The sequence below is a fragment of the Flavobacterium panacagri genome (assembly GCF_030378165.1).
Taxonomy (GTDB): Bacteria; Bacteroidota; Bacteroidia; order Flavobacteriales; family Flavobacteriaceae; genus Flavobacterium; species Flavobacterium panacagri.
Window position 1 is genome coordinate 5,017,421 of the sequence record NZ_CP119766.1, and the last position, 57,671, is coordinate 5,075,091.

45 protein-coding genes, 1 tRNA gene and 1 pseudogene (2 of these 47 running past the window's edge) are annotated in these 57,671 nt (G+C 33.9%); 22 read left to right on the plus strand and 25 right to left on the minus strand.

Going from position 1 to position 57,671, the window contains the following annotated elements; all coding sequences use genetic code 11:
- On the plus strand, positions 1-67 hold the final stretch of the coding sequence (locus P2W65_RS21425) for a DNA-deoxyinosine glycosylase (RefSeq protein ID WP_289661013.1). Its footprint begins 419 nt before the window's first position; 67 of the gene's 486 nt are visible here — the last part of the coding sequence; its start codon lies beyond the left edge, outside the window; its stop codon occupies positions 65-67.
- Positions 68-363: 296 nt separating this feature from the next.
- A complete protein-coding gene (locus P2W65_RS21430) occupies positions 364-798 on the plus strand; it encodes a DUF6526 family protein (protein WP_289661014.1) in 435 nt (144 codons plus the stop codon).
- Between the two features lie 131 nt (positions 799-929).
- Here the strand turns inward: P2W65_RS21430 and P2W65_RS21435 are convergent, their stop codons facing one another.
- The 3 genes from P2W65_RS21435 to P2W65_RS21445 form a co-directional block, all read right to left on the minus strand.
- Complete coding sequence (locus P2W65_RS21435) at positions 930-2,090, minus strand: hypothetical protein (protein ID WP_289661016.1); 1,161 nt, start codon at positions 2,088-2,090, stop codon at positions 930-932.
- Between the two features lie 395 nt (positions 2,091-2,485).
- Positions 2,486-3,904, minus strand: a complete 1,419-nt coding sequence (locus tag P2W65_RS21440; RefSeq protein ID WP_289661018.1) for an MATE family efflux transporter — start codon at positions 3,902-3,904, stop codon at positions 2,486-2,488.
- 61 nt (positions 3,905-3,965) lie between these two features.
- Positions 3,966-4,442 (minus strand): MarR family winged helix-turn-helix transcriptional regulator, encoded by a 477-nt coding sequence (locus tag P2W65_RS21445; protein WP_289661020.1) that lies wholly within the window; start codon positions 4,440-4,442, stop codon positions 3,966-3,968.
- Positions 4,443-4,614: 172 nt separating this feature from the next.
- Here P2W65_RS21445 and P2W65_RS21450 point away from each other — a divergent pair, with 172 nt between their 5' ends.
- Positions 4,615-5,529, plus strand: a complete 915-nt coding sequence (locus P2W65_RS21450; protein WP_289661023.1) for a hypothetical protein — start codon at positions 4,615-4,617, stop codon at positions 5,527-5,529.
- 807 nt (positions 5,530-6,336) lie between these two features.
- Here the strand turns inward: P2W65_RS21450 and P2W65_RS21455 are convergent.
- The 6 genes from P2W65_RS21455 to P2W65_RS21480 all read right to left on the minus strand — a co-directional run bounded on the left by P2W65_RS21455 (position 6,337) and on the right by P2W65_RS21480 (position 16,203).
- Positions 6,337-8,355: a glycoside hydrolase family 97 protein gene (locus P2W65_RS21455; protein ID WP_289661025.1), complete on the minus strand. Its 2,019-nt coding sequence runs from the start codon at positions 8,353-8,355 to the stop codon at positions 6,337-6,339.
- A 25-nt stretch (positions 8,356-8,380) separates the two neighbouring features.
- Positions 8,381-9,625, minus strand: a complete 1,245-nt coding sequence (locus tag P2W65_RS21460; RefSeq protein WP_289661028.1) for a glycoside hydrolase family 99 protein — start codon at positions 9,623-9,625, stop codon at positions 8,381-8,383.
- A gap of 290 nt (positions 9,626-9,915) precedes the next feature.
- Positions 9,916-11,424 carry a RagB/SusD family nutrient uptake outer membrane protein gene (locus P2W65_RS21465; protein ID WP_289661030.1) on the minus strand — a complete coding sequence of 503 codons (1,509 nt, stop codon included), beginning with the start codon at positions 11,422-11,424 and terminating at the stop codon, positions 9,916-9,918.
- Positions 11,425-11,452: 28 nt separating this feature from the next.
- Positions 11,453-14,470, minus strand: coding sequence for a SusC/RagA family TonB-linked outer membrane protein (locus P2W65_RS21470; RefSeq protein WP_289661033.1), 3,018 nt, complete (start codon positions 14,468-14,470; stop codon positions 11,453-11,455).
- Between the two features lie 120 nt (positions 14,471-14,590).
- Positions 14,591-15,673 carry a hypothetical protein gene (locus P2W65_RS21475; protein WP_289661036.1) on the minus strand — a complete coding sequence of 361 codons (1,083 nt, stop codon included), beginning with the start codon at positions 15,671-15,673 and terminating at the stop codon, positions 14,591-14,593.
- Positions 15,674-15,681: 8 nt separating this feature from the next.
- Positions 15,682-16,203 (minus strand): DUF5004 domain-containing protein, encoded by a 522-nt coding sequence (locus P2W65_RS21480; RefSeq protein WP_289661038.1) that lies wholly within the window; start codon positions 16,201-16,203, stop codon positions 15,682-15,684.
- A gap of 481 nt (positions 16,204-16,684) precedes the next feature.
- Here P2W65_RS21480 and susR point away from each other — a divergent pair, with 481 nt between their 5' ends.
- Positions 16,685-18,283: a SusR family glycan utilization regulator gene (gene susR / locus P2W65_RS21485; protein WP_289661040.1), complete on the plus strand. Its 1,599-nt coding sequence runs from the start codon at positions 16,685-16,687 to the stop codon at positions 18,281-18,283.
- 342 nt (positions 18,284-18,625) lie between these two features.
- On the opposite strand, the gene P2W65_RS21490 is transcribed toward susR, so the two are convergent.
- The 9 genes from P2W65_RS21490 to P2W65_RS21530 all read right to left on the minus strand — a co-directional run bounded on the left by P2W65_RS21490 (position 18,626) and on the right by P2W65_RS21530 (position 26,896).
- Complete coding sequence (locus P2W65_RS21490; protein WP_289661042.1) at positions 18,626-19,849, minus strand: sterol desaturase family protein; 1,224 nt, start codon at positions 19,847-19,849, stop codon at positions 18,626-18,628.
- Positions 19,850-19,982: 133 nt separating this feature from the next.
- Positions 19,983-21,269 carry a Glu/Leu/Phe/Val family dehydrogenase gene (locus tag P2W65_RS21495; RefSeq protein ID WP_289661044.1) on the minus strand — a complete coding sequence of 429 codons (1,287 nt, stop codon included), beginning with the start codon at positions 21,267-21,269 and terminating at the stop codon, positions 19,983-19,985.
- 448 nt (positions 21,270-21,717) lie between these two features.
- On the minus strand, positions 21,718-22,572 hold the full coding sequence (locus tag P2W65_RS21500; RefSeq protein ID WP_289661047.1) for a DMT family transporter: 855 nt from the start codon (positions 22,570-22,572) through the stop codon (positions 21,718-21,720).
- Between the two features lie 103 nt (positions 22,573-22,675).
- Positions 22,676-24,139, minus strand: a complete 1,464-nt coding sequence (locus tag P2W65_RS21505) for a magnesium chelatase (RefSeq protein ID WP_289661050.1) — start codon at positions 24,137-24,139, stop codon at positions 22,676-22,678.
- A 128-nt stretch (positions 24,140-24,267) separates the two neighbouring features.
- Positions 24,268-25,386, minus strand: coding sequence for a vWA domain-containing protein (locus tag P2W65_RS21510; protein ID WP_289661052.1), 1,119 nt, complete (start codon positions 25,384-25,386; stop codon positions 24,268-24,270).
- 106 nt (positions 25,387-25,492) lie between these two features.
- Entirely contained in the window at positions 25,493-25,873 is a 381-nt protein-coding gene (locus P2W65_RS21515; RefSeq protein WP_434783368.1) for a YchJ family protein, read from the minus strand.
- A complete protein-coding gene (locus tag P2W65_RS21520; RefSeq protein WP_057116258.1) occupies positions 25,863-26,096 on the minus strand; it encodes a hypothetical protein in 234 nt (77 codons plus the stop codon). Before P2W65_RS21520 ends, P2W65_RS21515 begins: the two co-directional genes overlap by 11 nt.
- Before the next feature lie 117 nt (positions 26,097-26,213).
- Positions 26,214-26,354, minus strand: coding sequence for a hypothetical protein (locus P2W65_RS21525; protein WP_289661059.1), 141 nt, complete (start codon positions 26,352-26,354; stop codon positions 26,214-26,216).
- Positions 26,354-26,896 carry a hypothetical protein gene (locus P2W65_RS21530; protein WP_289661061.1) on the minus strand — a complete coding sequence of 181 codons (543 nt, stop codon included), beginning with the start codon at positions 26,894-26,896 and terminating at the stop codon, positions 26,354-26,356. The genes P2W65_RS21525 and P2W65_RS21530 overlap by 1 nt, the downstream gene beginning before the upstream one ends.
- 86 nt (positions 26,897-26,982) lie before the next feature.
- On the opposite strand from P2W65_RS21530, the gene P2W65_RS21535 reads away from it, so the two are divergent.
- From P2W65_RS21535 to P2W65_RS21555, 5 genes and pseudogenes are all read left to right on the plus strand, one after another.
- Positions 26,983-27,228 carry a hypothetical protein gene (locus tag P2W65_RS21535; protein ID WP_091493196.1) on the plus strand — a complete coding sequence of 82 codons (246 nt, stop codon included), beginning with the start codon at positions 26,983-26,985 and terminating at the stop codon, positions 27,226-27,228.
- Between the two features lie 351 nt (positions 27,229-27,579).
- Complete coding sequence (locus tag P2W65_RS21540) at positions 27,580-28,020, plus strand: KTSC domain-containing protein (RefSeq protein WP_012026316.1); 441 nt, start codon at positions 27,580-27,582, stop codon at positions 28,018-28,020.
- A 263-nt stretch (positions 28,021-28,283) separates the two neighbouring features.
- A complete protein-coding gene (locus P2W65_RS21545) occupies positions 28,284-29,045 on the plus strand; it encodes a DUF4369 domain-containing protein (protein ID WP_289661075.1) in 762 nt (253 codons plus the stop codon).
- 18 nt (positions 29,046-29,063) lie between these two features.
- Positions 29,064-29,450 (plus strand): annotated as a pseudogene (locus tag P2W65_RS21550) (TlpA family protein disulfide reductase); the annotation flags it as partial.
- A 428-nt stretch (positions 29,451-29,878) separates the two neighbouring features.
- Positions 29,879-29,959: transfer RNA gene (locus P2W65_RS21555), tRNA-Tyr, on the plus strand.
- 333 nt (positions 29,960-30,292) lie between these two features.
- Here P2W65_RS21555 and P2W65_RS21560 read toward each other — a convergent pair.
- The 4 genes from P2W65_RS21560 to P2W65_RS21575 form a co-directional block, all read right to left on the minus strand.
- The gene (locus tag P2W65_RS21560) at positions 30,293-30,739 is read right to left on the minus strand and encodes a response regulator (protein WP_289661079.1); all 447 of its coding nucleotides are present in this window, start codon (positions 30,737-30,739) and stop codon (positions 30,293-30,295) included.
- A 514-nt stretch (positions 30,740-31,253) separates the two neighbouring features.
- The gene (locus tag P2W65_RS21565; RefSeq protein ID WP_289661081.1) at positions 31,254-33,650 is read right to left on the minus strand and encodes an arylsulfatase; all 2,397 of its coding nucleotides are present in this window, start codon (positions 33,648-33,650) and stop codon (positions 31,254-31,256) included.
- Between the two features lie 50 nt (positions 33,651-33,700).
- On the minus strand, positions 33,701-36,082 hold the full coding sequence (locus tag P2W65_RS21570) for an arylsulfatase (RefSeq protein ID WP_289661083.1): 2,382 nt from the start codon (positions 36,080-36,082) through the stop codon (positions 33,701-33,703).
- Positions 36,083-36,157: 75 nt separating this feature from the next.
- A complete protein-coding gene (locus tag P2W65_RS21575) occupies positions 36,158-38,530 on the minus strand; it encodes an arylsulfatase (protein ID WP_289661085.1) in 2,373 nt (790 codons plus the stop codon).
- A 624-nt stretch (positions 38,531-39,154) separates the two neighbouring features.
- Here P2W65_RS21575 and P2W65_RS21580 point away from each other — a divergent pair.
- Positions 39,155-40,411 carry an MFS transporter gene (locus tag P2W65_RS21580; protein WP_289661088.1) on the plus strand — a complete coding sequence of 419 codons (1,257 nt, stop codon included), beginning with the start codon at positions 39,155-39,157 and terminating at the stop codon, positions 40,409-40,411.
- A 243-nt stretch (positions 40,412-40,654) separates the two neighbouring features.
- Here P2W65_RS21580 and P2W65_RS21585 read toward each other — a convergent pair whose 3' ends face one another.
- Positions 40,655-41,857, minus strand: a complete 1,203-nt coding sequence (locus tag P2W65_RS21585; protein WP_289661090.1) for a WG repeat-containing protein — start codon at positions 41,855-41,857, stop codon at positions 40,655-40,657.
- Between the two features lie 513 nt (positions 41,858-42,370).
- On the opposite strand from P2W65_RS21585, the gene P2W65_RS21590 reads away from it, so the two are divergent.
- Positions 42,371-44,815 carry a TonB-dependent receptor gene (locus P2W65_RS21590; protein WP_289661092.1) on the plus strand — a complete coding sequence of 815 codons (2,445 nt, stop codon included), beginning with the start codon at positions 42,371-42,373 and terminating at the stop codon, positions 44,813-44,815.
- A gap of 80 nt (positions 44,816-44,895) precedes the next feature.
- Here P2W65_RS21590 and P2W65_RS21595 read toward each other — a convergent pair whose 3' ends face one another.
- Positions 44,896-45,924 (minus strand): hypothetical protein, encoded by a 1,029-nt coding sequence (locus P2W65_RS21595; RefSeq protein ID WP_289661095.1) that lies wholly within the window; start codon positions 45,922-45,924, stop codon positions 44,896-44,898.
- Between the two features lie 198 nt (positions 45,925-46,122).
- Between P2W65_RS21595 and P2W65_RS21600 the strand changes: the two genes are divergently transcribed.
- From P2W65_RS21600 to P2W65_RS21640, 9 genes are all read left to right on the plus strand, one after another.
- A complete protein-coding gene (locus P2W65_RS21600) occupies positions 46,123-46,638 on the plus strand; it encodes an RNA polymerase sigma factor (protein ID WP_289661097.1) in 516 nt (171 codons plus the stop codon).
- Between the two features lie 50 nt (positions 46,639-46,688).
- Positions 46,689-47,588, plus strand: coding sequence for a FecR family protein (locus P2W65_RS21605; RefSeq protein ID WP_289661100.1), 900 nt, complete (start codon positions 46,689-46,691; stop codon positions 47,586-47,588).
- Positions 47,589-47,615: 27 nt separating this feature from the next.
- A complete protein-coding gene (locus tag P2W65_RS21610; RefSeq protein WP_289661102.1) occupies positions 47,616-50,120 on the plus strand; it encodes a TonB-dependent receptor in 2,505 nt (834 codons plus the stop codon).
- A gap of 374 nt (positions 50,121-50,494) precedes the next feature.
- On the plus strand, positions 50,495-50,806 hold the full coding sequence (locus tag P2W65_RS21615) for a winged helix-turn-helix transcriptional regulator (protein ID WP_289661104.1): 312 nt from the start codon (positions 50,495-50,497) through the stop codon (positions 50,804-50,806).
- A 73-nt stretch (positions 50,807-50,879) separates the two neighbouring features.
- Positions 50,880-51,287, plus strand: a complete 408-nt coding sequence (locus P2W65_RS21620) for an OB-fold protein (protein ID WP_289661107.1) — start codon at positions 50,880-50,882, stop codon at positions 51,285-51,287.
- A 7-nt stretch (positions 51,288-51,294) separates the two neighbouring features.
- A complete protein-coding gene (locus tag P2W65_RS21625) occupies positions 51,295-52,137 on the plus strand; it encodes a DUF5777 family beta-barrel protein (protein WP_289661109.1) in 843 nt (280 codons plus the stop codon).
- Between the two features lie 22 nt (positions 52,138-52,159).
- Entirely contained in the window at positions 52,160-52,552 is a 393-nt protein-coding gene (locus P2W65_RS21630) for a cytochrome c (protein ID WP_289661111.1), read from the plus strand.
- 6 nt (positions 52,553-52,558) lie between these two features.
- Complete coding sequence (locus P2W65_RS21635; protein WP_289661113.1) at positions 52,559-53,113, plus strand: YceI family protein; 555 nt, start codon at positions 52,559-52,561, stop codon at positions 53,111-53,113.
- Positions 53,114-53,280: 167 nt separating this feature from the next.
- Positions 53,281-53,685 carry a hypothetical protein gene (locus tag P2W65_RS21640; protein WP_289661115.1) on the plus strand — a complete coding sequence of 135 codons (405 nt, stop codon included), beginning with the start codon at positions 53,281-53,283 and terminating at the stop codon, positions 53,683-53,685.
- Positions 53,686-53,733: 48 nt separating this feature from the next.
- Here P2W65_RS21640 and P2W65_RS21645 read toward each other — a convergent pair whose 3' ends face one another.
- Entirely contained in the window at positions 53,734-55,455 is a 1,722-nt protein-coding gene (locus P2W65_RS21645; RefSeq protein ID WP_289661117.1) for a tetratricopeptide repeat protein, read from the minus strand.
- 452 nt (positions 55,456-55,907) lie between these two features.
- Between P2W65_RS21645 and P2W65_RS21650 the strand changes: the two genes are divergently transcribed.
- Together P2W65_RS21650 and P2W65_RS21655 are read left to right on the plus strand one after the other, a co-directional pair.
- Positions 55,908-56,792: a tail fiber protein gene (locus tag P2W65_RS21650; protein ID WP_289661120.1), complete on the plus strand. Its 885-nt coding sequence runs from the start codon at positions 55,908-55,910 to the stop codon at positions 56,790-56,792.
- A 10-nt stretch (positions 56,793-56,802) separates the two neighbouring features.
- Positions 56,803-57,671, plus strand: the 5' end (the start) of a protein-coding gene (locus tag P2W65_RS21655) for a T9SS type A sorting domain-containing protein (protein ID WP_289661122.1). It continues 7,717 nt past the right edge of the window; the window shows 869 of its 8,586 coding nt (coding positions 1-869); it begins with the start codon at positions 56,803-56,805; its stop codon lies off the right edge, out of view.

The following is a 57,671-nucleotide window of genomic DNA, read 5'->3' on the forward strand; positions in this document are numbered from 1 at the left end:
CGCCAATGCTGGAAAGGCTTTTCAGGACAAATTGAATGAATGGAAAGTCATTAAAACCTTATTATAATAGTTCATTATTTATAAAATTAAAATCCAAATATTGGAATCATGTAACTTTTTCCGATTAAAATATAACAAATTACCGCTGCTCTTGAAGTAATTTTACAAAAAGAAAAACAAGTCCTAGTGAAGATTTGATTAACGAAGAGGAAAGACTTTATTCTTACTAAAATTACTTAGAAAACTGTAAAAAGTTTATACTATAAAGAGAACATTGGTTATGTTAGTTTATTTTTGGGAAAAAGCTGCTCTATAATTTTATAGAGCAGCTTTGTTTTTTAGAGTACCTTTAAAAGAAAAAACATGAAGATTCAAACCTATTACAATCATATACGGTTCTACAAACCGCACCATTTTATATATTATCCTATCTTAATTATATTTTTAATTAGCAGTATTTATTTTGCTATTACAACCGAAGATCATTTAATTTGGTCGTTTATAAGTATAGCCTTTATTTTCCTTTTTGCAGTCGCTTATATGCTGCGTCAGCATTATGCTTTAACACTGCAAAATCGAATTGTGCGTTTGGAAATGCGTTATCGTTATTTTACTTTAACAGGCAAAAGATTTGAAGAATTTGAATATAAATTAACTGACGATCAAATATTTGCTTTAAGATTTGCTCCAGACAATGAATTGATTCCACTTGTCGAAGATGCCTTAAAAAATAGTTTAAGCGGTGATGCAATAAAAAAAGCCATCGTACATTGGAAAGCAGATTATCACCGAGTTTAGCAATTTCAATGGCGAAAGTCAATGCAATGACTAAAATCAATGGCAAAAATCAATAGGAATGCCTAATGTTTCCTTTTAAAATTGACATTTTTATTCTTATTGATATTGTTTACTGAAATTGATATTGAATTTTACTTCTTCTTATTGAAAGGCAAATAAATAAAAAACAGTAAAAACCAAACGGAAACAATTACCATAAAATATATTCCAATAATATTAGGATGCAGATAATTAGGTTCGTAAAAGAGTCTTTCTAAAATCGTAAACTTTTCTGTCAAAGCCTTTCTATCAAAAATATTTTGGATGCCGCTTATTGGATCGTCATGATTATCTCTATAACGATAAACGTCTTGTGTTAATACTTTTGGAACTATACTTGACTCGATTTTGTATTTTCTAAACAACGTATCCAATTTCTGAAACTCATAAGTCAAAGAATCTTTTTTAGATTGATACAATAACTTATAGCGATCTTTAGCCAACTGATATTGCTGTTTATAAACAGAATCTCCCTTTATTGGTTTAAACAAAGATTTGTTTTGTAAAAAGATACAAATATCATCATCGTGTTCTGGATGTACCTGAACGCTCTTAAAAATGATTTCTGTACTATCATTAATCACTTTTTTTGAGATAATTCTTTTGTATAATTCTTCTTTATCAAAACCAAGAATATCTAGAATACTATCTGCTTTATTAGTTGTTTTATCAAAAGTGTTTGTTAAGACCTTGATTGTATCAACACTATAATAATTGGTTTCAATTATCGGATATTCGCCTGGAACAATTGTATCTTCCTGTTTAATTACGGGATAAGGTTTTGGGTATAAAATGTTCTCATAATTAAATAATTTATCAGAACTGTAAGAAGTGAATCCATACAAAAACGGATTGAGAACATTCAGCAGTCTCTTATCCTTATTAAAATCATTTTCAGAAAGTTCTGTTTTTAATTTGGCATTCATCCCAAAACTATAACTGATAAAAAATGAGAATGTTAAAAAAGAAATCAGCAATAAACAACCTGCAATTTGAAACAAACTTCCTATTTTATAACTTTCTCTCGAATGATTTTTCACTAAAAAAATCAGAAAGAAAAGTAAAAATAACCCACTCACAAAAAAATGTGAAATGGAAACGTCATCATAAAATTTAAAGCGGTAAAACTCTGTATAAATATCAATATTTGCTATTCCTTCAAAAGTAAAATAACCGTATAAAAAATAAACTAAATGAATGAAGGCTAATACAAGTAAAGATTTTACGAAATAACGTTTTAAGTTTTGGGTCATTTTTTTTTAAAGTTTCTAAGGTTCTGAGATTCTAAGATACTAAGTTTTTTTGAAAAGAGACAAAGTAGCCAAGAAACAAAGTGACAAAGTTTTTTTTGAAAAGAGACAAAGTAGCCAAGAAACAAAGTGACAAAGTTTTTTTTTTAAAAGTGACAAAGTAGCCAAGAAACAAAGTGACAAAGTTTTTTTTTTAAAAGTGACAAAGTAGCCAAGAAACAAAGTGACAAAGTTTTTTTTTTAAAAGTGACAAAGTAGCCAAGTGACAAAGTGACAAAGTTTTTTTTAAAACCCTCAAAAAAAAAGACGCACTGCTGTGCGTCTCTACAAAACCTTTGTCACTTTGTTTCTTTGTCGCTTTGTATCCTTGTGTCTTTGCGCCTTATAACCTTAGCATCTTATTTAACCTCAAAACCTTCTTCCACTATTTCTCGTTCTACTTTATCGATTAGTTTATTGGTTTTTCCTGTTAGTTTTTCTTTTTTCCAATCGCCTTTCACATACATTACAATAGTTATTAAAGCGGTTACGACCGAAGCAATTGGGAAAGCCCACCAAATTCCGTGTTTTCCTAAAGGAGTATTATGGGACAAAATAAATGCTAATGGAAACTGAATTACCCATTGTGAAACCAAAGTCAAAATCATAGGAAGTTTAGTGTTTCCAACTGCACGGAAAACGCCTGTTAGACAAAGCTGTAAACCTAAAAATCCCCATGAAAGGCAAGTAATTCTTAGCAACTCTGTTCCGCCTTCGATAACGGCTTGATCTCTTGGAACGAAAAAGGCAATTAGATAAGGCGCAAAAATAAAAGCAATAATTCCTAATCCTGTCAATAATCCGAAACCTAAATAAGCCCCTAACTTTGAAATTTCGGCCGCACGATCTACATTTCCTGCACCAATATTCTGTCCGACCAAAGTAGCAATTGCCATTGAAAGTCCTAAGGCAGGAATCAAAATCAGCTGAATTAAATTAGAACCTGCGCCATACGACGCTACAGTTGTAGTACCAAAACGTACAATTAGAAACGTAATCGCCATCATTCCTAAAGCACGCATAGATTGTTCTATAGAAGAAGGAAATCCAATCTGGAAAGCTCTTTTTATATGATTCCAATCTGGTTTAAAATCCTGAATGCGAAGATGGATTCCGTGTTTCCCTCTAAACAAAATCGCAAAACCAATAATAATTGCCAAAAGCTGTGTCGATAAAGTGGCCAATGCTGCGCCTTTTACGCCCATTGCCGGAATAAAATTCCATCCGTAAATAAACAATGGATCTAATGCGAAATTTAGGATTACTGTTCCCAAAACTATATAAACCGGCAACGTTACACGTCCAACTCCACGCATAATCGATTGAAAAATCATAAATCCGAAACTAAAAACCAATCCCACAAATGCCACTCTCATAAATCCTAGAGCATCGATATAGACTTGTGGTTCAACTTTCAAAAGATATAAAAAGTATGGGCTCAGAATATATCCAATAATAGACAAGACAACAGAAACTATGATAACCATAGATAAAGTCTGCGCCGCCACGTGATTGACCATTTTCTGATTTCCTGCACCAAAATATTGCGCAATTAAGATAGATCCAGCAATGGCTAAACCAGTTCCTAAAGCAATGGTTAAAAATATTACTGGCGTACTGATAGAAACTGCTGCAACAGCATCGCCTCCTAATCGACCAACCCAAAAGGCATCAACTAATTGATAAGCAGCCTGCAAAAGATTGGCAATCATAATGGGAACGGCCAATTTTAATAATGAAGAAAGAATGGGACCTTCTAATAATTCGTTTTTTTTCATTTTTTAATCAAATAATCATTTAAAATAAGTTGACATATCAACTTTTAAAGTGTAAAAAAAATTAAAGCGTTTCTAATTTGTCAGCATAAAATCTCACGGCATTCAAGGCTTCAATTCTTTCTTTTGGACTAAACACAGACATTACTTCTTCTTCTGCCCTTTTCATAAGAGATCGAATGTTTTTTGCCAAAGTGCTTCCTTCATTCGTAAGACTTACGATATTCTTTCGTTTATCGGTTTTATCTTTTACAACCTCAACCAGATTCTTCTTTTCCAGTGAATTTATACTTCTTAAAATAGAAGATTTATCACGCATCGTTTTATCTGACAATTCTCGCTGCGAAAGACTTTTATGGTTTAAAATCATTAGCAATGGTAATTGTTCTAACTGAAGTGTAATTCCTTCCTCAGTCATTAACGCGTTGGTGCGTCTAAAAATTGCGCGTTTGATACGGTGGATTTGAAAGAAGAAACTGTCGGATATTTCCTCTTTCCAAAAATTTGAAAAACTTTCTTTATCTGTATTTACCTTTTCCATGAGGCAAAGTTACAAAAAAGGATGACATGTCAACTAATTTTAAATAAATTCTTATTTTACTGATAACCAAATACTTCAACATAACAATTCAATCCTAAAAAGAAAAATGAACGATAATATTTACTAACTTTATTGTTAAATATTACCCAATCAAAATCTAAAAACAAATCTGATGAAAAAATTATTATTTTTTTTGGTAATGACGTTCTTTTGGATTCCGGTAAATGCCCAAACATTTGCAGAGGCAACTTCAATTGAAAATTTAACGACTGTTAAATCTGAAAGTGAAAATTTTCAGGATAATTATGCCGATGATCTTCCGTGGCACGCGAGAAGATTTAAAGTGACTGCTGGTGTATTTTTTCCTGTTAACAACACGGAGGTTAAGGTTGGCAGCAATAATGGTCAATTTGGAAATTTAATTGATTTTGAAAAAGACCTTGGCTTTAACAAAAGTACAACTTCATTTTTCGGAGCTTTTGAGTGGAGAATCTCCCGAAGATCTAGACTTGGTGCAGAATATTATTATCTAAGTAGAAAATCTACGAAAACACTTCAGAAAGAAATTGAATTTCGTGATCACGTATATCCTGTAGATGCTACAGTTTATGCATTCATGGACAATCATATCGGAAGAATTACTTATGGCTATGCCTTTATATCGAAACCAAAATATGAAATCGGAGCTCTTATTGGTGCGCATGTTTTATTTGGCGATCTAGGAATTGGACTGGCAGGCGCAACAGCAAATTTAGAAGTTAAAGATAATTTTGGCTTTACTGCTCCTCTTCCTGATCTTGGTATTTGGGGGGAATTTGTATTAGGACGAAAAGTGGGGCTTTATGCTAACTTCAATTACTTCGCCATTAAAATCAATGACTTTGACGGGAGATTATTGAGTTACAATTTATCTGTTTTGTATAATGTCTATCAAAATTTCAGTTTAATGGCGGGTTATACTGGACTAAATATTAGAGTCGACATGGAAAAAGAAAGGCTTAATGGATTCTTTAAATGGGGTTATAATGGTCCTACTTTAACGGCTACTTACAGCTTTGGGAATCATGTGAAGCTTTATAAGCATTGATTTTTTTTTAAGTTGCTAAGGTTCTAAGGTTTCTATACTTTGAGTGTATTTTTTTAACCGCAAAGACGCAAAGGTTAGCGCAAAGTTCGCAAAGTTTTTTTAGGAATATGTTTATCAACATAAAGTTCGCAAAGCTTTGTGTTGATATAGCTTTGCGAACTTAATATCCTCAATGTATAACACTTTGTGAAAAAATCTTAGCGAACTTTGCGGTAAAATTAAGCGTTCCAAAAAAAAACAAAACCCGATAACCGCTCCACTATCGTTTTTTTTTACCGCAAAGAGCGCAAAGATTTACGCAAAGGACGCAAAGTTTTTTTTTAAAGAAATATGTTTACCAACATAAAGTTCGCAAAGCTTTCTGTTGATATAGCTTTGCGAACTTAATATTCTCAATGTATAACACTTTGTGAAAAAATCTTAGCGAACTTTGCGGTAAAATTAAGCGTTCCAACAAAAAACAAAACCCGATAACCGCTCCACTATCGTTTTTTTTACCGCAAAGCACGCAAAGATTTACGCAAAGGACGCAAAGTTTTTTTTAGGAATATGTTTACCAACATAAAGTTCGCAAAGCTTTGTGTTGATATAGCTTTGCGAACTTAATATTCTCAAAGCATAACACTTAGCAAAAAATAACCTTTGTGCTCTTTGCGTTAAAAAAATACGCGCTCCAACAAAACCTAAAACCTGTAATAAAAACAAACCCGATAACTGCTTTGCTATCGGGTTCATTACCAAACTTAAACTACTTAACTCAAAAAACTCAGTATCTTAGAAACTTAGCATCTTAGAAACTGAAAAAACTTATTTCTCGATTGGAGAAAATTTTATTGCTGTTCCTCCGCCAGCAGCCAACTTAATGTTTAAAACGGTTTTGCTGTTTACTTTTTGTTTAGAGATTGTAACTGGATACGGATTGGTTTTATAATTGGCTCCTGTTCCGTCTGCGTAGATTTCTGCTTCGTATTCTTTGTCTTTATCTAAAAATGATAACGCGACTTTTAAGTCTCTTGCATTTCTATTTGTGATTGAACCTAAATACCAGTTTTTCTCGTCCCAATCTTTACGTACAATTGTAGTGTATTCTCCAATTTTTGAATCTAAAACTTTGGTGTCTGACCAAGTGCAAGGAACATCTTTTACAAATTGAAATTCCGGTTTTCCTTCATAATTTTTAGGTAAATCTGAAGCCATCTGCAACGGACTGAAAATAATAACATATAATGCCAATTGATTTGCCAAAGTCGTCTGTACTTTTGCTCCAGAAGGTGTTTTATAATCAAAATTGAAATTCCCTGGAGTGTAATCAAAAGGCCCAGAAAGCATTCTGGTAAAAGGCAAAGTGGTTAAATGTTCTGGTGTATTTCCTCCATCTACAGACCATGCATTATATTCCTGCCCTCTACCTCCCTCTTGTGACATGAAATTTGGATAAGTACGTTGTAATCCCGTTCCTTTCATAGGTTCGTGATTGTCAATCATAATGTGATATTTCGCTGCCGTTTCGATTACTTTTCTGTAATGACACGCTCCGTATTGGCTGTCGTGCCATTCTTTTTTGTCCAAATATTTGTTTACATAACCCGTTTTAACCGAATTCACTCCCATTTTCTGATACAATTTGAAAGCATCTTCCAATTGATTCTCATAATTTTTGGTTGCTCCAGCAGTTTCATGATGTCCGATCAAACGAACATTTTTCACGGCAGCATATTTCGTGATTTCTTCCAAATTAAAATCGGGATAAGCTTTTACAAAACTAAATGCAGAACCGTCAGCAGTCCAATCGCCATCCCAGCCTTCATTCCAGCCTTCTACTAAAACGCCGTCAAAACCATTTTTCGCAGCAAAGTCAATGTATTCTTTAGTATTCTTGGTCGTTGCACCATGTTTTGGGCCTTGCCCCCAGGTGTACTTTTCCAAATGCATTCCCCACCAGATTCCAATATATTTCGATGGCGTAATCCACGATAAATCCTCAATTTTTGAAGGTTCGTTTAGATTCAGCATAATGGTTGAAGTTGCAACATCTCCAGGATTTTTTCCAACTACAATGGTTCTCCACGGCGTTTTAAAAGGCGTTTCAGCATAAACTTTTACACCATCAGCCCATGGCACTAAATCACTTTTGTATTGTTTATCAGATGTTTTTAAAAGTGTCATTGAAGCAAAATCCGTAAGATTCGCTTCATGAATCGCTACATACAATTTGTCTTTGGTTTCAAAAGTGGCTGGCGTATTAATCGTATCCGTTTTACTCATTAACGTTTTACGATATTCACTTTCGTAATAACTGTTTTCGCGGTGAACCGGAATCCACCAGACTTCATTATTATCTTTAAAAGTAAATTGTGTTACTTCATTTGAGATTTTGACTTTTCCTAAATTCGGCTGTTTTGGAAATTCATATCGAAAACCTAAACCATCATCAAAAACTCTGAAAATAATATCCACCAAACGCTCTTCGCCTTTTGCTTCTTTTAAGTGAACAATTAATTCGTTATGATGATCCCTTACTTTTTTGAATTCGCCCCAAGGCTGTTCCCAGGTTTCATCTGCCGATTTTTCTTCTGTTGAAATGACTTCAAAACCATCGGTCATTTTTGGCAGTTCTTGGAATTCAAATCCAAGAAGAGAAGGCTCAATAACCGATTTCCCGTTAGAAGAAAAACGATACTGTGGCTGTCCCGAAGGTGTTAGTTCAAAAGTAAGTTCAGAGATTTTTTCAGGAGAACTGATTTTATACGTTTTTTTAGTACTGCAGGCAAAAAGCAACATGGATGCCAGCGCGACTATACAGTATCTATATTTATTGTTTTTCATTATTTAAATTGTATTAATTACCGCTCTATTTAATTTCGCTTAATACTTGTTTTGCCTTTGCTGACTGCATCGAAACAAAATAATTAAACGCTTGATCGAGTTTTTTCTGGGCATCGACATTTCCTTTTTTCTGTACGCGTAAATCATACAATTTGCTGATATCAGAAAAAACATTTTCTGTATTTTTTACTCCCGAAAAAGCTTTTATTTTTTCGATATAAGAATATCCAAATTCTACGGTTGGTTCAAACATAGTTCCTTCTCCAAAATCATTCCACGTAATCAATTGCAGGTAATTGATATTGGCATTTTTAGCCAAAGTCAATGTTTCATCAAGTGTCGCTCCGTTGTTATGTTCTATTGTCCATCCAATTGCCGCTCCGCCTCCACCTGCAGCATAAAAATCTTTAAAACCAGGATAAGCGCTTCCCATTGCTACTCCCAATTTTGGTTTTGTATTGGTGTAAAAATTAGTCAGATAACTATTGTCTTTATAAACCCATGCATACTCTCCAGCGGCATTATCGCCTGCTTTTGCTGAATGATCCCAAAGGGTTAAAAATGTTGGTTTTGTAGTTAAAGTCCCAAACACATTTGTCCATTCAGCAGCAGTCTGCAAAACGATTGGACCAAAATTCATCAAAAGAGGTTTCCCATTAATTTTGATATAATTAGCATCAGTAAAATAATTATTTTGAACATAAGCTAAATCTGTTTTTGCCGCACTGGTGACCGAAATTGCTTTTCCAGCATTGACAACATTGGTTAAAAAACGGTCTTCATAAACAATCGCATATTCTAAACCTACTTTATCCAGCATTTCAATTAACTGCTCTGTATTTTCCTTGACCATTCGGTAATCGTTTACATCATAAGTGCCGTACCAATCGATCAGAATACCATCAATTCCTGAATATTTCATCAGTAATAAATGATTTTCAATCACATTTTTATCGCCTGAATGATACGGCCCAATCAGCGGATAATAATAAGATGCAATTTCTCTACGACCGTTTGCTCCAATATTGTTCGGATTTTTGTTGGCCATTGTCCAATGATATCCCCATTTTTTATCGGCACTGCTTTCGTTGGTTTCAAACCACGGCATGTAGTGCATATAAATTTTGGTGCTGTTGGTTTTCTCAATCGCAACAGGCGCTGTTTTTTCTGGTTCTGTTGGCTTATCTGAACCTTTGTCATCGCTGCTGCATCCAGCAACCATCACAATGTTCATTAAACCAAAAACCAATGATGTGATATATCTTTTCATATTGTTGTGCTTTATATTTTGTTTTTACCACAGATTATAAAAATTACAAGGATTTTATTCTTGGGTAATTTATTTCACGCAGATTTAAAAAAGATTTAAGCAGATTCACACAGATTCATTTTTATGATATTTAAATTTAAATCTGCTTTAATCTGCAGAATCTGCGTGAAATAAAATCACTTTTTAAATCCTAAAATTCAGTAATCAACCTTTTAACATCTGTTGCAAAAAATTAAAAACATGTCAGCCTTCCACGACTAACCAACATGGAAGACTGACATTCTAGTAACCTAATTTGGATACCCAGGATTTTGTTTTAGGTTTTTATTTGTTGTTAAAACAGTGCTTGGAATTGGGAAAATTGCTCTATATTTCTCTGTTGCACCTTTTGACCACCAAGGCAGGAAGAAAGTTCCAAAACGAATATTGTCTGTTCTTCTTCTTCCTTCGAAAGTGAATTCTTTCAGCAATTCTTGATCGATAAAAGCTAAATCAATTGTTGCCGGCATTTCTTCTCCTGCACGTGCAGTAACCTGCTGTAAAAATGGTCTTGCTAAATCTGGCGAACCTAAACGAACATAACATTCTGCCTGCATCATTAAAATTTCTGAATAACGAATTAGGACAAAATCGTGGTCACGTTCCCATTGTTCTCCTGCTTTCATTTCGTATTTAGCCAAACGTACTCCTTCATTTTCTTTAGCATCTTCTAAACTTGTCAGATTCTCAGTATAAGTTAGTGGTTCTCCATTATCCATCATAATTACAGAACCTGTTGCCAAGTTGATCTGATCGCCTTCCAGCATACATTTTTTTCTTTTGTCTGTATCAGCGAAAGCGGAATAAACTCCTGGCTGTGCGCACATTCCGTTTGCACTCCACGGATAGTTTCCTATTGGCGAAATCGCTAATTTTTGATTGTAATGTGCTGACATCGAATTCATATAATTTCCAACTGTTCCTGCTTTTGAATCATAAGGAATAGCAAAAATAATTTCAGATGAAGTCTGATTTTCGGTTACGAAATTGGCAAAGAAATCTGGTGTTAAACTATACCCCGTAACTTTCTGACATGCATCTAAACAATCCTGCCAGCGCGCTACCCCAATGAATGCTTCAGAATTAAGATATAATCTCGCTAAAATAGAATAAGCAACATTTCTAGTCAATTTAGAATACACCACATTTGGGTTTAAATGCGGAATAGCATCTGTCAATTCTTTTTCAACAAAATCATAAACCTGTTTTCTAGTTGAATTCGAAGGCAAATCTGTATCCTCAAAATTGGTTACAATTGGCACATTTCCGAATAAATCTAAAAGATTGTAGTAGTAATAAGCCCTAAGCGCTTTTAGTTCTGCAAAAATGGGTTCTTTAGCTTTATCGGATAAAGACGATTTATTGATTTGATAAATAATCGCATTGATCTTTGCAATTCCAGTGTAATTGTAACGCCAAGCCGAAAGAATCATTCTGTTATCTGCTTTCCAAGTATGTTTTTGTGCATCTTGATACTGCCCGCCATCGTACCAGTTGGTTCCTCTTGTTGGAATTGTGGCTTCGTCTGAAACAACTTCATTCAAAAAGAAAACATATTCGCAGGTTGGAAAGTTATTTGAGATTGCATCAGAGAATCCTCTTAACGAAGAATAAGCTCCTCCTACCAGCGCATCAATTTCCTTAGTTGTATTCCCGAACTCACCATCTTCTACCTGATCATACAACTGTTCGTTCAAATCAGTACATGATACCGTAAAAAGCATGCTTAAAAGTATTGCTGCTGTTATTTTGATTTTCATTTTTAATATTTTATGGTTATCAATTCGCTTAATTATTCAGCGTAAAATTTAGTCCAACAGAAATGGTTGTTGGTCGAGGATAATTATTATATCTGTCAATTCCAGGAGCTGCCAATCCAGTTTGATCCATAACTCCAGTTTGATTAATTCCGTCCTGAGCATTTAATCCAATCTCTGGATCTACACCTTTGTAGCTTGTAAATACAAATAGGTTTTCTCCCATTACATAGAATCTTACTTTAGATTTTTTGTATTTCAATGGTAATGTATAACCAAGAGATAAGGTTTGAAGTCTGAAGAAAGAAGCATCTTCGATCCAATAATCTGAATACTTTGGAGCAGAAGTAATACCGCTGCTTAAGAAATCGTCAGGAACGTTAAATGATGGTAACCTGTTAGGATCGTTCAACATCATGTTAGTTGCGTTTAAAGCTTTTTGTCCAAACATTCCGTATCCTGAAATTCCAAGATCAAAATTTCCGTAAGTGAAATTCATCGCAAGACCTAAAGTCAAGTCTGGCTGAATATTACCTAAGTCTGTTTTATCAGCATCAACCAAAGCACTTTCTTGCACAACCTGTCCTGCAGCATTGTAATATTGTATTTTACCATCTGCATCTAAACCTGCATTTCTGAATCCCCAGAAAGTTCCAACAGGATATCCTTCAGCAATAATCTGAGAATATTGTCCGGACATCCCAGCTAAACCGTGTAAAGAACCGCTGTAGATTACATCTGTTTTATAAGTTGGATTTGAAAGTTTTTCGATTTTCTGAACGTTATGTCCTAACGTTAAATTGGCATTCCAGTTGAATTTCTCACCTTTAATGATGTCAGCATTCAAAGTCAACTCTACTCCTTTGTTAGACATTTCACCTACGTTAGCCAGCATTGTTCCCACTAAATATGGAGGCTGAGGCACTTCATACGTGTATAATAAATCTTTTGTTGTTTTAGAATAATATTCGAAAGATCCCGTAATCCTATTGAAAAGACCGAAATCAAAACCAACGTTAATTTGCTGTGTAGATTCCCATTTCAAATCAGGATTTGGATTTTGTTTTGGCGAATAGGCCAAACTCCATGTTTTAGTAACAGGATCGTAGTAACTGTCGTTTCCAACTCCTAAAATAGAAAGCGATTTGTACTCTCCAATTCCGTCCTGATTACCTGTAACTCCGTAACCAACTCTTAATTTTAAATTGTCTAACCAACCTTTTGAAGATTCCATAAATTCTTCGTTAGAAATTCTCCACGCTGCAGAAGCAGAAGGGAAAGTTCCCCATTTGTTATTTTCTCCAAAACGGCTAGATCCGTCACGTCTTACAGTTGCGGTCAATAAATATTTACCATCGTAACCGTAGTTGGCACGAGCATAAAAAGAAACTAAATTTGATTTTCCTTTGTATGAATACACATCTCCTAAACGATAATTATAACCCGCTCCTAAATTGTTATAGCTGAAAGCATCGGTTACGAAACCACCTCTCTGAGCTCCAAAACCTTGATAAATATTTTCTAGATAAGAATACCCTGCCAAAGCACTAATATTATGTTTATCAATTGTTTTGTTGTAGTTTACATAAAGCTCGCCTTGTGCGTTAGTAAATTCAGCATAAGTTCTTTGCGCAAAACCGCCTTCAGTCTGACCTTCCATAACAGCATAAGATGGTTTGTACGTTCCTCCTTTTACGGCATTGTGTTCCAATGAAATATTAGCCGTAGCGGTAAAATCGTTTAAAAATTTCACATCTGTTTTGAAATAACCTAAAAGTCTGTGTCTTTCATTATCAAAAGTTCTGTTGGTTAAAATCTCAACCGGGTTTTGATAAATATTTCCTGTTACAGAAGAAAATGATCCATCTTCGTTGTAAACCGGGATTGTTGGATTTAAGTTATAAGCTCTTTCAAAAATTCTGTAATCAATTGGGTGCCATTTGTCGATGTTTGCAAATAATCCCATATCAAATTTTACCTCTTTGTTGTCTCCAAGAAACTGATAAGCACTAACGTTTCCGCTGATTCTTTCTAAACCTGATTTTTTAATAACACCTTCATTATTCAAATATCCAATAGAAGTTCTAAAACCGCTGTCTGCCTTTCCTGAATTAATGCTTAAAGTATGAGATTGAGAAATCGCTGTCTGCTCGATTGCTTTCTGCCAATTCGTATTTCCACCATAATCTACAGCATCTGCATTTCCTGTCTGACGAACATAACCTCTCCATTGGTTTGCAGATAAAAGATCTAAATTGTCTGTTACATAACCAATGCTTGATAAACCATTATAAGTTACAGAAACTCCTTTAGTTCCAGATTTAGTTGTAATCATAATTACCCCATTTGCTCCTCTAGAACCATAAATTGCTGTTGCAGAAGCATCTTTCAAAACGTCAACCGATTTAATATCTGCTGGCTGCACGACATTGATATCTACACCTGCAATACCGTCAACCACAATTAACGGACTATTGCTAGCTGTTAAAGAAGTTCCTCCACGAAGACGGATTGTAGAACCTGCTGCTGGATCACCAGAAGGACGAATGATATTTAAACCTGCTACTTTTCCTTGTAAAACCTGTTCTGTAGAAGAAATTGTTCCTTTTACTAAATCATCTGCGCCAACAGTTGAAATAGCTCCGGTTAAATCTGATTTTTTTACTTTACCATAACCTACAGAAACTACTTGTACTTCTGCCAACGCATAACCGTCATTCTGCAGACGCACATCATAATTGGAAGTATTAGCAGTAATTTGAACTTTCTGAGTTGTAGATCCAATAAAAGAAACTTCGATTGCACCTCCTACGGCTACCTGAAGACTAAATTTACCATCAAAATCTGTTGTAGTTCCGTTTTTTGTTCCTACTTCAATGATAGAAGCTCCCGGCAAAACGCTGCCAGTATTGTCGTAAACGGTTCCTGATATTTGTTTTTTTCCTTGTGCAAATAAACCAGCAGAAAGAAAAAGCATAAATATCATCAATACCGTTGCTTTAGCAGTCCACATTTGATGCAGGACGCTTTTTGTATTTTTACTATTCATATGAAACTATTTATTGTTTTTATCTGTCATATGTAATTCGCATATCAACTATTGGTTTTACGACCAACTTTTCTTTTATGCTCATTTCATTAGAATTGATGTTTTAATTTAATAGTGAATTTATTTGTCTAAAGTTTTAAGCGGAATTGTAGTATCCGAAATCGTTTTGTCTTTGTTGTCTTTTACCAAAACGTGGATTTCGCTTAAATTCGGAAGGCCGTTTAGTTCTGAAACTAAATTCACAAAGCCTTTAATTTCCGTAGTTCCTCCAGAAAACTCACCTGAGAATGTTTTTGTTCCTGCCGTGATTGTGTAAAGCAATTTGTTTACACCCACTTCGTTATTTTTTCTGGACATTCCCAAGAAATCTTTCTGACTAATTTGCAATGGAAAAAAGCTGAAACTTGGTGGTGGTGGCGGAATAAATTCACCTGCATAAATAATTTGATCACCAGAATTTGTTGTCCAGTCTTTTGCAACCATCAAGAAAGTGATGTTTTCCATAACAAAACCAGCAGGCGGATTGTAGTACTGCTGCGGAATCAAATCCATTCTATAAAAACCATTTCCTAGATCTTTCAATTTTGTTTTTTCAGATACATCTGGAAGCCATGCCTGATATTCCTGTAAAACCGCCCAATTGTTTAAACCACTATGAAAATGAACACTTGGGACACCTGCAAAACCATCTTTCAAATTAGAATTGAATAAAATACTAACTGGTTTATCAATCAAAGGTTTTGACGGATACGATCTGATTAACTCATTTGCAGTATAGAAAGAAGAAAAATCAGTGTATGGCATATTGGCAACATCACTTTGTTTCGATCCGTTAAAGTTTTTTAAACGAAACCAAAATCCAGCGCTCGCAGCAATTTCAGCCGGAGTTTTAGAAAAATAAACGGTTGGAGTTAAAGTAAAACTCCAGATTTTATTTCCTTCATATTTCAGTTTTGCAAAACTCGAAGAATGTTCCCAGTTTCCTGCATCCGGTTCAGATGGAGACCAAATCCAGATGTATAAATCTTCTGTTTCTGCAAACGTAGTTCCTGATAAATCGAAATACCAAGTAACTTGTTCATCATATTTGTACACTACAGGAAATGACGACATTGGCCCTACAGCTCCGGCATTTTCTTGCGCCTGAATAAAATTAGGAGCCATCAAAAAGGCAAGTAAAATTGTATATATAAACTTTTTCATATTACTTTTTAATTAATAGCATTTAATTTAAAGATGTAAGACACAAACGGAGTACCACCAGAAGAACGCACTAACTGAAGCTGCATTTCTTCATTTTTACCTGGAACAGACATTAATCGAAGTTCATCTGTTTTCTGCGTTTTTTGTGCATCGCTGTACAGATAGATTTTTGTTGCACGGTCATTTGTTTGTTGGAAATCTGAACTTAGTTCCCAATACCCTTTTGGAGCAAATAAAGGCGGAACGTTTCCAGTTACTTCATAACTTGTCGGCCTGTTTTTTTCGTCTACGCTAAAGTTGATTTTAAAATCTTCGTAGTCGAAATAAGTACTCAAGTTTTCTTCACTCGGTTCGATCTTATTTGCTTTCGCAGTTTCATCGACCATTTTCAAATTTGCTAATTGCCAATTGCCGTTTACTTTCTCATAAATGGTAATTGGATCTACGTAGCTTCCATCTTCTGTGTTATCGCAACTAATCGCAAAAAAACACATTAAAAGAGCTAACCAATAAAAGCTTTTACATTTCATAAAATTTTGGTTTTTGTTAGTTTGTTACCCCTTCAAAAGGATAGAGCGAAGCTAGAAGTTAAATAAAACTTAAAAAAAATATCTGAGAAAAATCAAGATAAAATCAGAAGAATTAAAACATCAATTATTTGAATATCAATATTTTATAATTATTTTTACAAATGAAAAATCAAGACGCTGTTTAGATAAAAATCAGTAGTTTTTTAATGGTTAAAATGACAATATGTGAAATATTTGCTATTATTTTTTCACTATGCATATATATAAATAGTTTTTATTGTATAATTGCAAATAATTTATCCGTTTTTAACATTTACAGCTTATTTTTGATTCAAAAAACTCCTTCTAAAGCGATGTTATTAAACTATTTACAAGATTCTGAGATTTTAGGTTTCCTTTAATTTCAAACTTATTTCTAATTTTAAAAACGAATTAACTAACTATATCAAACAACCCATTTACCCTAAACCAAAACCAAATCATGCAAAGAATATTGATACTCCTTTTCTTTATTGGAGGTTTTTCTCTGACTGCGAAAGAGACAAATCCTTATTTAGAAGAATTAGATCAGGTACTTTTGAAAAAAGATGTCTATCTAAAACAGAAATATCGAAAAATTGAAGCTTTAAAGAAAAATGTCTCTAAGTTTACACTTAACCAAAACAATGAAGAGCTGTACAATTGTTATATGTCACTTTTTGACGAATACAAATCTTTTAAATACGACTCTGCTTATTACTATTTGGAACAATCTAAAATCAAAGCCAAGATTTTAAAAGACCCGAAGTTTTTATCTAAAAGCCGTATTAAGGAAGGTTTTGTACTGCTTTCTTCTGGACTTTTTAAAGAAGCAATTGATACTTTGAATGTAATTGATGACACTAAACTAGATATCAAAAACAAGTTTGAATATTACAACATAAAAGCCCGTGCTTACTATGATTTAGCCGATTACAACCGTGATCAGCGTTTTAATATTCATTATGTCCAACAGGGTAATCATTTCTTAAAAAAAGCTTTAGAATTAATCGGAACCAATACCAATGAATATTGGGCCGCCGAAAGTTTGAAACGCCTCAAACAACAGGATTGGCGTGGTGCAGAATTTGCTTTCAGCTATTGGATTAACAATTATAATCTGCCTCCAGATTATTATGGCATTGCAACTTCGAGTCTTGGTTATATTTATTCGGAGAGAGGTTATACAAAAAAGGCGATTCAATATCTTGCTCTTGCCGCTATTGCCGATGTTAAAAATGCAACAAAAGAAACCGTTGCGCTCAGAAATTTAGCCAATGAACTTTTCAAAATGGGTTATTTGGACAAAGCCAATGAATACATTAACATCGCAATGGATGATGCGACTTTTTACAATGCCAGACATCGAAAAATTGAGATTTCATCAATTCTTCCAATTATAGAAAAAGCGCAGTTGAATAATGTAAAAGATAAAAATGACAAACTGGAAAAGATCATTATTCTTTTAACCATTTTAACTGTTATTATCTTTGTTTTCTTGGGAATTATCTTCAAACAATTAAAAGAGAAAAACAAGGCCCGAAAAACGATGGCTGAGTCTTATTTAAAACTGCAGGAAATGAATGTAAGTTTAAGCGAAGCCAATGCGATCAAGGAAGAATACATTACATATTTCATTAAAGCGACTTCAGCGTTCATTAATAAAATCGATCATATTCAGAAGAGTACACTTCATAAGATTATTACCAAAAAAACAGATGAAGTTATTGCCAGTTTAAAGCGTTATAATGTAAAGGAAGAAAGAGAAAACTTATTTCATCAGTTTGATGAAATCTTCCTGAGATTATTCCCAACTTTTGTAACAGAATTCAATAAATTGTTTCCAAACGATCATAAATGCGTTGTCAAAAAAGGAGAGCTTCTCAATACCGAATTGCGAATTTTTGCTTTGTACCGATTAGGAATTCAAGACAGTAACCAAATGGCAGAATTCCTAGAACTTTCTGTGGCTACAATTTATACTTATAAAACCAGAATCAAAAGTAAATCTGATTTTAAAGATACTTTCGAGCAGAAAATTATGGAGATTAAGACTATTTGAGATTCTGAGCTACTAAGCTACTAAGATGCCAAGGTTCTAAGTTTTTTTTAGCCACGAATTCACGAATTTTTCTTTCAATCAATTCGTGTAATTATCCAGCACAAATTTCGCGTATCATTTTAAATAAAAATTCGTGAATTCGTGGCTGAAAAAATATTTCGCTCCGCTGGAGCTCTTTTGTACAACAAATATCTTTTCTATAAATATTTCGTCCCTCTGGGACTTAAGTTTTTCCGCCACGAATTCACAAATTTTCTTTTTCCAATAAATCTGCATAATTATCGAACACAAATTTCCATATCATTTTAAATAAAAATTCGTGAATTCGTGGCTGAAAAAAAACTATTCAACAGGTTCCAACTGTAAAATTGTATTTTGATAAATGGTGCTTAATGAGAATAATTGTTCTACGAAAATCATAATTGCGATTGGAACAAAGAAAAACACCAGCAAACCTTCTTCGTACAAAAAATAAGTCGAAATCATAGCAAGTCTGGTATACTCTAGATAATATATCCATTTTCGTTGTTCTAATAAAGCACCGCAGTTTATTAAAGTTAGAATAACCAATGAAAGTACGAATATCTTATCATAACTTTCTAAATAATCAAAATAATAGGTAAAAGCGGTTAAAATGAAAGTGCAGATCCCCAATTGTATATAAAGGTAATTTTTAAATCGAAGTCGTTGATGCGGATTGCTTTTATCTTGTAGAAAACGTTTTTCGAGAACTGGTCGAATATCCTGATCCATATGGGCTGGGCTTCCAAAAACGGCCTTCCATCTAGCTTTAAATCCGCTGGAGCGTTTCCATAATTCATAAATTTCAAAGTAATAATGAAAATGCTGCCATAAAAAACTATAACTTTTTAATGGATGTGTTAATCCATATTTTGGTTTTTCTTCTTCGGTTTGAAATGTTCCAAAAAGACGATCCCAAAAGGTAAACATATCTCCGTAATTTTTATCCAGATATTTTTCATCAGAAGCGTGATGAACTCCATGAACAGCAGGCGTTACAAAAACATATTCCAGCCATTTTATTTTTCCGATAAGCTGTGTATGCGTGAAAAAAGAGTAAGCACCATGAACAATCAGCATTGTAATTACCATTGAAGGATGAAAACCAATAAATGGCAATATACACCAAAATCCTGTTCTAATAATGGCTTGAAAAGTAGTAATTCTCGCTGCTGCAGTAAAATTAAATTCTTCACTATGATGATGTACAATATGCGCCGCCCAAAAGAAATTGACTTCGTGTCCTAATCTGTGATACCAATACCAGACAAAATCTGTAGCGAGAATCAATGCTAACCAGACAAAAGCATTGCTTGGAATCTCAAAAAGTCTGTAATCATCATAAATGAAATAATAGAGCTGATAAAAACTAGCTGCAACAAATAAGTTAATCAAACGCTCAGCAATCCCAATGCTGATGTTAGAAACTGAGCTTTCGTAGTTAAAAATTTCAGGCCTTTTTCTGCGTTGAGCAAGCTTATATTCTAAAAATAAAAAAAGAAAAAAGGCCGGCATGGCAAAAGCTAGAAAGTTGATATTTTTCATTTGGGTAATATTTTTCGTTTCTAAAATTATGTTCAAATAACACAAACGAAAAAGACATTTCCATCAATTACGCTTTTAGGGAGACTAAAAATGCAATCAACGAAAATGATCTTTTACGAAGTAAACCTGATTATTAATTCTGTTTATATTGAGGTGCTTCCAAAGCCACTTCTTTAACCGACTGTGTTTCGGCTACTTTTTTCAAAGCAATAATATAAGCAGCAATACGAGGCGTTACATTGTGTTTTACTGCCACTCTAAAAACAGTATCAAAACCTTTTTCTAAAATATCCTCCAAACGTTTATTAATCTGGTGGATTCTCCAAGACTCCAAAAGTGAATTCTGAAGCCACTCGAAATAAGAAACGGTAACACCGCCCGCATTAGCCAAAATATCAGGAACAACTAATATATTTTTATCATGCAGAATCTGATCTGCATCTGAAGAAACTGGCCCATTGGCTCCTTCTACAATAATTCTTGCTTTAATATCGCCCGCATTCTTCTGCGTAATCACATCTTCTTTGGCTGCAGGAATCAATAAATCAGTTTCTAAAAGCAATAAGTCTTCATGTTTGATGGCAACCGAATTTGGATAGCCTTTAATCGTTTTGTTATTCAGATTGTAATACAAAATCAATTCTGGGATATTAATTCCATTCGGATTGTAAAAAGCTTCAGAAACATCGCTCACCGCAATGATCTTCACTCCCTTTTCATATAAAAACAAAGCTGAATGTAGTCCCACATTTCCAAATCCTTGAATAACGGCTGTAGCTCTTGCAGGTCTAATTTTCAGTTTTTGAAGAGCCAAAAGACTGATGATACTAACGCCACGTCCAGTTGCTTCTACTCTACCTAAAGATCCACCAGAATGCAGGTGTTTTCCTGTAACAACAGCGTGGATTGGTCTTCCGTGCAGTAATGAAAATTCATCCATTAACCAGCCCATTTCGTCTGGGCCAGTTCCCATATCTGGCGCTGGAACATCTTTTTCCGGGCCAAAAATATCTGATAAAGCTTTGGTATAAGCTCTTGTAATTTTTTCCAATTCGGTTTTAGAATGTTTTCTCGGGTCACAGATAATGCCGCCTTTTGCACCGCCAAACGGAATTCCAGTTACAGCAGATTTCCAGGTCATCCAGGCGGCAAGTGCTTTTACTTCGTCCAGATTTACAGCAGTATCGTAACGAATGCCACCTTTTGAAGGCCCTAAAGCCGTATTGTGAATTACTCTGTAACCTTCAAAATTCTGCACTTCTCCATTATCCAAAGTGATAGAAAAGTTTACGGTAATCTGTTTTTCTGGTCGCTGCAGTTTTTGTTTGATAGAATCATCTAAATTCAAAATTTCTGCTGCTATATTAAATCGATCAATCATCGATTGAAAGGGATTGTGTTTTATAATTTCTGAACTCATAATTATAGTTTTAGGTTTGGGTTATCTTTTATATCTTTTTATTCTTCTCTTGAAGAATTTCTATTTCTATTTCTTAAGATTTACTGCAACACAGAATTTTTATTAAACCGCTGTGCATTAAAATCTTTCTGTTTCTGCTGGTTCTCATATTTCTATTTTTTAATGATTCAAAAAAAAGCCTTTCATGGTGCAATGAAAGGCTAAAAAAAAAAAAAATAACTAACAAGTACTTTCTCTATTAACGCCATTTCAAAACGTGATTCATCATGCAGCACATCGCAAAGCTGCAGTTGAAAGACATCTTAATATTTCGGCTAAAGTTTTTCATTGTTGAAGCAAAGCTACAAATTATATTTATAAATTCTATAGAATTAGTAGAATTTAATTTAATTAATTTTAAACACAACTCAAAATCAGCTGTAAATTAAAGAATTAGAGATTAAAAAAATTACTGCAGTTGTGATAAAAAGATAAAAACAATAGCAATTAAGGCCAAAAACAATCCAAAAATATTGATTTTAGAAAGTTTCTCTTTAAAGAAATAAGCACCAACAATAGTTCCTAAAACAATTACCCCCATATTCATTCCTGCAAAAACCGTTGATGGATTTTCGGCAAATGCTTTATGTGCTTTCAAATAAAACAGAATATTACAGAAATTAAAGATTCCAACCAAAATACCAAAAGGGATATTTTTGGGTTCAAATTTTTCTTTTTTAATTAAAAGCTTATAAACAACTATCGCAATAGAAACCGCAAAAGCAATTAGAAATACAAAAAACAATGAAGTTGTATAAGGTACAACCGTGTATAACGCAATTTTCTTGAAAAGAATATCTACAATTCCAAAACCAAACAAAACCATTGCAGGATAAATCCATTTGTTTTCGTTATTGTCTGATTGTTTTCTCAGAATAAATAAAAGAGCCACAAAACCAACCAAAACTCCAACAACCTTATAAGTATTAAAAGCTTCATTAAATAACAACCAAGCCGCTAAAATTGGGATAAAAAGAGATAATCGCTGTGCAGCATCGGTTTTGACAATTCCCATAAACTTTATCGAAAGTGCCAAAAATAAAAATACGATTGGCAATAAAATTCCGACTGCTGTATAAATCCCTATAGGAGCATTATTGTCTAAAGCATTTAAATCCGGACTAAAAGTAAAATAACAAAGTGCTATTGCGGCAACATAATTGAAAGAAATAATCTGAGAAGGATTGGCATTGTACTTTCTCGAAACCTTGAAAATAACACCAACAATAACACTGCATAAAATGCTTAGAATAAGAAACAACATAGATTTATATTTGGACTGTAAAAGTAAACTATTGTAAAACAAAATGGTCCAACCGGTTTTAAAAAACCAGCTAGACCAGATTAAATTATCTTAAAAGTTATTTTTAGAATTTACTGATGTAACTTCCGTAAATATCCCTAAACTGATTTCCTTTATCAAATCGGTCTTTACTTAACTTTTTATATTCTACCAATCCCCATAAAACAAATTCCTTCAAGAAATAAATATCTTCTTTCGCTGTTTCTGGTTGGTATTTTTTAAGTAAATCATCTAAAGGTGTTACTTCATCCAGGATACTTTTATAATCATTATCTGAAGCATCATCTAATAATTCGAAACCACTTTCGGCAAAAAACCATTCTACTACATCAGAATATGGCGTTTTTTCGTCTGGTTTTTCTAGTTTTTCAATTTTCGGAAAATACTCTGGAAACAAAGTTCGAATCGCCGAACCAATTAGAGTTTCCGCCACAACATCGGCTCCCTCCTGCTCTCCTTCATAAACCAATTCTACTTTTCCTGTAATCGCTGGAATAATTCCGATAAAATCAGATAATCGTAAAGTCGTTTTCTCTACGCCAGAAATTAAAGCACGACGTTCTGCTGTACTAATTAAATTTTCAAAAGCTGTAATACTCATTCTAGCACTTACACCGCTTTTATTATCGATGTATTCACTTTCTCGGGCTTCAAAACTAATCTGTTCTAAAATATCTCTCGCCAAACTTGGTACATAAACAAGATCGGTTTGGTTCTTATCCAATTTAGATTCCTGTTCTGTAATTGTTCTCGCAATAGCTATACTTTCTGGGTAATGAGTTAAAATCTGCGAACCAATTCTATCTTTTAAAGGCGTAACAATACTTCCTCTATTCGTATAATCTTCTGGATTTGCTGTAAAAACAAACTGCATATCTAAAGGCATTCTCAATTTAAAACCTCTAATCTGGATATCACCTTCTTGCAGAATATTAAATAATGCCACCTGAATTCTAGCTTGTAAATCGGGTAATTCGTTAATCACAAAAATACAGCGGTTGGCTCTCGGAATCATTCCGAAATGAATTACACGATCATCTGCATAGGATAATTTCAAGTTTGCCGCTTTGATTGGATCAACATCTCCAATTAAATCAGCAACGGTTACATCTGGAGTTGCCAGTTTTTCAAAGAAACGTTCGCTTCTATGCAACCAAGAAATTGGAGTCTCCTCTCCTTTTTCTGCAATTAAATCCTTTGCAAAGCGAGAAATTGGATTTAGCGGATCATCATTAATTTCCGAACCTTCCACAAATGGAATATATTCATCCAATAATTCCGCCATTTTACGAGCCAAACGTGTTTTAGCCTGTCCGCGAAGTCCTAGTAAATTAATATTATGACGAGATAAAATAGCTCTTTCTAATTCTGGAATTACCGTATTTTCGAATCCATGAACACCTTCAAAAACAGGTTTTCCTGATTTTATTTTTTCGCGAAGATTATTTCGCAATTCATCCTTAATGCTTGTACTTTTATATCCAGTGGCTTTTAATTGACCTAATGTCTTTATAGTATTGATTTCCATTGTATTGAAATATAGATTGTTTATTAATTGATTTGGCGAGTGTTAGACGCACCGCGATGCGTCTCTACGATATGCGTTATGTTTACTCGACCGCAGAGAAACCTTAGTATCTTAACGACTTAGAACCCTTATTTAATCCTTTTCTTTCTATTCGCTTCATAATCTTCAAAAATCATTTCGCCCAAACCTTTAATTCCGGTATAAAATGCTTTCCCCTGATTCGCTTCTGTGAACTGATTTACAAATCGCTGCAAATAAGGATCTCTAGCAATCATAAAAGTAGTAATCGGAATATGAAGCTTTCTTGCCTGCTGTGCCTGTGTATAACATTTATCCACAATATACTCGTCTAAACCGTTACTATTCATATAATAAGAACCATCACGTTCACGAACGCAGCTTGGTTTTCCGTCGGTAATCATGAAAATCTGCTTGTTGGTGTTTCGTTTTCTTCGCAGAATATCCATTGCCAATTGCAAACCTGCAACCGTATTAGTATGATATGGTCCAACTTGCAAATAAGGTAAATCTTTAATTGGAATTGTCCAGGCATCATTACCAAAAACTAAAATATCCAAAGTATCTTTAGGATATCTTGTTGTGATTAATTCTGCTAATGCCATTGCTACTTTTTTGGCTGGTGTAATACGATCTTCGCCGTACAAAATCATACTATGGCTGATGTCAATCATCAATACCGTACTCATTTGAGCTTTGTATTGCGCATCTTCTACGATCAAATCGTTTTCAGTAAGCATAAAACTTTCGACACCATTATTGACCTGAGCATTTCGAAGACTTTCAGTTAATGAAATTCTTTCCAGACTGTCACCGAAATTATATTCGCGGAATTCTCCCGTATGCTCATCGCCGCTTCCGGCATATTTGGTTTTATGATTTCCGCTTCCGGATTTTTTCAGGTTTCCAAAAATCTGATCTAATGCCTGCTGTCTGATTGCTCTTTCGGTTTTTGCAGTAATTCCTAAACCAGAACTTCCATCATCTTTTACTTCATCTCTGATATAACCCTTCTTTTTTAAATCTTCGATAAAATCTTCTATGGTATAATTCTCGTCGGTAAGTTTGTATTCTTTATCCAGTTCCCTGAGCCAGTTGATGGCTTCATCAAAATCACCCGAAGTATGGGTAATCAACTCTTTAAAAATCGTAAAAAGTTTGTCAAACGGAGACTGAAAAGGAGCTTCGTAAGTCTTAAAATAAAAGCCTTTTTTAAAATCGTTTTTCATAAATCTAAAATTACATCTTTTTAGAATTATGAAAAACGAATCGATTATTAATTTTTAGTTAAAATATTTAATCAAAAATCTCAACTAACAGTGTTAGATGTAATAATTATTCAAACTTTCCGTCCAAATAATACCACGCTCCATTTTCGAACTTAAACGTAGAAAATTCATAATGTGTCTGAGGTTTATTATTTGAATCTAAAAAATACGCTTTGAATTCTACGGTATTTTCTGTAGAACTAAGGATTTCCAATTTTTGCCATTTATTAGAAACAGCCCATCTTAAAATTTCAGTTTTTGAATAATATTTCCTTTCTGAAACATAAGTGGTTTCCATTAAATAATTAGCATTATGAGTTGCATAAGCGGAATATCTCGAACGCATTAAAGCTAATGCTGAAGGTGCTTTTTGACCGTTGTTTAAATATAATCCACAGCAGTTTTCAAAAAGCAATCCTGTATCGCAGAAACATTTTTTACTCTCCATCGACTGGTTCTTCTCCATTAATTTTTACATGAAGCTGGTTCAATAAAACCTGATAACGGGTGATTTCTCTCACTTCTTCATCCTCTTCTGCAAAATCAATCATTTCGTCTAATGTTTCGCTTACTTCTAATAATTTATTATTAGCTTCTCTGTCATTTTTTGCAGCGATTAAATCGATAATTTCTTGTACGCTTGCTTTTAGGGTTTCGAATTTTGAATTCATATGGTTTTGTTTTTTTTTGCCACGAATTACACAAATTTTCACTAATTTTTAATCTGCATGGAACCCAAATTTTAAATAAAATTCGTGCTAATTAGTAAAATTAGTGGCTACTTATATTTACTCTTTACTTTCGTTGAATTTTTTCACAATTTCTTTCAGCTTTTCTTTGCGCGAAACTTCGGCTTGTTTTTTCTTAGCCTGGGCTTTGTGCAATTTATCATTATGCTTTTTGATATTCTTTTCATTATTGCGTCCCATTATACTTCTCTTTTAATTTGTTCTAAAGTTTTCTCGGTAAAAATCAATTCAGTGATAATTTGTTTTCTTAAATCATCAATATCATCATAATCAAAATGTTTTGCCCAATTCGTCAGCTGCTGCAGGTTTCTTATTTGCTTTAGTCTTTTAGTTGTCTCCAAACTCGTTCTTAAAACCGCTTTTCCATCGTATTCTGGATTATTTTTATGCTGATAATTGGCTAAATTCTTTTCAAAATCTGCTTCTACATAATACAGTTTATCTGTTGCATTGTCTGGATAAAATTCTGTCCATTTAGCAAAACCAATTTTAGTTTTTGATTCTGTTTCTGGATCGCGGGCAACTAAACGCCATTTGCTGTTTGCCAGTCTTCCCCAGTGATTAGAAACACGATACATGCCTTCTTCTGTATAATAATAAGCACTTCCTGCTTTACTTTCAAATTGTTTCTTTAAACCTTGAATCGCTTCAGGAAGTACTTCATGAAACGCACAAAAAGTATTTTTAAAAGAATTTGGATGTGGTTTAAAGTTTTTCTGCATGATGCAAATATACTCAGATTGCACGGAACTCCCTAAAGCAAACCTAAATTGCTTACCTTTGTGACTTAATTTCAAAACATACACTCATGTCTAAAGATGAACAACAAAAAATGCCGCAAAAAGGAGTTTTTACCGGTATTATCGAAAAAGATGAAAACAACAATTATTTCTGCGGCGAATATCTTTTAGACTACAAAACGGTTCAATCTAATTTTAAAGTGGGAGATTGGATTACTATTAAGTCAATCATTGAAAACCCAAGTGATATTAGCTACGACAAATATCCAAAGAAGTCTAGAAACTTCGACAAGGCTAATCATAAGCCGGAGTAGTTTTTTTGTTTCAAGTTTCAAGTTTTTGTTGGAGCGGGTAATTTTTAACGCAAAGAACGCTAAGGTTATTTTTACAGGCGTTATAAATTGAGAAATATTTAAGTTCGCAAAGCTTTGTGTACATAAAGCTTTGCGAACTTTACGTTTACATAAACTTTGAAAAAAAACTTTGCGGTCTTTGCGTTGACCTTCGCGCACTTTGCGGTTAAATAAACTTACAGTTAACTTTTCTCAATATTTTTTCCATCAAAACTAAAAAGTTAAAAAAAAGTGTACCTTTGCAAAAAATTTGTCGATTTGAACTAATTAATATCGATTTCAAACTAATAGACAAGTAGTTACCTTTTATTTATGAAAAAAATAGTTGAATACCGCAAGTTACTAAACGTAGAGAAAACTGCAGAATTAAAAGATTTAAAAACAATTTATCGCAATGCGATGAAAGAATCTCATCCTGATAAATTCGTTGGAGATGAAGCTGGTCTTAAAGCTGCAGAAGAAAAAAGTAAAACGATTATCGAAGCTTACCACTTTTTAGTAAGTATTCACCCTGATACTATCAAACTTAATTTACCTGAGTACACAGAAACAATTTCAACTTGTTCTATCACAGATTTTAAATTTGTTGAAGGTCGTTTAATTATTGATTTTTCTAACGGAAGTGTTTACGAATACATTAGTGTTCCTAAAGCAACTTACGTGAAAATGGTAAATGCTGATTCTCCTGCAAGATTTGCAAAAAGACATATTTTAAATGCTTTTACTTGGAGAAAGAAAACAAACCAAGAATAGTCTAAAAAACATTATATTTTATCAAAAAGCACTCCTGCAAATGAGTGCTTTTTTTATGCCTACAAATAAAAAAAACAAATACAGCGCCTCTAATTAAATTTCTAATTAAGAGTTTTAAATCAAATCAAACCAACAAACACACTGATTTAATGGGTTTTAAATCAAAAAAAACTATAACAAAATTTTAGGTTACAAAATTCTTTATGTTTTATATTTTTAGATACTTTTGTTGCACAAATCAATTAACTAATTAATTTTTTATAATGAAAAAAATACTTTTTGTACTTACAGCTTCTGCAGCTATCATTTCTTGCAGCAAAGTTAAAGATGGAGAATACCTTATTACAGGTACAGCTACAGGAATTGAAAACGGAAAAACTATTATTTTACAAGGTGCAGATCCTGCTACAAGAATGCCAATTTCTCTTGATACAGTAAAAGTTGAAAATGGAAAATTTGAAATAAAAGGAAAAGTTACTGAACCAGCTTTCCATACCTTAATTTTACAAGGAGCAAATGGACCTATCCCATTAATTCTTGAAACTGGAGAAATTAAAGTTGTTATTGATAAAGACAGTATCCACAAATCTAAAGTTACTGGAACTTATAACAATGACGAATATTTAGCTTTTACTGAAGACATGAATAAAACTCAAAAAAGTTTAATTGATTTTCAGAAAAAGAACAACGAAAAAATGAAACAAGCTCAACAAGCTCAAGATACAGCGACTATCAACAGTTTGATGAAACAATACATGGAAATCCAAAAAGAAGTTGGAGAAAACAGCAAAAAGAAATTTTTAGCATACGCTGAAGGTCACCCAAAATCTTATATCACTGCTTTAATTGTTCAACAAATGCTGAATGATCCAGCTGCTGATACTAAAAAATTAGAGAGCATTTATAACTCTTTAGATGAGTCAGTAAAAAATACTACTCCAGGAAAAGAAATCAAAACTAGATTTGGACAAGCAAAATTGCCATCTGTTGGAGCTACAGCTGCACCAGTAGGCAGCGCTAAATGAAGAGCAGATTTTTCGGCTCCTAATCCAGAAGGAAAAGTAGTTTCTCTAAAAGAAAGTTTAGGAAAAGTAACTATCGTAGATTTCTGGGCTTCATGGTGTGGTCCATGCAGACAAGAAAATCCAAATGTGGTTGCTATCTATAAAGAATTACATTCAAAAGGCTTAAACATCGTTGGTGTTTCTTTAGATAAAGATGCTGCTAAATGGAAAGAGGCTATCGCAAAAGATGGTTTGACTTGGACTCATGTTTCTAACCTAAAATTTTGGGAAGAGCCAATTGCAAAACAATACAATGTTGAATCTATTCCAGCAACTTTTATTCTTGATGCATCAGGAAAAGTAGTAGCTCAGGATTTAAGAGGCGCAGAATTGAAAGCAAAAATCGTAGAGCTTTTAGCTAAATAATTAAGAAGTACTCAAAACAAAAAATCTCCCTAGTGGAGATTTTTTTGTTTGAATCAATTCCTTACCGAGTCTAAAAAGTTTATTTTTCTAAAAGAAATTAAAATCGTAATCAAAAAAAAATTAATGCAAAAAATGGCTTAAATTATATAAATGATCAATCTAATACATCCAACATAAATATTGGTTTAAGACTTTGGAGAGTTTGAATTAAAAGTGAAAAACACAAAAAACCCTAAAAGAATATTCTTACTTTAAAAAATAACTAAATAAAAACAGATTTAAGCTTTTTTTTTTATTTTATTCAATTCCAATGAATTAAAAAATAACTTTAAAATAACTTTAAATTAAGTGCTTTTTTTGTTTGGAAATGTAGAAAGAGTTCCTATCTTTGCCACCGCTTAGAACAACAAAGCACAAAAGCTGAGATCGGGGAGATACTCAAGCGGCCAACGAGGGCAGACTGTAAATCTGCTGTGTGAACTTCGCAGGTTCGAATCCTGCTCTCCCCACGGAAAGGGTAAAAAGGCGGAAAACTTAAAGTTTTCAATCTTTTCAAAAAGCCATAAAAAATTTCTGAAAACCTGCAAATTGTTAAATTTGCAGGCTTTTTTATTACTAAACTTCAAATTATTGTAGTTTTTGTATTCTAAAATCCAACCCTAACGAAAAGAGAGCTTCATAAAAACATGAAGCTCTCTTTTTATTTTCTCACAAAACAGATTAAGTATCTTCACTATTAAATGATGTCCAAATAAAGTAAAAAATTGATTTATTTCATTAGTACATTAAAGGCTTTTTGGAACTTAGACATCTGGCAGATTCTTTTTCATTTCTATACTATTTCACCTAATATGAAATATCCTTTGCTCACAACCTAAAGAGTCCCATCTGGCTTCCATGATAATTCTTGAGAGCTTTTTGAGATCTGCATAATTGCTGGGCTTCACGGCATAAAAATCAGCGCCTGCCATAAATGCTTGATCAATAGAGGAGGTACTACTTTCACTGGAATATACAACAATCCTTGTTTTACCTGCAGGTAAAATTTTCCTTACCGATCCAATAACTCCAAAACCGTCAGTAAAAGGCATGCAGAGTTCTAGAAATATAAAATCTGGAACACCACTCTCCTGTTTTAAAAACTGATCCATTAGCTGTTCTCCGCTACAGACTTCAAAAATCTCAAAATACGCGTTTAATTCCAAAAGCGCTTCATGAAGCATCATTCGGTCGTCATCATCCTTATCAGCTAGACAGATAATTTTTTTTGAATAATCATTCTTAGACATAACATCTTGTTTCTCAAACCGGCATAAAACCATTATCTAAGAATTCGCAAGCCGATTATATCGCTATAGCCCTTTGTTAAATTTCTAAAGAATCGAATTATATCCCGCTATCAGGTTAATAATATTTGAAGGTAGAAGTTAAAGGTCTTCAAAACAAACAGAATCAGTAAAATCGGATAATTTAACTGTCGTAAATGGTAATTATATAAATACATGGTAAGAATTAAGCTTCAAACAAAATTTTAATATAAAGGATTCTGAAATTAAAGCAGACTGTATCAAAAGTTAGTTGTGAATCATAGAAAATATAACCTTTCTCAGTACACAAAATTTAACATAAAGATTGCATAAAGACAGAAACATCATGAATTGACATAAAGCTGCTTTATAATTTAATTCAAAAAAAAAGATTTAAAATCATTTAAAAAAAGAAATACAAAAAAGCTGTTAATTCTAAATCATCAAAAGATTTCTCTTTTTTACTTTTAAAAAACCAAATTTTAATTCCTTCTTTTTATAATAAATTTACTTTTACACTATTAATTTTTCCTTCAAATTTAAATGGTGCTTTTTTATAATAACGAATAGAAACCGGCCCGCCTAAATCTTCGCCGACATCAAAAGTTTCACTTGCAGTAAAAGCAACAGGAACAGTTCTTTTCACTTCTCCTTTTGCATATTCTTTGTCATCAACTGTAATAACAATTTCAGCTGGAGCGCCAGGCTTTACAATAGTGGTTAAAACTTCGATTTTATGTTTTCCTGATGGTATTTTTTCTGATGATTCTACATTATATCTTTCTATAATCAGCATATTATATTCGTAAACTAATTTGCCATTATCCATAAATAAAGTCACACCACCGCCAGAACCTCCAAGCGCATACAAAACTCCCGAAGCATTTTCTTTAATTTCAACATCAGCCACTACTTTGTTGCTTTTTTTACCTAAACCGGGCGCACTGAATTCGGGCATACGTTTCGTGGTTTCATCAAAAGTCCAAGACTTATAAGGTGCTTTAATAACATCTTCAGGATGAATGCGGAGCCAAATTCCTGCGCCAATTGGATAGTCTTTATTCTTTTTAGCTTCTTCATTGAATACTTCCTGAAGTTCTTTTAATTTCTGCGGATTTTTAGATGCTAAATCATTATACTGTGTATAATCTTCTTTGATATTGTAAAGTTCCCAGACATCTTTTGTTGAATCCCATTCAGCTAAACCTTTCTGCGCAGGAATCCACGGATACAATGGTCCAAAAGTGCAGGCATACCAGCCATCTTTGTAAACGCCTCGGCTTCCGTTATTATCAAAAAACTGAACTTTAGATACTTCTTTAGCTTTCGCATCGTTAAAAGTATATTTAAAACTCACTCCGTCTATTGGCATCTGCTCAAAACCATTTACCACTTTTGGCGCTTTGATATTTAGAATATCGTAAATCGTTGGTACAATATCATTTATATGATGAAATTGACTGCGCGGTGTACTGTCTGGTTTGATCATTTTCGGCCAGCGAATTACCATTGCATTCTGCGTTCCTCCAAAATGAGAAGCAACCAGTTTAGTATGTTTAAAAGGCGTATTTCCCGCCCATGCCCAAGCCGCATGATAATTATTCTCTAAAAGAGGACCGCCGATTGCGTCTAATCCACCGAGTTTGTCTAAAGCATCCAATTGCTGTTGAATAGTATTCGAAATTCCATTCTGAGCCAGTAATTCACTTATAGAACCATTTTGCCCTTCGGCACTTGAACCATTATCGCCCCAAATAAAGAAAACAATTGTATTATCTTTTTGTCCATTCGCTTCAAGCGCATCCAAAACGCGTCCTACCTCATGATCGGCATGTTCTACATAACCTGCAAAAACTTCCATCATTCTAATTTGAAACGCTTTTTCAGATTTCGGAATACTTTCCCATGAAACCATTGTTTTGTCTCTTGCCGTTAGCTGAGCATTTTTAGGAATCCAACCTAATTCTTTCTGACGTTTAAATACTTTTTCACGATAAGCATCCCAGCCATCATCAAATTTTCCTTTGTATTTATCTGCCCATTCTTTAAAAATATGATGTGGCGCATGACCAGCGCCTGGCGCAAAATACAACAGAAATGGTTTGTCTGCAGCGTAGGATTTATGTTGTTTCATCCAATCAATAGCATGATCAGCCAAGTCAGTTGTAAGATGGTATTTTTTATCTTTTGGAGGTTCAACCGGAGTAAAATCATTTATTAATCTTGGTTCATATTGCGAGGTTTCTCCAGCAAGAAATCCGTAGAAATGCTGAAATCCATAATGAACAGGCCAGTAATCAAATGGTCCTGCTACAGTGGTTTGATTGGCTGGCGTATTGTGCCATTTTCCAAAAGCTGATGTGCTATAACCGTAATCTTTTAAAACTTCGGCAATTGTAGCGGCTTCTTTCGGAATAATTCCAGTATAGCCATCCCAATCAACGGCTCTTTCTGCAATGGTTCCGTTTCCTACATGAGTGTGATTTCTCCCTGTTAATAAAGCTGCACGGCTTGGCGAACAGATAGACGTTGTATGAAATTCATTATAAGCAATTCCCTCTTTAAATACTTTGGTTAATGTTGGCGTATTGACACCGCCGCCAAAAGTAGAAGGTGTGCCAAAACCCAAATCGTCCATTAAGATAATAATGATATTTGGTGCATCTTTTGGCAAATGATCCGGCTCTTCTCTACGTTTGTGTGTACTTTCTGCAAGAGTTTCATTGGCAACACTCGCACTTGGCACTGGTGGAAAAGGCAAAACATCCTGCGCATTAATTTTGAAATTGCTTCCTAAAACTAAAACAAGCAGTAAAATTATGCTGAGATTATTTTGAAAAAAACGATTAAATCTCAAATTAATCATCTGCATTAAATTATAAAACTCTTTCATGATTTTCAGATCTTAAAGTTTTTGATACAATTTTTCAAACTTGAGTTATATCAACTTTTCTTTACATAAGTAATTTTTGTCTTTCCAATTTTTCCATTAAATGAAAAAGGAGCCTGATCAAAATAATCTAAAGAAACAGGAGAATCTAAATCGGTTCCGATATCGAAAGTCGCATTTGATGTAAAGTGAAGCGACATCGCTGTCGGAACTGTTCCTTGTCCAACTGTTGCTCCATTTACTTTTAATGTCACATTCATAGCACCACCAATTTTATCGACTAGTTTTGACTCGACTTCGATTTTTACTTTTCCTTTTGGCAGTTTATCTTTCGATTTTATTTTAGTTCGCTGTACTTCAAACAAATTAAATTCATAATTTAAATACCCATATTTCACATAACACGTAACGCCTCCCGAAAATCCTGCAAGCGCATACAATACTCCGTTTGCGTTTTCAGGCACTTCCACATCCATTGTCACGTTGCTGCTTACTTTTCCTAATTTCGGTGCTGCCGATTCTGGCATTCCTTTTATAGGTGAATCAAAAGTCCATTCTGTTAAGGGCGAAGAGGGTGCGTCTTCTGGGTGGTACAATGCAGTTGACCATAATCCTCCACCAATTGGAAGGTTTTTATTTTTTGCTGATTCGGTTAAAAATAAGGCTTTCATTTCTTCCAATTTTTTAGGTTCTTTTAAAGCCAAATCAACCGCCTGCGACCAATCCTGCTCGAGATTATATAACTGCCAAGTATCTGTAAGTGGTGACCATTGTTTAATACCTTTAGGGATTCCTCCTACCCAAGGTTCTCTTGGTCCTCGTGCACTTGCAAACCAACCGTTTTGGTAGACTCCTCGACTTGCCATAATATCAAAAAACTGTGTATGGCGTGTGCCCTTTGCTTTCGGGTCAGTAAAAGTATAGACCATACTTACTCCGTCTAATTCATCCTGAGCAAAACCATTTACTACTTTTGGAACTGGAATTTTATCGATTTCATAAATCGTTGCTGCAATATCTATTACGTGATGAAACTGCGGTCTTGGCGTTTTATCATGCTTGATTCCTTTTGGCCACGAAATAGCCATTGGCTGACGTGTTCCTCCAAAATAAGCTCCCTGTAGTTTCGTTCCCTGATACGGCGTACTTGTTGCCCAAGCCCAGCCAGCGTTGAACATATTGTCAGTTTTTGGTCCGCCTAGAACATCTAAACCTCCTAATTCATTTAAGGCCGTAATATGCTGTTCTATTTTAGTCGGAATTGCATTTTGGGCTAATTGCTCGCTGATTGTACCGTTTAAACCTTCTGCAGAGGAACCATTGTCTCCCCAGATATAAATGATAATCGTATTATCAAGTTCTCCGAGTTTTTCGATTTGGTCAATAACTCTTCCTGCGTTAAAATCGGCATGTTCAGCAAAGCCTGCCCATATTTCCATAAGCCGGCGCTGAAAAGGTTTTTCTGTTTCTGGAATATTTGCCCACGACGACATCGATTCTGCTCTTGGCGTAAGCAGTGTATTCTGCGGAATCCATCCCTGCTCTTTCTGGCGTTTGAAGACTCTTTCGCGGTAAGCATCCCAGCCATCATCAAATTTGCCTTTGTACTTGTCTGCCCATTCTTTCATTACATGATGCGGACCATGAGCCGCTCCGGGCGCCCAATACAAAAAAAAGGGTTTTTCAGGCGCGTAGGCTTTTTGCTCTGACAGCCACAAAATGGCATCATCGGCCAAATCTTCTGACAAATGGTAATACTCATGTCCACCTGATGTTTTAGGATGTTCTACATAAGTGGTATTTCGTACCAAAGTTGGTTCATATTGTGAAGCTTCTCCAGCCAGAAAACCATAAAAATATTCGAATCCATAACCTGTTGGCCAATAATCAAACGGCCCTTTTGAAGTAATTTGTTCTTCGGGCGTATTGTGCCATTTTCCAAAGGCTGCGGTATTATAACCGTAATTTTTTAAAATCTCCGCCATTGTCGCAGAACTCTTTGGAATGGTTCCACTGAAACCATCAAAATCATTCGCAATAGCGGCAATCTGCCCATTTCCTACACGGGTATGATTGCGTCCCGTAAGCAGAGAGGCACGCGTAGGCGAACACATCGCTGTGGAATGGAAACGATTATATGAAATCCCTGTATTGGCAACTCTCGATAATGTTGACGTGTTTATTTCTCCACCATAAGTCGACGGAGCTCCAGGACCTGCATCATCCATTAATATAATCAAAATATTTGGTGCATTTGGCGGAAGATGTTTGGGCTCAGTTCTTTTTTTGTAAGTCGATGTTTCAATCGTTACTCCCGCCTGTGAAGCGGACGGAGCCGGAGGAAATGGCAGTACATCCTGTGCATTTATAAAACTAACAGACAAAACATTTATGGTAAAAAAGAAAAACAGTTTTACATACTTTTTAGTTTTCATAATAGACCTTTTATTATTTGAATCTATATTTTTTTAGAATTTTATAACATATTCCAACATGCCTCTATATTAATTCTATTTCAAATCAATTTCCACCTTATCTACAATTCCGGTAAACTTAAATGGTGCTTTATATGATTTTGCCACAGGCGATCCAGAATCTTCTCCTATTCCGAAAGTATCAATTCCAAAACGGGCAATAACGGTTTTGTCAATTCGTCCTTCACCAACTAATTTATTGTTGATATAAAGTTTTCCTGTCCCTCCTTTTCCTGTTCCTCCGCCATCATAAGCAAACTCAAATTTCACGGTGCTTTTTCCAACAGGAAGCGATTCTTTTGACGTAATAACAAAGCGAGATTCATCAAAATAATTATAGTGATAGACTAGTTTTCCATTTTGCACATAAAGAGCAAATCCCGCCGAACTTCCTCCAGAAGCCACAATAATGCCGCTGTCAGATTTTGATTTGAGTTCAATTTCTGCTGTAATCGTGTGCGATTTATTTTTGGTATTTGGAGAAGCGGTTTCTGCTAATCTTGTTGCTCCTGCGTAAAAAGTAAAATGTTTTCTTTTAGGATCAGACGGAGTCGGTTTTGGAGAAATTAATCGTCCAGTTCCTCTGTCATCTAAGGGATAGACGTTATACTTTTTAGCTTCTTCAGCAAAAATCTTTTTCAATTCTTCTACTTTTTCAGGATATTTTTTAGATAAATCAACCGATTCGCTGTAATCTTCGTCAATATTATAAAGTTCCCATTTGTCTTTATCCCAATTTCCCGGCGCATAATCCTGTCTCCACGGAAAAGTGTGTTGAGTAGCAGCAACCCAGCCATTATCATAAATTGCTCTATTACTGAAAACTTCAAAATATTGTCTGGTTCTAACTGGTTTGGCATTCTTATCAGTGAAAGTCGATAAAAAAGAAACGCCGTCCATAGGTTTCTGTTCAACACCATCAACCGATTTTGGAGCTGGAAGATGTGAAGCATCTAAAACTGTTGGAAGCACATCAATCAAATGCACGAACTGGCTGCGCATACCGCCTTTATCTTTGATTACTTTTGGCCAGCTCACCACCATAGGGTTACGGCTCCCGCCAAAGTGAGACGCCACCTGTTTTACCCATTGAAAAGGAGCATTTCCTGCCCAAGCCCAACCTACAGGATAGTGCGGTTCTGTATCTGGATTTCCAATTTCATTAATGCGTTTTAAATTATCTGCCAATGGAGTCGGAATTCCGTTTAAGGCTTTGATTTCATTCAATGTTCCGTCCATTCCACCCTCAGAGCTAGCGCCATTATCCCCCACTATATAAAATACCAAAGTATTATCCGCATCTGGAAGTTTGCTTATGGCTTCTAAAAGCCGTCCTGTTTCATGATCAGCAAACGAAAGATATCCCGCATAATTTTCCATCAAACGTGCAAAAAGTTTTTTCTGATCTGAAGAAAGTTTGTCCCAAGGTGTAACCCAGTCAGGTCTTGGAGTCAATTTTGTTCCTGACGGAATAATTCCCATTTTTAGCTGACGTTCGTAGGTTTCTTGTCTTACCACATCCCAGCCTTTATCAAACTGTCCTTTAAATTTATCACGCCATTCTTTTGGTGCATGATGCGGTGCGTGAGCCGCTCCAGGAGCAAAATACATCATAACCGGCTTTTGAGGCGCAACTGATTTACTGTATTCCAGCCAGTTGATCGCTCGATCCGTCATATCAGTCATAAAATGATAGCCTTGTTCTGGTGTTTTATCTGGTTCTACAGCTTTCGTGTTTTCAAAAAGAACTGGATAATATTGATGTGTTTCGCCTCCAATAAATCCATAGAAATAATCAAATCCTAAACCTGTCGGCCATCGGTCAAAAGGTCCTGTAATACTGCTTTCCCAGTCTGGTGTATTATGATTTTTTCCGAACCAGCTGGTGCTATATCCATTTCCTTTTAAGATTCTTCCGGATGTTGCAGTCGTTTTAGGAATCATACAGTTGTAGCTTGGATATCCTGTTGCCCATTCGGCCAAGAAACCAGAGCCTGCATTATGATGATTTCTTCCTGTCAATAACGCAGCTCTAGAAGGTCCGCATATGGCTGTAGTATGAAATCGATTATATTTTAAGCCATTTGCGGCAAGTTTATCCAATGCTGGTGTCGGAACTGGGCCTCCAAAAGTACTTACCTGTCCAAAACCAACGTCGTCCAAAAGAATAATAATGACATTTGGCGCTCCTTGTGGCGGTGTAACCAATTTTGGCCATTCTTCTTTGGAATCTTTGTAGGTCTCTCCAATCTTACCTCCAAAAGGAGGCCCGGGAATTGGAAGTGTTGTTCGATCTAATTCTCCTGAATCTGTTTTTTCTGTTACAGAACTTGTTTTCTGAGATTGATTACAGCTGAAAAGAAATACAGCTAAAATTACGAGTAGCTTTGGACTGATAAAAGACTTCATATTTTTAGTTTTAGTGATACGTACTAAATTACAAACATGTGTATTACAAAATCTTTTAATGATGTTGCAGATTATAATTTGCAACAAAGTTTTTACAATGGAGCTGATCCCTTTTTTGCAACTATATCTCAGAGCTTTTAATTTCTTAGTCGAAAGAATTACTATTTTTGTGATACAAAAAAAGAACATTCCCACTGTCTGTTTATTCTTTAGCATTTTAAGTTTTGTACAATGATTTAATATTGAAATAGTAAAAATTTGAATTTGGGTGCAAAATCGGTGCACTTTGGTCACAGACATTTTATAAAACCTAGTATAGATAGGACTTCAGTGATAAAGTTCGAATCCTGCTCTCCCCCACAAAACCTGAAAATCTTTTGATTTGTAGTTTTTTTTTATACTGCTTTTCATCTTTTTTAAAGAAGTATAAATTGATTGATTTCCAATATAGCAGTTCCGTACCAATATTTATTCTGACAACATCTACTTTTTGTATTGTTTAACAAAGTAAAAATGCTAATACATTTTTATGGAAGCAAACTTTATTAACAAGTAGTATGGAAAAACAATTCTTTCTTGTTGTTTTTGAATTCGTATATTCGGCCTTTATTTCGAAAAAAGAGAATGATTGCAAAATTGAATGAAAAAAAATCCTATCCTTGGATTGTAGTTGCCTTACTATGGTTTGTTGCTTTATTGAATTATTTAGACCGACAAATGCTCTCCACTATGAAATCAGCTATGATGGATGACATTCCTGAATTGGCTAAAGCTGAAAATTTCGGTCTTTTGATGGCTATTTTCCTTTGGATATATGCACTTATGAGCCCTGTTTCCGGAATTATAGCAGATCGGTTTAACCGAAAAAGAATAATTATAGGAAGTCTTTTTATCTGGTCAGGGGTGACTATGGCGATGGGTTATGCTACAACTTTCAATCAGATTTATATTTTGCGTGGTATTATGGGTTTTAGTGAAGCTTTTTATATTCCAGCTGCATTATCCTTAATTGCAGATTACCATCAGGAAAAAACACGTTCTTTTGCAATTGCGATTCATACTACCGGAATTTATTTAGGACAAGCACTGGGCGGTTTTGGAGCTACTATTTCTAAACATTTTTCCTGGCATTTCAGCTTTCATTCCGTAGGTTTACTCGGTGTAGTTTATAGTTTAATTCTTATATTTTTTTTAAGAGAAAAGAAAGTCTACTTTTTTGATCCTTCAAAAAGGTCATCTGTCAGCTATGAATTCAAGCAAATGTTTAAAGGATTGGGAATTTTATTTGGTAATATCTCCTTTTGGGTTTTACTCTTTTATTTTGCTGCCCCAAGTTTACCAGGCTGGGCAGCCAAAAATTGGTTACCTACCTTATTTACCGAAACCTTGCATTTAGACATGTCTCTCGCGGGACCAATTGCAACGGTAACCATTTCAATGTCTTCTTTTTTTGGCGTTTTAATTGGCGGTGCCATTTCAGATAGATGGGTAATGAAACATCTTAAAGGACGAATTTACACCAGTGTCATTGGATTATTTCTTACCATTCCAGCATTGTTTTTATTTGGCTACTGCTACAATATAGAAGCTATTATTTTTGGCGCGATCCTTTTTGGACTTGGATTTGGAATATACGACACGAACAATATGCCAATTCTTTGTCAGTTTGTTGCACCTCGCTACAGGGCAACCGGATATGGTATTATGAATTTTGTAGGCATTTCGGCAGGAGCTGTTATCACCGAGTTTTTAGGAAAAGCAGCTGATAATGGCGGAATGAGACACGTTTTTATATTACTCTTATTTGTAGTTGTCACTGCCATCGTCTTACAACTAGTGTCACTACATCCAAAAACTATAGACATGACTGAGACGGAATGAGGTTACAGAGAATTGCGGTTATTGAAAAAAAGTAGCTAAACCATCTGTAAGTCTACTTATTCACAGGCTTTTTTATTATATTTTTTTTTATAATTTTTAAAATCGCATAAAATCTTCACGACATAATTGATACTGTTATCTTACAAAACAAAAAGTATAGCAAGAGAGATATAAGAAATTCTGATGAGAATGTTTGCAAGTAAAAAACATAGAATGTTTTAGCATACACTAATCACGGTCTTTTCAATCCACAAAAAATTCCACACCATTTTTTCCAAGATATACTGTTTGACCTAGTTTATTCTTCACTTCAAAAATATGGAAATCATTCACCGATTCATATTCATAGGGTTTAATCGATGAATAACTTTTTTCACTGATTAAATTATAAGTCTCCATGTTGAATATTTGAAATCTATTATCCTTTTCTACCATAAGATATGAGTAGTATGTTTTACTAATTTTGTTGAACTCAAAAGGAAGAAATACTTTCAACTCTTGGCTGCTTTCATCCTTCTTTCCTAAAATTCCCCATCGGTCGTTTTTCTTGACTACAAAAGTACGCTGATAAACTGCCCAATGTCTTGAATCTTTACTTAAATCAAAATTGATCTCATCAAAATCAACTGGTAAGAGAACATTATTTTTACTCCCGACTATTCCCCATTTTTTGCCAATCTTTACGCCAAAAACATCACTATCTGAAACATAATCATTATCGTACTTCTTGGTTATAATATCATCATAAATTGCAGGAACTAATGTATCATATACGGTTTCCATTCGTGAAGTGTTTTTCAAAATAACCCCTGTCTTACCTTTACTTTTTACAACTTGTGGGCTCTCCATTTTCCCCATCATAACTCCTTCATACTGAATTTTCTCAATGTTATTAACTTCTTCCTCTGTTAACTTTTTACCATTTGCACTAAAATATACTTTGCTTTGCTTATTTAAGCAATGAAATGTTTTAGTAGAAGGATCAAATTGAATATTGGAATAAATCAGCGGAATCACGATCTTAGATTTTCCATCTATTAAACGCATTACACCGTATTTTTTATTTTTGGCGACAATAAATCGATTGTTAAGTCTGTCTTGAAAATCAAAATCATTGTTTAAGTGAATCTCAGGATTGTAATTAATACCAATCGAGTGTTCGCCATGATGAACTTCATAAATTCGAAAGCATTCGTCATATTGAAAAGGAACTACTGCCGCCCCTTCGTTATTAATATATCCAACCTTTCCCATTTTTTTTACTCTTGCCAGATCATCTGAATAAAAGTCCACAGCATCATATACACACGGTACAACAATTTTACCATCAATGCTTGCAAATCCCCATTTATCTTTTTGGCAGTATGGAATATATTGACTAAAAACAGGCTGATAAATTATAATGAAAATTAGTAGTAATAATGACTGGATTTTTGATTGCTGCATCTCTATTCGAATTTTATCTTAATTTAAGTGTTATATCTGATTTAGCAAACTGCACTTTTATTTTTGAAACTGCCTGCAGTTTTGCCAGACAAATCTAAGGCAGTTTTGAGAAAAATAAAGTAAACTACTTGTTATTTTTATTATATTAAAATAAAACGCCACTATTATCTTTTGAATTAAACCACTTACTTTTAGGTAACCAATTTTACTCTCTTCATCAAGCAATTCTAAACTTTATTTGAGATAACATTTTCTAACGGACAGAAAACCGAAAAGAAAATCCTTTTACAAAAAAACATCTTTATCAGTTGTAAATAAAAGACTTAACATCTAATAAATTTTTATTTCATTAATTACAGCATCTTAATTTATTCTTTCTAATATTCAAAAACATTGGGTTGTTAATCTTCTTTACTCCAACCTATTTATCATAAAAAAACATTCCTACACAAAAGCTTATTTGTATTTATTCTAAATAAATGTAGTTTTGCGGTCTTAAAATAGATAACCGCCATGAAGTTAAATTTCTCATTAATTCTGCTAGCCGTTTTTAATATTGGTCTGGCACAAAATGCAAAAATTACAGGAAAAATCATTTCCGAAAATAATGAAGCCATTTCTTATGCTTCAATTTCAATAAAAAGCCTTAAGAAGAGTGCAACTTCCGATGACAAAGGAAATTTTGAAATGACTAATCTTTCATCAGGAAACTACTCTGTTCATTTCTCTGCAATGGGATTTATTGTGACCGAAAAAAATATAGAATTACATGAAAATGAGACTCTTGATCTTTCTATTGTGCTGCAGGAAAACATCAATACACTACAGACCGTAGAAATTACAGGACGAAAAGAAAAGTCTTACCGAAATACAAAATCTTTTATTGGTGCTAAAACAGAAATTGCTTTGAAAGATTTACCACAGGCCGTTTCCTATGCTACCAAAGAACTTATTGCAGATCAAGGAGCTATTCGTGTAGGGGAAGTTATTAAAAACTTCAGCGGTGTTAGTCAGTTTACTTTTTATGATGATATATCAATTAGAGGTTTTAGAATTAACGGAGGAAGTAATACACAATTACTTAACGGAATGCGTACCTCGACAGGATTTTGGAAACAGCCGCTTGCAAATTATCTGGAACGTGTGGAAGTTCTAAAAGGACCATCTTCAGCTTTATTTGGAAATGCATCTCCTGGAGGAGTTTTAAATCGTGTTACTAAAAAACCATTAGACCAGGCAGCAAACAGTGTTAGTTTTTCAACAGGAAGCTTCAATACCTTAAGAGCACTGGCCGATTTTACTGGGCCATTAACCGAGGATAAATCACTTTTATACCGTTTGAACTTAGGTTACGAAAATGCCAATTCATTCAGAGATTTACAATATGATAAAAATATTGTTGTCGCTCCTTCCCTTTCTTTTCTTCCAAATGATAAAACCAGCGTGAACTTTGATTTGATTTACAGCAGTTCAAATGGAAATCTGGATCGTGGACAATCTACTTATGAAAACAGTCTGTACTCTACAAAAATTTCAAATTCGTTAAACTCAACCAACGATTATTTGAAAGAGGAAACCTATATCGTTACAACTTCTTTAAATCATCAGTTCTCAGATCGTTTATCATTCTCAGGATCTTATATCAGAACGGGGTATAATGAAGATCTTTTAGAGCACCGCGGCGCCAATAAATATGCCTCTGCTGGAGATGGAACTACAATTCCAACAGCAATTGAAATGCAAGTTTTTCAACGTAAACGCAAGCGTTATATTGACAATCTTTCTACTTTCTTTAAATATCAGGCGAAAACTGGTGCTTTAGATCATAATTTAATTGCAGGTTTTGATTATGCCCAGGAAGAGGTTCCTGCAGGTGGTTCACAATTAACTGCAAGCGGGTACAGAAATGCAGCAAACAATGGTTTCATCGCCACTTACAATCCTGCGAACAAAGCCAATTATTTACTGGATTCTAAAGGAAATCCAGTGCCAAACGTAGCACATTTTGATTTGAGCAATCCATTTGCTTCACAGCAGTTAAAAGATATGAGTAAATATTTCTATGTAGCTCGTCAAGTTGATCCAACCTATTATTCATTGTATGGAGTTTATCTTCAGGATCATATCAAATTTGGTGCTTTTCAGGCTTTAATCGGTATCCGTTATGATGAATATTCAGATAAGGTAAATTATAAAAAAACGACAGAAACAAAAGTAAAACAGCACTCGTTTTTACCTCGTTTTGGTCTTACTTATACACTTAATCCAAATATTAACTTATACGGAACTTATGTTCAGGGTTATAATCCTCAAACGGCATCTACTCTCGCAAATCCAAATGCAGGAGGACCATTTAATCCGTTAGAAAGTAATATGGTTGAATTTGGAGGAAAATCATCTTGGTTTAAAGAAAAGCTTTTTGTAACAGTTGCTTTATTCAAAATACAGCAGAAAAATACATTGTATCCTGCTAATGACCCTTCAAATCCAGATTTAATGAGAGCTATTGGTGAGGAAGAATCTAAAGGTATCGAAATTGATTTGAATGGAAATATTACGCGTAACTGGAGTATTTCTGCCGCTTATAGTTATAATGAAGCTTTTATTACTGAAAGTCCGATTGAAGCTGAAGTTGGAAGACAAAAAGCAAATACTCCAAGACAGCAGGGTAATATCTGGACTCGTTATAATTTTACAAATGGTGCTTTAAAAGATTTTGGAATCGCAATGGGATCAAATTTTGCAACAACACGTACTATGAGCCAGACGACTACAGAAACTCTTCCTGGATATACTTTGTTCAACGCTGCTTTCTACTACAATATCAATAAGTTTAAAATCCAGCTGAATGCCAATAATATTTTAAACAAAACTTACTGGGTTGGAGGATACGATTATATCCGTTTATTCCCTGGGGCGCCTTCGAACTGGCTTTTAACTCTAGGTTACTCTTTTTAAAAAAAGCTGCCCTATTTAAAATAATAGCATCTTATATTTATAGCCCGGACTTTCGTTCGGGCTTATTATTTTTGGGAAAACTAATAATTTATTTTTTGAAAATACAAATAATTATTCACAGCACTTATGTTTCGCAATCTTACCTCAGAATTGTTAAACTCAAATAACTTCCAATTACAATTCAATTTTTTAAGCAATTCTGAACTAAAATTTAGCCGTACTTCTCTAACACCGTTTTGAACTGTACTTTCCCATTGTCCTGTCTCTGAAACTGTGCCTCTAGTGGCAACCACAGATTTATCGGCTTTAAAAACAAATGCGTAACCACCGTAATTTGTTGTCTTTATAGAACCATCGTAAAAATAAGGTATTTCCCAAGAACCTTTTGTTAGGGTTTCTTCAAAATCAAGTGTCACAATATTATTTTCGGGACAATAATCTATCGCATACTTAATGGCATTTTCAAACTCCAGATTATTAGAAATCGATTTGGTCTGATCATTGTAATCTGCAATCGTAATAGGATATTTTAAAGAAATATACTGGCTGTCATTTAAATTTTTAATAAAATTAAAAAACGCCTCATCACTTATTATCGATTGGGAACTTGCCATCTGATTGGCGCTGTTGTAAATAGTAATCGTTATGGGATAATTAATATTGAGTCCGTTAATTTTGGATAAAAGATCAGGATAAAGATTCCAATAATCAATTAAAGAATCAAAATCTGCTTGATTGGGAATCAGTTTTTCAATGTAATTATAGTAAACCATTGTTACAGGAAAATCAATTCTCACGATATCTTCATCATAAGTATTTGCATTAATATTATCTAAAACTTTCTGATAATCTGCCGTGGTATTAACTGCGATACGTTCATTATTTACAGTAACAGTATAAGGAAGTTTTATAGTACAGTAACTCGATCCATCGATCATATTATCCTGTACGGTTTTCACCATTGCAACTCTTTGCAGATAACTGGTTAGCGGAGAAACATTCATAATTGTTCCCTGTGTATTATTGATTTCCTCATCTATTTCATGCTGGCATGAAATCAGTAAGAGCATGAAAACTGCACTTGATAAATATTTTTTCAAAAGGAACATATTGATGTTTTTACAAAAGTAATAAATTTTAAAAGAAACTGTTTTTAGTAAACTGCTAATAAAGCATTTCATAATTTTCTTCTATACTAAATTATCAAAAACCAATAGCATTTTATTCTTCAATAAAACAATCATCTTTACTTTTACCCTACTTCAATTAAAAACAAATACTTTTGCCTTGACAAATTGAAAACCTAAATGCCAGATAAAAACCAATCGAATACTTGTGATGAAATCATTTTTTCGTCTTTCTTCAAAAGTCATATAAAAGCACTTCGAAATTTTCTTTTGTACAAATTTGGAAATGCAGAACAGGCCGAAGATGTTGCTCAGGAAGCATTTGTAAAACTTTGGCAGAACTGTGCTGCAGTCCCATTAGAAAAAGCAAAATCATATATCTATACTATTGCTAATAACAGCAGTCTCAATCAAATTGCACATCAGAAAGTAGTTTTGAAATATGAAAAAAACTTCACAGGCTTAGACAAGACAAATGAAAATCCGGAATATCTTCTGGAGGAAAAACAATTTCAGGCTAAACTTTTAAAAGCCATCGAAAACCTAAACGAAAAACAGCGGACAGCCTTTTTAATGCATAGAATTGACGGCAAAAAATATAGCGAAATTGCGTTAGAGCTGAACATCAGCGTAAAGGCAGTTGAAAAACGCATCCATTTGGCTCTGTTAAGTTTACGTAAAGAAATTGATTTATAAAAAGTAGGGTAAATTTAGTTCTAATTGTTTTAATTAAATAATACGATAAAATGAAAAAAAATCGCTTATTAGCAAAATGGCTCAATGATGATTTATCTCCGGATGAATTGGCTGCATTTGAGGCAAGTCCCGATTTTGAAAAATATAAAAAAATAAAAGAATATACTGCCCACCTAGAAACAGATGATTGGGATGAAAATGTTATGTTAAATAATATTCTGAGTCAGAAAAAATCGGCACCTAAAGTAGTACCGCTTTACAGACAATGGATGTTTCGAGCAGCTGCAATATTTGTTCTGGTTCTCGGAATTACATTTGCTATGAAAGTTTTTGTGCCTCAAACAGAAACCGCAGAATTTGGACAGAAAACCACTTTTTCATTACCTGATAATTCTGAGGTAGTTTTAAATTCGGGTTCTGAAATAAACTATAAAAAATGGAACTGGAACAATAACAGACATCTTGAATTAAAAGGAGAAGCTTATTTCAGGGTAGCAAAAGGCAGAAAATTTGAAGTAGAGACTCGTCTTGGAAAAGTAACGGTTTTAGGAACACAGTTTAATGTTAAAACCAGAAAAAACAGATTTGATGTAGTGTGTTACGAAGGACGTGTAAAAGTAAATTATGCCAACACACAGATTCTCTTAACTCACGGGCAAAGTGTTCGTTTTGAAAACGGAAAACAAATTAAAACAACTGTAAATTCATTGAAACCCGAATGGATGGACAATCAAATATGTTTTTATAAGGAAAATATTCGAAGCCTTTTGGATGAAGTCGAAAGACAGTACAACATTAAAATTGAATTAAACACCAAAGATACTATCTCTTTATTTACAGGAAAACTGCCTGCGAAAGACTTAAATACGGCTTTGCAGATTATTAGTACCACCTATCACTTAGAAGCGAAAAAAGTATCCAACAATAAAATAATTTTTGACGAAAAATAAATGCTGCGCCCCAGACAATTTCATTTTTTGTTTTTTCTGTTATTTGTCCTGAATGTTTTTGCTCAGGATAAAGGGAAAATTATATCCTTTAAAAAAATAATAATTGATATTGAAAAACAGCACGGGGTTAGTTTTAATTACACCGAAGATAATATTGCCGATCTAGAATTAAATCCTCCTAAAAAGTCACTTTCTCTAGAACAGAAGCTGGAATATCTTTCCAAAAAAACTAATTTGTCTTTCGAAAATATCGGAAACAAATTCATTAATATTTATAAAAAAGATAAGGTCTCCAATCTCATCTGCGGCTATGTTTTATCTGTCTTAGATAAAAGACCAATTGAAAACGCCAATATCAGCTTCCCTGATAAAACTCATATTGAAACTGATTCAGAAGGATATTTTGAGTTTAGTAAACAAGAAAAAAATACCTTTATAACCAGCCACGTTGGTTTTGTTTCCAAAAGAATTACAGCTGGCAATACAGACTCTAAAAACTGCATTCAAATTTTCTTGGAACCCGAAATTACAGAACTTCAGGAGATTAAAGCCAATGCTATTCTGGCTTCGGGAATTTCTAAAAATACAGACGGTTCTCTTGTTATTAAACCCAAAAAATTTGGTATTCTGCCCGGACTTATTGAACCTGATGCATTGCAGACTATGCAGCAGGTTCCTGGCGTAAATAGTCTGGACGAAAGTGTCTCGAGCATCAATGTTCGTGGAGGCACACATGATCAGAATTTGTTTTTATGGAACGGAATCCGAATGTTTCAAACAGGACATTTTTTTGGTTTGATTTCTGTTTTTAATCCCAATTTAGCCCATACGATTTCGATTTATAAAAACGGAAGTTCTGCCTTTTACGGTGAAAGTGTATCAAGCGTTGTAGCGATTTCTTCTACACCAGAAACAGAAGAAAAAAACTCCTTCAGCGCGGGAATAAACATGATCAATGCTGATGTTTATGCAAAGTATAATTTTTCTAAAAAAAGTTATATCGAGATCTCGGCTCGTAAATCTATTACTGATTTTGTAGAAACTCCCACTTATAAAGAATATTTCAATAAAGTATTTCAAAATACTACCATTACTGACTTTTCGCAGAATCAAAACGTAGATTACCAAAGCGATAAAAAATTCGGCTTTTATGATGCAACACTGAAATACGCACAGAAAATTGGTCTCAAAGATCAAGTAGTATTGGATCTAATCACGATAAAAGACAATCTCGAAGTTTTTCAAAGCGCATCTTTTTATGACATAAACATATCTGAAAATAATATTTTACGCCAGCAGAATTATGGCGGTAATTTGTCATGGAAAAGAAACTGGAACAGCTTTAACACCACCAAAATTAATATTTACAATTCTACATACGAACTTTTAGCCAATCAAAAAACAACTTATGTAAACCAAATTGTGGTTCAGGAAAATACCGTAAACAATAATGGAATCAATTTAGAGAACAATCATATCCTAAGTCCTAAATTTAGTTTTAACAACGGGTACCAGTTTAATGAAATTGGGATAACAAATTTTGAGCAGGTAACTAATCCTGATTTCTATCGCAAAATAAAAGATGTACTGAGAACTCACGCTTTAATTTTAGAAGGAAAATATAATGACACTATCTCCAGAATATATTTTAAAACTGGAATACGCATTAATTACATTGAAAAATTTCAAAAATACATCGCAGAACCTAGATTTCAGTTTGGTTACGGAATTAGTAAAAGTTTAAATCTGGAATTATTGGGCGAACTGAAAAGCCAGAATACACAACAAATTATTGATTTACAGAAAGATTATTTTGGCATCGAAAAAAGACGCTGGATCATTTCAAACAACACTACAATTCCAATTCAGAAAAGCAGACAGCTGTCTCTAAATTTATTCTACAAAAAAAACGACTGGCTTCTAGATATTGAAAATTTTTATAAAAAAGTAATGGGAATTACGACTTCAAGTCAGGGCTTCCAGAATCAGTTGGAATTTGTACGAACTACGGGCGATTATGAAGTCTGGGGAACAGAAATGCTGGTGCAGAAAAAAATAAATCATTTTCTAACGTGGTTCAGCTATACCTACAATGAAAATAACTATCATTTCCCCAATTATGAATATCCAAATTTCCCAAACAACTTTGAACTAACTCACACTTTATCTTGGGCAGGAATTTATGAGAAAAACAATTTCAAAATTGCTTTAGGTACAAAATGGTCTTCTGGAAGACCAAAAACATCTCCTGATTTATCCCGAATTGATCTTGCAAATCCTGTATTAGTATACAACAAACCAAACGACAGCAATCTGAATATGTTTTCGCAGGTTAATCTTTCTTCAACGTATAAATGGGAAACCGCAGATGGCATTCAGTACAAATTAGGAATCTCAATCTTGAATATCCTAAACCGAAGAAATGAAATCAGCGAATATTACAGGATTAGTTCTTTAACAAATTCTATAGAAGAAGTTGATACTTTCTCTTTGCAAAGAACTCCAAACGTGAGCTTTAGAATTTCTTTCTAATTAGAATTCGGTTATTATTTATCCTTAAATTTTCTGCAAGGTCTTTTTTTTATTTTTTAGGTATTCTGAAGGTTTTGAAATAATACCTACAAGGTTTTGAAAACCTTGCAGGAACTCAAATTATGCTATATATCAAATACCTATTTTTCTACTATTATTTCTTCAAGAGTTTAAAAGGCTCTTATTCTTCTCTTTACATTTTTTTTTAAGAAAATCTCAATTCTTTGGTAGGGTAATTTGTATTAAGGCTGTTTCACTATAGAATCACATTTTGATTTTAGACAGTTTTAAGCATGACAGAACAGGAAATCCTAACAAATAACAAAAGAAAAAAAAGATTTGCATCGAAATACAAATCTGAAATAGTTCCTATCATGGACGCTCTTTATATCATAAACGGAAAATGGAGAATTCCCATTGTATTGGCACTCATGGAAGGAAATAAACGGTTTTCTGAACTTCAAAAAGAAGTAAACAAAATCACTTCGAAAGTTTTGGCCAATGAGCTGAGAGAAATGGAACTAAACGGATTTGTCATAAAAAAAGAAAACGAGCAAAGCCGTTCCAAGACCGAATATGAATTAACAAATTACAGCACTTCACTTGAGCCTATAATAAAATCATTACGGGATTTTGGTACGCAGCACAGACAGAAAATAAGAAATGATGCCAGTACCGCAGACTGAAAAACATTTTTTAATTCATAAACCAATTTAATTTTTATCCAAAACAAAAAATTACTCAAAACTAAAACAGAATATGAAAAGAAAAAAAATTGCCGTACTAATTGCAATCCTACTGATATTAGTTTCAGCAGGAATCTATTTCTATTACGGTTTTCTATTTAAAGAAGCCCGCAATATAGAATCAGAAATACCCGAATATACTATTTCAGCATCTCAATTACTTACAGATTACAATACCGATCCTAAAAAAGCAGATTCCCTATACCTCAACAAAACCATTGAAATAACAGGCAAAGCAACCAAAGAAACCGATTCTGTGATTACACTCGAAAATGCGGTTTTCTGTCTTTTCAAAGAAAAAGTAACACCAAAACAAATCCATAATAAAATCACGATTAAAGGTAAATGCATTGGATATGACGAACTATTTATGGAAGTCAAACTGGATCAGTGCACATTAATAAACAAACAAAACAAATAAATCAATTATGAAGAAATTTTTAGTTCCATTCTGCCTGTTTTTAGTGACAATGGCATATTCTCAGGATGATTTGCTTAAGAGTCTTGATTCTACTCAAACAGAAGAAAGTTATTCTACAGCTACTTTTAAGGCTTTACAGCTGGTAACCTTGCAAACCACGAAAATGCCTGCAAAAAAAGAATTCTATTTTGTAGTCTCACACCGTTTTGGAACAGTTAAAGATGGTTTTGACAGTTTTTTCGGGCTTGATAATGCAACAACCAAACTTGGCGGTATTTATGGCGTAACAGACTGGTTATCTGTCAGCCTTTCCAGACATACATTAAACAAAATGTACGAAACTGGATTAAAGTACCGTGTGGCAAGACAGAATGATAATTTTCCTTTGGACATTGTTGGGTATAGTGTTGCTGACATAAACACTTTTCTTGAAAAAGAACAATACCCGGGCTTAGAATTTAAACACCGTATGGCCTATGTACAGCAGGTTTTAATATCTAGAAAAGTGAGTGAAAAATTATCGTTCGAATTAGTACCATCTTTTATTCACAAAAATCTTTATAACCCAGACATAGAAAGAGATAATCAGTTTTCTTTTGGCGGTGGAGGACGCTACAAAATAACGAAAAGATTATCAGTGAATTTAGAGTACATGCACAATTTCGACAAGCCTGATTTCTACAAAAATCCGCTGTCTGTAGGTTTGGATGTCGAAACCGGCGGACACGTATTCCAATTAATCTTTACCAATTCACAGTCTATGAGCGAGAGCGGATACCTTACTAATGCAGCAGGAGACTGGGGCAAAGGAGATTTCTTCTTTGGATTTAACCTATACAGAGTTTTTTAATAACGACAAACACATAAAAATCATGAAAAAAACAATCGTATTGACAATTTTAGTGGCCGTATTTGCAAGCTGTAGTGATTCTGACACGTTTCAGGATATCGAAGGAACAACACCTACTACACCAACAAATCCGACGAATCCCACAACTCCAACAACTTCTGTTACCTATACTAAAGATGTAAAATCTATTATTGATGCCAACTGTATCAGCTGTCATGCCAGCGGAAGATCTGCTTCTTTCAGACCGCTTACTACTTTCGCTCAGGTAAAAGCTGCTGTTGAAAATGCTGGTTTATTAAGCCGAATCCAGCTTCAAACCGGCCAGCAGGGAATAATGCCACAAGCAGGCAGAATGGCTCAAGCCAACATCGATCTAATTGTAAAATGGAATACTGACGGACTAAAAGAAAATTAATTAATCATGAAAAAGTCATTTATTCATTTATTTATTTTATTGCTGCTTATTGCTGTTAATACAAATGCATTCGCACAAAAGCTGCTTACTAAAACAGGAACTATAAAATTCCAAGCTTCAATGCCTTCTTACGAGGAAGTTGCTGCCGAAAACAAATCAGTATCTGCAGTATTGGATCAGGCTACCGGAGATTTTGCTAGTTTGGTTCTTATAAAAGGTTTCCGATTTAAAGTGGCGCTCATGGAAGAACACTTTAATGAAAATTACATGGAGTCTGAAAAATTCTCTAAAGCTGTTTTTAAAGGCAGAATAGAAGATTTTGATACTTCAAAAATTACAAGTATTCCCAAAAATTTTACATTAAAAGGAGATTTAACCATTCACGGAAAAACAAATCCTGTGGCTGTGACTATAAAAATTTCTAAAGCTCCAAATGGAGTGAATGCTGTTGGCGCATTTGAAGCAAAACCAGAAGACTTTGATATTGAAATCCCAAATCTTGTCAGAAAGAAAATCGCCGACAAAATAAAAGTTAATTACAATTTTTTATTACTTAAGTAATCTTCTCCTGAAAATGGGGGTTTTCAGATCATAAAATCTTTAACAGATAGTATCATCTGGATAAATATCCTTTTGATTTGGAAGATTATTAAACATGACTAATGTTCTGGAGGCCGTTACAATTACTTAGTGCGGCCTCTTTTTTTTCAACCTTAATTCAAATTAAAATGGTTTTTAGAAATTACGTTGTTACAGGAGAAGATGTCAATGATTTTATGGTTATGGAAGATAGTGCCTACATTTCCTATACACTTCGATTATTGCATCATTTCTTATTCTCCAATGGATTTTCAAAACAAAAACTCAATTCGATGAATTTAGATTTAGAGGGAGGAAATCACGAATTAATCTGCTATAAAAAACTAATGTTTACAGAACCTTTTTTAGTTGAATTGAAGCATTGTTATGTAAAAGATAAAATCTATCTAAAAAGCTGTTTTTTCAATTCTAAAAATGAGTGCTGCACGGAAGTAACAAAAGAAGTAAAATGGCTGAACCAAACCAACAGGGAAATAATTAAGACTCCTAAATACATTCTTAACCATTTATCCAAAAATATCGTTCAAATTTAACGACCGTAAAAAACATTCAGAATCTCGAATCTACAATAAGCTGTTTAATTATTTATAATCTATGATTTCAAATAAGAGATCATACTTTTCTCCTAATTTTTTCTTCAACCGCTGCTTGCTTTTTTTGACCGCATCTACTGTTACGCCTAATAAATTAGACATTTCATAATAATTAAGATTTAACTTTTGGAGCATTATTATTCTAAGATTCGATTCTTTTAATTCTGGAAAATTTTCCATTATAGCATTATAAAAATCATTATGCTGCTTGATGAATTCTCGTTTAAAAGCGCTCCAATTCTCATCTGTCATTAAATGAGAACCAAGCATTTCCTGAAGTTTACTTCTATCTTCTTCTAAATATTTTGTAGCAGAACTTTTAATTTCTTCCAGTTCACCCTCTAAAATTGATATTTGCTTATCTTTACTTTGAAGATTTTCAGCGTAGTAGTCTATGTCAGAACTTGCATCCTTGAGTTTTTCCTCAAAAATTAAACGATCATTTTCATATTCTTCAACTTTTAGTCTTTTATAGTTCAGCCGTTGCGTTAAAAAACCATAGGCAAGTGCACTGGACAGTATCGTTGAAATTAAGATTAAAAGACTGATGTTTCTGATTCTTTCCCCTTTTTCTAATTCCAATAGGATTTTTTTAGTTTCATTTTCATACTTATTTTTCTGAATAAGCCAGTTGGATCTTCTCAATACGGTATTGCCATTTGTTTTTAACAAATACTCATCGAGTTGTTTGAGCTGTCTTCTTAAGATTAATTCCTTTTGAAAATTTTCTCCATTTAATAGTAAAAGCTTTAATTCTATTACTTCTTTTAATGAACTCCTGTAGTAAGGTTTAGTGCCTGCAATTTCTCCAGCTCTTTCCAGAATTTTTTGAGCTTCGCTTTTATGGTTTAATTTAAGTAGAATTTTCGCTAATAATATAGAAGCATACATCTCATTTTTTTCAATTTTAAACTTTTGAGAATATGCTATATCCTGTTTTAAAAGATTTACGGCAGTATTGGCATCCTCTTTTTTATCATACACAAGTGCTTTGTCACCTAATACTTTTGCATATCTTACACTATCCCCTATTTTTAATGCCATAGCTTCAGATTTATTATAGTAATGCATTGCATTTGTAAAGTCTTTATTTTTGAAATAACAGTTTCCAATTGCATTTAAAACACTTGCAGATTCTGAAGAAGATTCTTTCATGTACTGCATTGATTTTTTTAAAAAATTTACAGCAGAGTTATCTTCTACGGTAAGCATTATCCATCCAAAAAACTTAAAGGTTTCTGCTGGTAAAATCATTTCTGAAGGATCAATCTGATTACTTTCTTCCATGGTTTTGAGAACGATTGGAATAAGTTTATCAATCTGACAATAAAAATATAAGTACTTCGAATAATTTAGCTGCGTCCAGATAATCAGACTTAAATCTTTGCTTTTTTTTGCCTCCTGCATAGATTTCAAAAAATAATACTCACTTTTTTCATTTGTTTTATCAAAAAAAGCAGCATAACCATTTGCCAATAATGCAGGATATAAAACATTGATTTTTTTATTGGATGATTCTTTTAAAAAAGCCAGTCTTTTTTTTAGTAATAAAGTATCTTTTGGGGGATTATTTTCTTTGACTAGTATAGATTCAATTTCTGTTATCAAATCTTTTGATGAAGAAAATAGTTTTTGAGATTGTAATTTTGTACAAAAAACAAAGGTATATAACACAAAAAAGAAGCTAATTTTTTTTGTACAGAAGATCATTTTTGGAAAGGGGCTTATTGAGCGCTAAATTAAAAAATATAGATTTTATTCTAATAAAAATTTTACCCCAAAATTTAATTTAACAATTGTTCAATCTGCTTAAATATTTAAGTGTATTTCAAAATGTCTCAAACACAATTATTATTTACCAAGTTTTCTAAATCTTTAAGAAAACATCTTAGGAAAGTTTAAACAAAAGATATCTTTTACAAATTTCATCTTATTTACTAAATGATTATTTAGAATAATGATTCTATTTTTTCATTCCATAACGTTTTTTACAAAAAACAATTAACTAAAAAAGCATAAACATTTAAAAATAAATGAGTTAAATTTTATCAACTAAAAAATTGTCCTCGTTTTGTCCCTACCTATTATTTAAGCATTTTTAATTTTTAAAATAAATTCGCCTCTTTACCCACCTAAAAATTTTAATCTTTTAAATGATACCTATGAAAACAAAATTACTCTTAATGTTATGTCTTTTTTGTGCATCAATTTCTAATTATGCCCAAAGTTCAGCTTCTCAATCTGGGATAGCGGTACAGGGAATTGCGAGAGATGCAAACAATACTGCTCTAACAAAACAGACCCTTAATTTAACTTACACGTTGTATTACCGAGATGCTTCAAATATTGAACAAACCATTTATAAAGTTACTAGAAATGTAGAAACCGATGCATTTGGTGTCTTTTCTGATATAATAGATCCAGCAGCTGTAAATAACAGTTTATTTGCTAATAATGTTGCTTATCTTAAAATTGAAAAAGGTACAGAGGAGATTTCTAATGAAAAACTGAACCACGTTCCTTATGCTATTTCGGCCAATAATGGCGTTCCAACAGGCTCAATTATGCCTTTTATAGGCACTGTTGCTCCTGAGGGATGGGCACTTTGCAACGGAGCAGCACTACCAACAACAGCTAAAGCTTTGATCGCATTGCTTGGTAGTAATAACGCACCAAACCTTCAGGGTATGTTTTTAAGAGGTACTGGAACAAGCCCCGTAAACAATCAGGCTGGACCGGCTTTGAAAGCAACACAAAATGAAGAATTAAAAAGCCATTTACATGGAAAAGGTACTTTAGTTACCGAAACAGCTGGTAATCATAACCATGCAAGCGGTAATTATGATAAGCTTTTAAGTATTACTGGAAATAATACCGTTAATTCAGTAGATGGAGATTCTGCTATGGTGCAACCCGATCTTGCTAATGTAGCAAAAATGTCGGATGCTGGTAACCATACCCATACAATTTCTGGAGAAACAGCTTCTACAGGTGGCAACGAGACTCGTCCTGTTAACTACGGAGTAAACTATATCATCAAATTATAAAGCTGTAATTATGAAGAAAGTAATTGCAGTTCTCGGAATGTTTGTTCTGGGAGCGGGACTTTATGCTCAAAACACCGCAGGAGCTAAAATAATGCCCGTTTCGCAGACAATTAATTTCCCCAAGAATAGTGGTGCAAACACAAAAATCCAGATACAGGTTGGTCTTCCGTTTTTAGGACTAAACAAGACTGGCCCGCGAAAAACAACCCCAATGGATATTCGTTTTCCATGGAGTACGCTGTATTTGTACAATACCTTCGCAGAAGAATCTTTTAATATCTCCAAAGGTTTTTATGGCGATAAAGTTTTAATCAGCTGGGATTTAAGAGCTAATGCAAATCTGGTAAAAAGTATCAAAATTTACAGAAGGGTTTATACAGAAGCAGAAAATTTACCTTACAATTTAGTTGTAAGTCTTTCTCCAACAGCAACTACGTATGAAGATAAATATGTAGAAGGAGGAGTTTTGTATGAATATATGGTAGAAGCTCAAGGAGTCGCCCCTACTCCTATACTTTACAGCACTTATATTACCGGTATTGGATACAGAAATCCTACAGCGGTTGTAACGGGTAACATTAGCTACAAAGGAGGAAACCCTGTTAAAGATGTAGTAGTAACCGCCACTCCAAATGGCAGTGGTACTGCTAAAGGTAGTGGTTTGAATGTTCCTGCATCTGGTTTTGTAGACATAAGTGGCTTAAGTACAACAATTTCAAATGCTGCAACTTTTGAAGCTTGGGTAAAACCAAACGGAGCTTATACAAGTGATTCAGATAAAGCAATTCAGTTGTTTAATCTTTCAAGTTCTACAAACAGCACGGCTAATCTTTATGTTAGTGTAAAATTGAATCCAACTGCTAAATCACTAGATGTAAA

Excerpts from the sequence above, each read along its gene's own strand:
- P2W65_RS21430 (WP_289661014.1), top strand. The coding sequence starts at position 364 with ATGAAGATTCAAACCTATTACAATCATATACGGTTCTACAAACCGCAC.
- P2W65_RS21435 (WP_289661016.1), bottom strand. The coding sequence starts at position 2,090 with ATGACCCAAAACTTAAAACGTTATTTCGTAAAATCTTTACTTGTATTA.
- P2W65_RS21440 (WP_289661018.1), bottom strand. The coding sequence starts at position 3,904 with ATGAAAAAAAACGAATTATTAGAAGGTCCCATTCTTTCTTCATTATTA.
- P2W65_RS21445 (WP_289661020.1), bottom strand. The coding sequence starts at position 4,442 with ATGGAAAAGGTAAATACAGATAAAGAAAGTTTTTCAAATTTTTGGAAA.
- P2W65_RS21450 (WP_289661023.1), top strand. The coding sequence starts at position 4,615 with ATGAAAAAATTATTATTTTTTTTGGTAATGACGTTCTTTTGGATTCCG.
- P2W65_RS21455 (WP_289661025.1), bottom strand. The coding sequence starts at position 8,355 with ATGAAAAACAATAAATATAGATACTGTATAGTCGCGCTGGCATCCATG.
- P2W65_RS21460 (WP_289661028.1), bottom strand. The coding sequence starts at position 9,625 with ATGAAAAGATATATCACATCATTGGTTTTTGGTTTAATGAACATTGTG.
- P2W65_RS21465 (WP_289661030.1), bottom strand. The coding sequence starts at position 11,424 with ATGAAAATCAAAATAACAGCAGCAATACTTTTAAGCATGCTTTTTACG.
- P2W65_RS21470 (WP_289661033.1), bottom strand. The coding sequence starts at position 14,470 with ATGAATAGTAAAAATACAAAAAGCGTCCTGCATCAAATGTGGACTGCT.
- P2W65_RS21475 (WP_289661036.1), bottom strand. The coding sequence starts at position 15,673 with ATGAAAAAGTTTATATATACAATTTTACTTGCCTTTTTGATGGCTCCT.
- P2W65_RS21480 (WP_289661038.1), bottom strand. The coding sequence starts at position 16,203 with ATGAAATGTAAAAGCTTTTATTGGTTAGCTCTTTTAATGTGTTTTTTT.
- susR (WP_289661040.1), top strand. The coding sequence starts at position 16,685 with ATGCAAAGAATATTGATACTCCTTTTCTTTATTGGAGGTTTTTCTCTG.
- P2W65_RS21490 (WP_289661042.1), bottom strand. The coding sequence starts at position 19,849 with ATGAAAAATATCAACTTTCTAGCTTTTGCCATGCCGGCCTTTTTTCTT.
- P2W65_RS21495 (WP_289661044.1), bottom strand. The coding sequence starts at position 21,269 with ATGAGTTCAGAAATTATAAAACACAATCCCTTTCAATCGATGATTGAT.
- P2W65_RS21500 (WP_289661047.1), bottom strand. The coding sequence starts at position 22,572 with ATGTTGTTTCTTATTCTAAGCATTTTATGCAGTGTTATTGTTGGTGTT.
- P2W65_RS21505 (WP_289661050.1), bottom strand. The coding sequence starts at position 24,139 with ATGGAAATCAATACTATAAAGACATTAGGTCAATTAAAAGCCACTGGA.
- P2W65_RS21510 (WP_289661052.1), bottom strand. The coding sequence starts at position 25,386 with ATGAAAAACGATTTTAAAAAAGGCTTTTATTTTAAGACTTACGAAGCT.
- P2W65_RS21515 (WP_434783368.1), bottom strand. The coding sequence starts at position 25,873 with ATGGAGAGTAAAAAATGTTTCTGCGATACAGGATTGCTTTTTGAAAAC.
- P2W65_RS21520 (WP_057116258.1), bottom strand. The coding sequence starts at position 26,096 with ATGAATTCAAAATTCGAAACCCTAAAAGCAAGCGTACAAGAAATTATC.
- P2W65_RS21525 (WP_289661059.1), bottom strand. The coding sequence starts at position 26,354 with ATGGGACGCAATAATGAAAAGAATATCAAAAAGCATAATGATAAATTG.
- P2W65_RS21530 (WP_289661061.1), bottom strand. The coding sequence starts at position 26,896 with ATGCAGAAAAACTTTAAACCACATCCAAATTCTTTTAAAAATACTTTT.
- P2W65_RS21535 (WP_091493196.1), top strand. The coding sequence starts at position 26,983 with ATGTCTAAAGATGAACAACAAAAAATGCCGCAAAAAGGAGTTTTTACC.
- P2W65_RS21540 (WP_012026316.1), top strand. The coding sequence starts at position 27,580 with ATGAAAAAAATAGTTGAATACCGCAAGTTACTAAACGTAGAGAAAACT.
- P2W65_RS21545 (WP_289661075.1), top strand. The coding sequence starts at position 28,284 with ATGAAAAAAATACTTTTTGTACTTACAGCTTCTGCAGCTATCATTTCT.
- P2W65_RS21560 (WP_289661079.1), bottom strand. The coding sequence starts at position 30,739 with ATGTCTAAGAATGATTATTCAAAAAAAATTATCTGTCTAGCTGATAAG.
- P2W65_RS21565 (WP_289661081.1), bottom strand. The coding sequence starts at position 33,650 with ATGAAAGAGTTTTATAATTTAATGCAGATGATTAATTTGAGATTTAAT.
- P2W65_RS21570 (WP_289661083.1), bottom strand. The coding sequence starts at position 36,082 with ATGAAAACTAAAAAGTATGTAAAACTGTTTTTCTTTTTTACCATAAAT.
- P2W65_RS21575 (WP_289661085.1), bottom strand. The coding sequence starts at position 38,530 with ATGAAGTCTTTTATCAGTCCAAAGCTACTCGTAATTTTAGCTGTATTT.
- P2W65_RS21580 (WP_289661088.1), top strand. The coding sequence starts at position 39,155 with ATGATTGCAAAATTGAATGAAAAAAAATCCTATCCTTGGATTGTAGTT.
- P2W65_RS21585 (WP_289661090.1), bottom strand. The coding sequence starts at position 41,857 with ATGCAGCAATCAAAAATCCAGTCATTATTACTACTAATTTTCATTATA.
- P2W65_RS21590 (WP_289661092.1), top strand. The coding sequence starts at position 42,371 with ATGAAGTTAAATTTCTCATTAATTCTGCTAGCCGTTTTTAATATTGGT.
- P2W65_RS21595 (WP_289661095.1), bottom strand. The coding sequence starts at position 45,924 with ATGTTCCTTTTGAAAAAATATTTATCAAGTGCAGTTTTCATGCTCTTA.
- P2W65_RS21600 (WP_289661097.1), top strand. The coding sequence starts at position 46,123 with ATGCCAGATAAAAACCAATCGAATACTTGTGATGAAATCATTTTTTCG.
- P2W65_RS21605 (WP_289661100.1), top strand. The coding sequence starts at position 46,689 with ATGAAAAAAAATCGCTTATTAGCAAAATGGCTCAATGATGATTTATCT.
- P2W65_RS21615 (WP_289661104.1), top strand. The coding sequence starts at position 50,495 with ATGGACGCTCTTTATATCATAAACGGAAAATGGAGAATTCCCATTGTA.
- P2W65_RS21620 (WP_289661107.1), top strand. The coding sequence starts at position 50,880 with ATGAAAAGAAAAAAAATTGCCGTACTAATTGCAATCCTACTGATATTA.
- P2W65_RS21625 (WP_289661109.1), top strand. The coding sequence starts at position 51,295 with ATGAAGAAATTTTTAGTTCCATTCTGCCTGTTTTTAGTGACAATGGCA.
- P2W65_RS21630 (WP_289661111.1), top strand. The coding sequence starts at position 52,160 with ATGAAAAAAACAATCGTATTGACAATTTTAGTGGCCGTATTTGCAAGC.
- P2W65_RS21635 (WP_289661113.1), top strand. The coding sequence starts at position 52,559 with ATGAAAAAGTCATTTATTCATTTATTTATTTTATTGCTGCTTATTGCT.
- P2W65_RS21640 (WP_289661115.1), top strand. The coding sequence starts at position 53,281 with ATGGTTTTTAGAAATTACGTTGTTACAGGAGAAGATGTCAATGATTTT.
- P2W65_RS21645 (WP_289661117.1), bottom strand. The coding sequence starts at position 55,455 with ATGATCTTCTGTACAAAAAAAATTAGCTTCTTTTTTGTGTTATATACC.
- P2W65_RS21650 (WP_289661120.1), top strand. The coding sequence starts at position 55,908 with ATGAAAACAAAATTACTCTTAATGTTATGTCTTTTTTGTGCATCAATT.